This window comes from Acinetobacter sp. YH12116, assembly GCF_013418895.1.
Taxonomy (GTDB): Bacteria; Pseudomonadota; Gammaproteobacteria; order Pseudomonadales; family Moraxellaceae; genus Acinetobacter; species Acinetobacter indicus.
Genome location: NZ_VPBE01000016.1, coordinates 1 through 57,262, shown reverse-complemented (window position 1 = coordinate 57,262; position 57,262 = coordinate 1). Strand labels below are relative to the sequence as shown.

The 57,262-nt window shown below is 46.0% G+C and carries 58 protein-coding genes, 1 tRNA gene and 1 pseudogene (1 of these 60 cut by a window edge); 39 read left to right on the top strand and 21 right to left on the bottom strand.

All coding sequences use genetic code 11. The annotated features are described in order from the left end of the window. The 3 genes in view from gatB to gatC are tightly spaced (at most 49 nt apart) and all read right to left on the bottom strand, a layout consistent with a single transcriptional unit that may run on beyond the window. A protein-coding gene (gene gatB / locus FTU54_RS10475) for an Asp-tRNA(Asn)/Glu-tRNA(Gln) amidotransferase subunit GatB (protein WP_180074734.1) crosses the window boundary here: on the bottom strand, positions 1-259 show its beginning. 1,217 nt of this gene lie to the left of the window's left edge; the window shows 259 of its 1,476 coding nt (coding positions 1-259); it begins with the start codon at positions 257-259; its stop codon lies off the left edge, out of view. Continuing rightward, positions 259-1,737 (bottom strand): Asp-tRNA(Asn)/Glu-tRNA(Gln) amidotransferase subunit GatA, encoded by a 1,479-nt coding sequence (gene gatA / locus FTU54_RS10470; RefSeq protein ID WP_180074733.1) that lies wholly within the window; start codon positions 1,735-1,737, stop codon positions 259-261. Before gatA ends, gatB begins: the two co-directional genes overlap by 1 nt. A gap of 49 nt (positions 1,738-1,786) precedes the next feature. Next, positions 1,787-2,101, bottom strand: coding sequence for an Asp-tRNA(Asn)/Glu-tRNA(Gln) amidotransferase subunit GatC (gatC, locus tag FTU54_RS10465; RefSeq protein WP_005179709.1), 315 nt, complete (start codon positions 2,099-2,101; stop codon positions 1,787-1,789). Between the two features lie 132 nt (positions 2,102-2,233). Between gatC and FTU54_RS10460 the strand changes: the two genes are divergently transcribed. The 6 genes from FTU54_RS10460 (at position 2,234) to FTU54_RS10435 (ending at position 6,990) form a co-directional block, all read left to right on the top strand. Next, positions 2,234-3,280, top strand: coding sequence for a rod shape-determining protein (locus FTU54_RS10460; protein WP_005179708.1), 1,047 nt, complete (start codon positions 2,234-2,236; stop codon positions 3,278-3,280). 16 nt (positions 3,281-3,296) lie between these two features. After that, the gene (mreC, locus tag FTU54_RS10455) at positions 3,297-4,154 is read left to right on the top strand and encodes a rod shape-determining protein MreC (protein WP_005179707.1); all 858 of its coding nucleotides are present in this window, start codon (positions 3,297-3,299) and stop codon (positions 4,152-4,154) included. Next, the gene (gene mreD, locus FTU54_RS10450; RefSeq protein WP_168382557.1) at positions 4,141-4,635 is read left to right on the top strand and encodes a rod shape-determining protein MreD; all 495 of its coding nucleotides are present in this window, start codon (positions 4,141-4,143) and stop codon (positions 4,633-4,635) included. The genes mreC and mreD overlap by 14 nt, the downstream gene beginning before the upstream one ends. Next, positions 4,620-5,189, top strand: coding sequence for a Maf family nucleotide pyrophosphatase (locus tag FTU54_RS10445; RefSeq protein ID WP_180074732.1), 570 nt, complete (start codon positions 4,620-4,622; stop codon positions 5,187-5,189). Before mreD ends, FTU54_RS10445 begins: the two co-directional genes overlap by 16 nt. A 40-nt stretch (positions 5,190-5,229) precedes the next feature. Beyond that, entirely contained in the window at positions 5,230-6,684 is a 1,455-nt protein-coding gene (gene rng, locus FTU54_RS10440) for a ribonuclease G (protein WP_075168139.1), read from the top strand. Positions 6,685-6,816: 132 nt separating this feature from the next. After that, entirely contained in the window at positions 6,817-6,990 is a 174-nt protein-coding gene (locus tag FTU54_RS10435; protein ID WP_005179698.1) for a PA1571 family protein, read from the top strand. A gap of 109 nt (positions 6,991-7,099) precedes the next feature. Here FTU54_RS10435 and FTU54_RS10430 read toward each other — a convergent pair whose 3' ends face one another. Beyond that, on the bottom strand, positions 7,100-8,491 hold the full coding sequence (locus tag FTU54_RS10430; RefSeq protein ID WP_180074731.1) for a wax ester/triacylglycerol synthase family O-acyltransferase: 1,392 nt from the start codon (positions 8,489-8,491) through the stop codon (positions 7,100-7,102). Positions 8,492-8,654: 163 nt separating this feature from the next. Beyond that, on the bottom strand, positions 8,655-9,389 hold the full coding sequence (locus FTU54_RS10425; protein ID WP_180074730.1) for a phosphoadenylyl-sulfate reductase: 735 nt from the start codon (positions 9,387-9,389) through the stop codon (positions 8,655-8,657). Positions 9,390-9,591: 202 nt separating this feature from the next. On the opposite strand from FTU54_RS10425, the gene thrH reads away from it, so the two are divergent. Next, a complete protein-coding gene (gene thrH, locus FTU54_RS10420; protein ID WP_180074729.1) occupies positions 9,592-10,209 on the top strand; it encodes a bifunctional phosphoserine phosphatase/homoserine phosphotransferase ThrH in 618 nt (205 codons plus the stop codon). 63 nt (positions 10,210-10,272) lie between these two features. Here the strand turns inward: thrH and FTU54_RS10415 are convergent, their stop codons facing one another. The 7 genes from FTU54_RS10415 to fahA all read right to left on the bottom strand — a co-directional run bounded on the left by FTU54_RS10415 (position 10,273) and on the right by fahA (position 17,573). Further along, entirely contained in the window at positions 10,273-11,403 is a 1,131-nt protein-coding gene (locus tag FTU54_RS10415; protein ID WP_180074728.1) for an OmpP1/FadL family transporter, read from the bottom strand. A gap of 309 nt (positions 11,404-11,712) precedes the next feature. Then, positions 11,713-13,215 (bottom strand): outer membrane protein transport protein, encoded by a 1,503-nt coding sequence (locus tag FTU54_RS10410; RefSeq protein ID WP_180074727.1) that lies wholly within the window; start codon positions 13,213-13,215, stop codon positions 11,713-11,715. 450 nt (positions 13,216-13,665) lie between these two features. Beyond that, complete coding sequence (locus FTU54_RS10405) at positions 13,666-14,313, bottom strand: 3-oxoacid CoA-transferase subunit B (protein WP_160241080.1); 648 nt, start codon at positions 14,311-14,313, stop codon at positions 13,666-13,668. A 3-nt stretch (positions 14,314-14,316) separates the two neighbouring features. Continuing rightward, on the bottom strand, positions 14,317-15,018 hold the full coding sequence (locus FTU54_RS10400) for a CoA transferase subunit A (RefSeq protein WP_180074726.1): 702 nt from the start codon (positions 15,016-15,018) through the stop codon (positions 14,317-14,319). An 18-nt stretch (positions 15,019-15,036) separates the two neighbouring features. Beyond that, positions 15,037-15,612 carry a VOC family protein gene (locus FTU54_RS10395; RefSeq protein ID WP_180074725.1) on the bottom strand — a complete coding sequence of 192 codons (576 nt, stop codon included), beginning with the start codon at positions 15,610-15,612 and terminating at the stop codon, positions 15,037-15,039. Between the two features lie 25 nt (positions 15,613-15,637). Next, positions 15,638-16,276, bottom strand: coding sequence for a maleylacetoacetate isomerase (gene maiA, locus FTU54_RS10390; RefSeq protein WP_104472661.1), 639 nt, complete (start codon positions 16,274-16,276; stop codon positions 15,638-15,640). Next, positions 16,263-17,573 (bottom strand): fumarylacetoacetase, encoded by a 1,311-nt coding sequence (gene fahA, locus FTU54_RS10385; protein WP_005179674.1) that lies wholly within the window; start codon positions 17,571-17,573, stop codon positions 16,263-16,265. The genes maiA and fahA overlap by 14 nt, the downstream gene beginning before the upstream one ends. 296 nt (positions 17,574-17,869) lie before the next feature. Between fahA and FTU54_RS10380 the strand changes: the two genes are divergently transcribed. Together FTU54_RS10380 and FTU54_RS10375 are read left to right on the top strand one after the other, a co-directional pair. Continuing rightward, positions 17,870-18,754, top strand: coding sequence for an RNA-guided endonuclease TnpB family protein (locus FTU54_RS10380; RefSeq protein ID WP_180074724.1), 885 nt, complete (start codon positions 17,870-17,872; stop codon positions 18,752-18,754). A 62-nt stretch (positions 18,755-18,816) separates the two neighbouring features. Next, entirely contained in the window at positions 18,817-19,593 is a 777-nt protein-coding gene (locus tag FTU54_RS10375; protein WP_180074723.1) for an IclR family transcriptional regulator, read from the top strand. A 105-nt stretch (positions 19,594-19,698) separates the two neighbouring features. Here the strand turns inward: FTU54_RS10375 and FTU54_RS10370 are convergent. Beyond that, positions 19,699-19,774: transfer RNA gene (locus FTU54_RS10370), tRNA-Arg, on the bottom strand. A gap of 85 nt (positions 19,775-19,859) precedes the next feature. Then, on the bottom strand, positions 19,860-21,215 hold the full coding sequence (locus tag FTU54_RS10365) for an amino acid permease (protein ID WP_034597873.1): 1,356 nt from the start codon (positions 21,213-21,215) through the stop codon (positions 19,860-19,862). A 328-nt stretch (positions 21,216-21,543) separates the two neighbouring features. On the opposite strand from FTU54_RS10365, the gene prpF reads away from it, so the two are divergent. Both prpF and FTU54_RS10355 read left to right on the top strand, forming a co-directional pair. Further along, entirely contained in the window at positions 21,544-22,734 is a 1,191-nt protein-coding gene (gene prpF / locus FTU54_RS10360; protein ID WP_160242898.1) for a 2-methylaconitate cis-trans isomerase PrpF, read from the top strand. Between the two features lie 208 nt (positions 22,735-22,942). Next, the gene (locus FTU54_RS10355) at positions 22,943-23,851 is read left to right on the top strand and encodes a farnesyl diphosphate synthase (protein WP_180074722.1); all 909 of its coding nucleotides are present in this window, start codon (positions 22,943-22,945) and stop codon (positions 23,849-23,851) included. A 36-nt stretch (positions 23,852-23,887) separates the two neighbouring features. Here the strand turns inward: FTU54_RS10355 and FTU54_RS10350 are convergent, their stop codons facing one another. Then, positions 23,888-24,244, bottom strand: a complete 357-nt coding sequence (locus tag FTU54_RS10350; protein WP_104505625.1) for a hypothetical protein — start codon at positions 24,242-24,244, stop codon at positions 23,888-23,890. Between the two features lie 470 nt (positions 24,245-24,714). Between FTU54_RS10350 and ndhC the strand changes: the two genes are divergently transcribed. From ndhC to FTU54_RS10270, 16 genes are all read left to right on the top strand, one after another. Beyond that, entirely contained in the window at positions 24,715-25,260 is a 546-nt protein-coding gene (ndhC, locus tag FTU54_RS10345; protein ID WP_005179655.1) for an NADH-quinone oxidoreductase subunit A, read from the top strand. A gap of 6 nt (positions 25,261-25,266) precedes the next feature. After that, the gene (locus FTU54_RS10340) at positions 25,267-25,944 is read left to right on the top strand and encodes an NADH-quinone oxidoreductase subunit B family protein (protein ID WP_005179652.1); all 678 of its coding nucleotides are present in this window, start codon (positions 25,267-25,269) and stop codon (positions 25,942-25,944) included. Between the two features lie 87 nt (positions 25,945-26,031). After that, positions 26,032-27,819: an NADH-quinone oxidoreductase subunit C/D gene (nuoC, locus tag FTU54_RS10335; protein WP_005179647.1), complete on the top strand. Its 1,788-nt coding sequence runs from the start codon at positions 26,032-26,034 to the stop codon at positions 27,817-27,819. A gap of 14 nt (positions 27,820-27,833) precedes the next feature. After that, positions 27,834-28,343 (top strand): NADH-quinone oxidoreductase subunit NuoE, encoded by a 510-nt coding sequence (nuoE, locus tag FTU54_RS10330; RefSeq protein ID WP_005179645.1) that lies wholly within the window; start codon positions 27,834-27,836, stop codon positions 28,341-28,343. After that, positions 28,340-29,671, top strand: a complete 1,332-nt coding sequence (gene nuoF / locus FTU54_RS10325) for an NADH-quinone oxidoreductase subunit NuoF (RefSeq protein ID WP_005179643.1) — start codon at positions 28,340-28,342, stop codon at positions 29,669-29,671. Before nuoE ends, nuoF begins: the two co-directional genes overlap by 4 nt. An 11-nt stretch (positions 29,672-29,682) precedes the next feature. After that, the gene (gene nuoG, locus FTU54_RS10320) at positions 29,683-32,361 is read left to right on the top strand and encodes an NADH-quinone oxidoreductase subunit NuoG (protein ID WP_180074721.1); all 2,679 of its coding nucleotides are present in this window, start codon (positions 29,683-29,685) and stop codon (positions 32,359-32,361) included. 3 nt (positions 32,362-32,364) lie between these two features. Beyond that, positions 32,365-33,366 (top strand): NADH-quinone oxidoreductase subunit NuoH, encoded by a 1,002-nt coding sequence (gene nuoH / locus FTU54_RS10315; RefSeq protein ID WP_005179637.1) that lies wholly within the window; start codon positions 32,365-32,367, stop codon positions 33,364-33,366. 16 nt (positions 33,367-33,382) lie between these two features. Continuing rightward, positions 33,383-33,925 (top strand): NADH-quinone oxidoreductase subunit NuoI, encoded by a 543-nt coding sequence (nuoI, locus tag FTU54_RS10310; RefSeq protein WP_005179629.1) that lies wholly within the window; start codon positions 33,383-33,385, stop codon positions 33,923-33,925. Continuing rightward, positions 33,925-34,443: an NADH-quinone oxidoreductase subunit J gene (nuoJ, locus tag FTU54_RS10305; RefSeq protein ID WP_171065113.1), complete on the top strand. Its 519-nt coding sequence runs from the start codon at positions 33,925-33,927 to the stop codon at positions 34,441-34,443. The genes nuoI and nuoJ overlap by 1 nt, the downstream gene beginning before the upstream one ends. After that, entirely contained in the window at positions 34,443-34,751 is a 309-nt protein-coding gene (nuoK, locus tag FTU54_RS10300) for an NADH-quinone oxidoreductase subunit NuoK (protein ID WP_005179622.1), read from the top strand. Before nuoJ ends, nuoK begins: the two co-directional genes overlap by 1 nt. Further along, the gene (gene nuoL, locus FTU54_RS10295) at positions 34,748-36,643 is read left to right on the top strand and encodes an NADH-quinone oxidoreductase subunit L (protein ID WP_005179621.1); all 1,896 of its coding nucleotides are present in this window, start codon (positions 34,748-34,750) and stop codon (positions 36,641-36,643) included. The genes nuoK and nuoL overlap by 4 nt, the downstream gene beginning before the upstream one ends. Position 36,644: 1 nt before the next feature. Continuing rightward, the gene (gene nuoM, locus FTU54_RS10290) at positions 36,645-38,258 is read left to right on the top strand and encodes an NADH-quinone oxidoreductase subunit M (RefSeq protein ID WP_075174598.1); all 1,614 of its coding nucleotides are present in this window, start codon (positions 36,645-36,647) and stop codon (positions 38,256-38,258) included. A gap of 3 nt (positions 38,259-38,261) precedes the next feature. Further along, a complete protein-coding gene (gene nuoN / locus FTU54_RS10285; RefSeq protein WP_005179615.1) occupies positions 38,262-39,755 on the top strand; it encodes an NADH-quinone oxidoreductase subunit NuoN in 1,494 nt (497 codons plus the stop codon). Positions 39,756-39,877: 122 nt separating this feature from the next. Next, positions 39,878-40,513, top strand: a complete 636-nt coding sequence (upp, locus tag FTU54_RS10280) for a uracil phosphoribosyltransferase (protein ID WP_045796291.1) — start codon at positions 39,878-39,880, stop codon at positions 40,511-40,513. Between the two features lie 80 nt (positions 40,514-40,593). Next, a complete protein-coding gene (locus FTU54_RS10275; protein WP_005179613.1) occupies positions 40,594-40,887 on the top strand; it encodes a cold-shock protein in 294 nt (97 codons plus the stop codon). Positions 40,888-40,999: 112 nt separating this feature from the next. Further along, entirely contained in the window at positions 41,000-41,701 is a 702-nt protein-coding gene (locus FTU54_RS10270; protein WP_016659365.1) for a cold shock domain-containing protein, read from the top strand. Positions 41,702-41,751: 50 nt separating this feature from the next. Here FTU54_RS10270 and gigC read toward each other — a convergent pair whose 3' ends face one another. After that, positions 41,752-42,633, bottom strand: coding sequence for a LysR family transcriptional regulator GigC (gigC, locus tag FTU54_RS10265; RefSeq protein ID WP_005179612.1), 882 nt, complete (start codon positions 42,631-42,633; stop codon positions 41,752-41,754). A gap of 85 nt (positions 42,634-42,718) precedes the next feature. On the opposite strand from gigC, the gene FTU54_RS10260 reads away from it, so the two are divergent. The 3 genes from FTU54_RS10260 to FTU54_RS10250 all read left to right on the top strand — a co-directional run bounded on the left by FTU54_RS10260 (position 42,719) and on the right by FTU54_RS10250 (position 44,221). Then, on the top strand, positions 42,719-43,480 hold the full coding sequence (locus FTU54_RS10260) for a ferredoxin--NADP reductase (RefSeq protein ID WP_034597870.1): 762 nt from the start codon (positions 42,719-42,721) through the stop codon (positions 43,478-43,480). Positions 43,481-43,558: 78 nt separating this feature from the next. After that, on the top strand, positions 43,559-43,822 hold the full coding sequence (locus FTU54_RS10255) for a hypothetical protein (RefSeq protein ID WP_180074720.1): 264 nt from the start codon (positions 43,559-43,561) through the stop codon (positions 43,820-43,822). Between the two features lie 48 nt (positions 43,823-43,870). Next, positions 43,871-44,221: a hypothetical protein gene (locus FTU54_RS10250; RefSeq protein ID WP_180074719.1), complete on the top strand. Its 351-nt coding sequence runs from the start codon at positions 43,871-43,873 to the stop codon at positions 44,219-44,221. A gap of 94 nt (positions 44,222-44,315) precedes the next feature. Here the strand turns inward: FTU54_RS10250 and FTU54_RS10245 are convergent, their stop codons facing one another. After that, positions 44,316-44,738 carry a hypothetical protein gene (locus FTU54_RS10245; protein ID WP_034598216.1) on the bottom strand — a complete coding sequence of 141 codons (423 nt, stop codon included), beginning with the start codon at positions 44,736-44,738 and terminating at the stop codon, positions 44,316-44,318. 442 nt (positions 44,739-45,180) lie between these two features. Here FTU54_RS10245 and FTU54_RS10240 point away from each other — a divergent pair, with 442 nt between their 5' ends. The 4 genes from FTU54_RS10240 (at position 45,181) to FTU54_RS10225 (ending at position 48,042) form a co-directional block, all read left to right on the top strand. Beyond that, complete coding sequence (locus FTU54_RS10240) at positions 45,181-45,513, top strand: hypothetical protein (protein ID WP_005179600.1); 333 nt, start codon at positions 45,181-45,183, stop codon at positions 45,511-45,513. A 199-nt stretch (positions 45,514-45,712) separates the two neighbouring features. Continuing rightward, positions 45,713-47,503: a mechanosensitive ion channel gene (locus FTU54_RS10235; RefSeq protein ID WP_180074718.1), complete on the top strand. Its 1,791-nt coding sequence runs from the start codon at positions 45,713-45,715 to the stop codon at positions 47,501-47,503. A gap of 76 nt (positions 47,504-47,579) precedes the next feature. Continuing rightward, the gene (locus FTU54_RS10230) at positions 47,580-47,762 is read left to right on the top strand and encodes a hypothetical protein (RefSeq protein ID WP_127798640.1); all 183 of its coding nucleotides are present in this window, start codon (positions 47,580-47,582) and stop codon (positions 47,760-47,762) included. Between the two features lie 133 nt (positions 47,763-47,895). After that, positions 47,896-48,042 carry a hypothetical protein gene (locus tag FTU54_RS10225; RefSeq protein WP_164844933.1) on the top strand — a complete coding sequence of 49 codons (147 nt, stop codon included), beginning with the start codon at positions 47,896-47,898 and terminating at the stop codon, positions 48,040-48,042. A gap of 24 nt (positions 48,043-48,066) precedes the next feature. Here the strand turns inward: FTU54_RS10225 and FTU54_RS10220 are convergent, their stop codons facing one another. Further along, positions 48,067-49,269 (bottom strand): NAD(P)/FAD-dependent oxidoreductase, encoded by a 1,203-nt coding sequence (locus tag FTU54_RS10220; RefSeq protein ID WP_005179591.1) that lies wholly within the window; start codon positions 49,267-49,269, stop codon positions 48,067-48,069. Positions 49,270-49,600: 331 nt separating this feature from the next. Here FTU54_RS10220 and FTU54_RS10215 point away from each other — a divergent pair, with 331 nt between their 5' ends. The 3 genes from FTU54_RS10215 to FTU54_RS10205 all read left to right on the top strand — a co-directional run bounded on the left by FTU54_RS10215 (position 49,601) and on the right by FTU54_RS10205 (position 52,072). Continuing rightward, positions 49,601-50,899 carry a YncE family protein gene (locus tag FTU54_RS10215; protein ID WP_180074717.1) on the top strand — a complete coding sequence of 433 codons (1,299 nt, stop codon included), beginning with the start codon at positions 49,601-49,603 and terminating at the stop codon, positions 50,897-50,899. A 10-nt stretch (positions 50,900-50,909) separates the two neighbouring features. After that, a complete protein-coding gene (locus FTU54_RS10210; protein ID WP_180074716.1) occupies positions 50,910-51,479 on the top strand; it encodes a hypothetical protein in 570 nt (189 codons plus the stop codon). Between the two features lie 263 nt (positions 51,480-51,742). Continuing rightward, positions 51,743-52,072 carry a hypothetical protein gene (locus FTU54_RS10205; RefSeq protein WP_104487491.1) on the top strand — a complete coding sequence of 110 codons (330 nt, stop codon included), beginning with the start codon at positions 51,743-51,745 and terminating at the stop codon, positions 52,070-52,072. A gap of 25 nt (positions 52,073-52,097) precedes the next feature. Here the strand turns inward: FTU54_RS10205 and FTU54_RS10200 are convergent, their stop codons facing one another. Next, positions 52,098-52,958: a 1-aminocyclopropane-1-carboxylate deaminase/D-cysteine desulfhydrase gene (locus tag FTU54_RS10200; RefSeq protein ID WP_180074715.1), complete on the bottom strand. Its 861-nt coding sequence runs from the start codon at positions 52,956-52,958 to the stop codon at positions 52,098-52,100. Between the two features lie 161 nt (positions 52,959-53,119). Between FTU54_RS10200 and FTU54_RS10195 the strand changes: the two genes are divergently transcribed. Beyond that, positions 53,120-53,326: an NF038215 family lipoprotein gene (locus FTU54_RS10195; protein WP_005179579.1), complete on the top strand. Its 207-nt coding sequence runs from the start codon at positions 53,120-53,122 to the stop codon at positions 53,324-53,326. 235 nt (positions 53,327-53,561) lie between these two features. After that, positions 53,562-54,184 (top strand): annotated as a pseudogene (locus FTU54_RS10190) (LysE family translocator). A 73-nt stretch (positions 54,185-54,257) separates the two neighbouring features. Here FTU54_RS10190 and FTU54_RS10185 read toward each other — a convergent pair. Both FTU54_RS10185 and FTU54_RS10180 read right to left on the bottom strand, forming a co-directional pair. Further along, the gene (locus FTU54_RS10185) at positions 54,258-55,445 is read right to left on the bottom strand and encodes an ammonium transporter (RefSeq protein ID WP_180074714.1); all 1,188 of its coding nucleotides are present in this window, start codon (positions 55,443-55,445) and stop codon (positions 54,258-54,260) included. Positions 55,446-55,894: 449 nt separating this feature from the next. After that, positions 55,895-56,866: an MBL fold metallo-hydrolase gene (locus FTU54_RS10180; RefSeq protein ID WP_180074713.1), complete on the bottom strand. Its 972-nt coding sequence runs from the start codon at positions 56,864-56,866 to the stop codon at positions 55,895-55,897. Positions 56,867-57,262: the final 396 nt, after the last annotated feature.

Here is a 57,262-nt window from a genome sequence, read left to right as displayed (position 1 = left end):
AAGCCTGATCGATATATGCATCGATCCCCAGACCAAAACGAATCGCAAGATCAACGACTTCTTTGTTTAATACTGGCAATACGCCCGGCATGGCCAAATCTACAAGGCTGGCCTGAGTATTTGGATCATTACCAAACTCGGTTGATGAACCGGAGAAGATTTTAGAGTTGGTCGCAAGCTGGGTGTGAATCTCGATCCCAATGACAACTTCCCAGCCATCAATCAGGTTAGATTTTGGTTTCGCGTTATTCTTCGCCATTATGCGTTCTCCTCAGCAATTGCCGCACGTTGTGTATGCCAATTGGTGGCTTGTTGGTACTGGTGCACCACAGACAACAATTGAGATTCTGACCAGTAATTACCAATCAGCTGTAAGCCAACTGGCAGGTTGTTCTGGTCAAAACCAACAGGGGCATTAATGGCAGGCAGACCGGCCAGGTTCACCGCAAGGGTGTAAATATCACCCAGATACATTTCTACCGGAGTCAGGTCAGCACCCACTTTATAGGCGGTAGTCGGTGCAGATGGCGCAGCAATCACATCCACCTGTTCAAAGGCTTTCAGGAAGTCTTGCTGAATTAAACGACGGACTTTCTGCGCTTTTACATAGTAGGCATCGTAATAACCGGCAGACAGGGCATAGGTACCAATCAGGATACGGCGCTGTACTTCAGCACCGAAACCTTCTGAACGAGAACGTTTGTACAGGTCCAGAATATCTTTTGGATCTTCACAGCGATAGCCATAACGTACGCCGTCATAACGTGACAGGTTAGAAGATGCTTCTGCTGGTGCAATCAGGTAATAGGTTGGTACATAGGCTTCCGTCATGTTGAGATCAACCTCAACCAGAATGGCACCCATCTCTTCTAATTTTTTCAGCGATTCTTCAACGCGCGCTTTTACATCTGTGGCCAGACCGGCAACATTAAAGTACTGTTTTGGAATGCCAATACGTAAACCTTTTAACGATGTACCGTTTAGATTTGCCACGTAATCATCGACATCTTTCTCGACTGACGTTGAGTCTTTGGCATCATGACCCGCCATCACGTTCATCAGATACGCACAGTCTTCCGCAGAACGTGCCATTGGACCGCCTTGGTCCAGTGATGATGCATAAGCGATCATACCGAAACGCGATACACGGCCATAGGTTGGTTTCAAACCGGTCAAGCCACAGAAAGAAGCTGGCTGACGAATCGAACCACCGGTATCGGTACCAGTTGCAAATGGCGCCAGATCAGCCGCGACCACCGCAGCCGAACCACCTGAAGAACCACCCGGTACACGATCCAGTGCCCACGGGTTTTTGGTTGCGCCAAAGTATGAGCTTTCCGAGGTCGAACCCATTGCGAATTCGTCCATGTTCACTTTACCTAAAGTGACTAAGCCAGCAGTTTTACCTTTGGCAACCACCGTAGCATCGTAAGGTGAAATAAAATTATCCAGCATTTTAGAACCAGCGGTGGTTTTAATGCCTTGGGTACAGAAAATATCTTTATGCGCAATAGGCACACCGGTCAGCACACCAGCGCCGCCAGCTTGACGCAACGCATCGGCAGCATCGGCTTGGGCCAGCGCCTGTTCCGCAGTTACGGTGACATAGGCATTGACCTGGGCATCAATTTTTTCGATGCGTTTTAAATAATGTTCGGTCAATTCGCGAGCAGAGAATTTTGCATTGGCTAAACCCTCAGTCAGTTCACGAATGGATAAGCGATGTAAATCTGTCATGAGAAATATTCTTTACCTGAATTCAACAAAAAGATGAGCGCTGAAAAAATTATTCAATTACGCGTGGTACCAGATACAAACCGTCCTGCACGGCAGGTGCAACGGCCTGATATTCCTCACGATGGTTATCTTCAGACACCACATCTTCACGTAGCGGTTGAGGGTGGTCAAATGGGCTTTTGAGTGGCTCAACGCCATCGGTATCGATGCCTTTTAAGGTTTCCATCATGCCTAAAATTTTATTTAGACTTTGAGCATATTCAGCAGATTGCGTATCATTGAGCGACAACCGAGCAAGATTGGCGATTGCTGAAACTGTTTGTGCATTTAAATCTGCAGAATGCTGTGCATCCGATGTAGACATAACATCACCTAATCAGTATTAAAAATTTTCAAAATATCGTGCGTTATAATAAGCGATTGACTTGTCCAAAGCATCACATTTAGTTAAAGTTGCCAACTTGCGTCCACATAAAGTTTAATCGAGAACGACTCCGTGATTCTAAAACGACTAATTGGCTTGTTTTCACCAGATCTAGCCATTGATTTAGGTACAGCAAATACACTTATTTATGCGCCAGGACGAGGCATTATATTAAATGAACCGACGGTTGTGGCAATTCGTCACAGCGGTTCACAGAAAATCGTTGCCGCAGTCGGTCTGGATGCTAAACAGATGCTGGGTCGTACACCTGCCAATATTTCTGCCATTCGTCCAATGAAAGACGGCGTCATTGCCGACTTTGAAGTGACTGAAACCATGCTGAACCAGTTCATCAGTAAAGTGCATGAAAAGCGCCTGTTTCCGCCTGCACCGCGCGTGGTGGTGTGTGTGCCATGCAAATCGACGCTGGTTGAACGTCGCGCCATTCGTGAGGCAGTGTTTAATGCCGGTGCGCGTGATGTCCGTTTAATTGAAGAACCGATGGCTGCAGCAATTGGTGCCGGTATGCCGGTTGAGCAGGCGTGTGGTTCGATGGTGGTCGATGTGGGCGGTGGTACAACTGAAATTGCGATTATTTCGCTACAAGGTTGTGTCTATGCAGATTCACTGCGTATTGGGGGCGATGTGTTTGATGAGCAGATCATCAACTATGTCCGTAAAGCGCATGGCTGTGTGATTGGTGAAACCACAGCAGAAACCATCAAGAAAGAAGTGGGCATGGCAGTTCCGGAAGAAGGTGCGAAGCCTCTGGAAATTGAAGTACGTGGCCGTAACCTGGCCGAAGGGGTGCCACGTGCCATTACCGTGACTTCTGATGAAATTACTCAGGCGATTTCTGACCCGTTACAAAATATTGTGTCCGCAGTAAAATCGGCGCTGGAACAAACACCACCAGAATTATCTTCCGATATCGCCGAGCGCGGTATTGTCCTGACCGGCGGTGGTGCCTTGCTGCGTAATCTGGACAAGCTGCTGGCCAAAGAAACCGGCTTGCCAGTGGTTGTGGCTGAAGAACCTTTAACCTGTGTCACCCGTGGTGGTGGCAAGGTACTGGAATTCTTTGATAATCCAAACCATGACATGTTATTTGTAGGCTAATCAAAAGGACCCGGCGGTGCAATCACATCTGTTTTCCAGACAACCGCCATCTTTTCGCTCCTTTATTATTGCGGTCATTACATGCCTGGTGGTGCTGTTTTTTAACTGGCGCATGCCGCATGTAATTCAACCGGCAAGGGATCTCTTGTACGCGGCATATAATCCGATTTATGCGCTGGCAAGTTATCCGGTGTTGTCGCGAGAATGGCTAAGTCAACAAAGTAAATCTGAAGCCCAGCTGCGTCGTGAAAATACCGCGATGCAGGCTGAGCTGCTTCAGGCACAGGTACGCCTGCAAAAACTCTCCGAACTGTCTGCCGAAAATACCCGTTTACGTGGCCTGCTCGATACGCCACTGATCATTGACGGACGCATGGAAATTGCCGAAGTGATTGGGACCGATGCCGATCCGCTACGACATATTATTGTGATTAACCGCGGCGCCAACCGTCAGCTCAAAGTCGGGCAAACCGTGCTGGATGATCGCGGTATTATGGGCCAGATTGTTGATGTCTATCCGCACAGTAGCCGGGTGATGCTGCTGTCTGATAAAGAACATTCGCTGTCGGTACGTCTGGAACATACCGGTATGCGCGCGATTGTTTCGGGTACGGGTGACTTAGGTCGTTTAAAAATGGAATATGTGCCGACCAGCGCCAATATCAAAGTCGGTGAAAAAGTCTATAGCTCCGGACTCGGTGAACATTTCCCGGCAGGTTATCTGGTCGGAACTATTTCCAAGGTCAGCCGGCATAACTCGGGCGAGTTTGCGCAAATTGATGTGATTCCTGCTGCACAGCTGGCCGGTGGACATCATGTGGTAGTGTTATTCTCTGAATCCTTATCACGGGAGCAGCCACATGCCAATCGCTAAAATGGGCCAGCGCAAACCCAAAGATCCTTTATTCCCGATTATTTTTTCGGTCATTATTGCCTCGGTGCTGCTGGTTTATCCCTTGTCTTATGGCTTATCGGGCTGGCGTCCGGTATTTATGATGATGGTAATGCTGTTCTGGGTCATGAGCCAGCCGACCTGGTGCGGCGTCTGGTTTGCCTTTGGCACCGGCCTGTTTACAGATTTGCTGCTGGATGCACCGCTGGGCATGAATGCCTTAAGTTTTGTATTAATTACCTTCGTGGCGCGCTTTTTAACCCGCGAACGTCGGGTGATGACTTTTGCCAATTTATGGGTGATTGCCAGTATTGCCATTGTGGTCCATCTGGCGCTGATCTGGCTGTTACAGGTTATGGCCGGTATTGAATTTCCATTTGCCCGTCACTGGCAACCGGTGCTGTCCAGCATTCTGGTCTGGCCGGTGCTGTATTATCTGCTACGAAAATGGCGCAGCGTATAATTCTGGCCTCCAGCTCACCTCGACGCCGTGAGCTGCTTGAACAGTTGGGGCTGCAATTTGAGATTTACAGCCCGGACATCGACGAGTCTATTTTGCCAGATGAGCCAGTTGAGCAGTATGTTGAGCGGCTGGCCTGTGCCAAAGCTGATGCTGTGTTGGCACGTTTTCCAGAGGCGATTGTGATTGCCGCTGATACCAGTTTGGGCATTGATGGGCAGATTTTAGGAAAACCAGAATCCAAGGCGCATGCCTTTGCCATGTGGCAGCAGATTTCCGGTCGAAAACATGATGTATTTTCAGGTGTTTGCGTACGCACAAAAGCAGAAAAATACAGTATAGTGGTACGTACCCAGGTTGAATTTCAAGCGCTGAGCCTGAGTGACATGGAGTGTTATTGGGCCAGTGGAGAGCCGGTGGGCAAGGCGGGAGCCTATGCCATACAGGGCATTGCAGCACGTTATATCCCGCGTATTGAAGGCAGTTATAGCAACGTGGTGGGATTGCCGCTGCATGAAACCGTACAGTTATTACAGACAGTTAAGGCACTAAATTAACTGCTGCTACAAGAATTTTTATAAGGCTTTGAGTTGTATTATGTCTGACGAGTTGTTGATTAACGTCACGCCTATGGAATGTCGTGTCGCGTTAATTCAAAACGGCACGGTCAATGAATTATTTGTTGAACGTACCGCCAAACGTGGTTTAGTAGGAAATATTTATAAAGGCAAAGTGGTACGGGTGCTGCCAGGCATGCAGGCCGCCTTTGTCGATATTGGGTTGTCACGTACCGCTTTTTTACACATCAATGACATGGTCTGGCCACGCAGCCAGCCGACCCCGAATGTTTTCGAGCTGTTACAGCCGGGGCAAATCCTTACCGTGCAGGTCATGAAAGACATGCTCGGTACCAAAGGTGCGCGCCTGTCGACCGATCTGTCAATTCCTTCGCGTTATCTGGTATTGATGCCATTTGGCAGTCATATTGGCGTATCACAGCGGATTGAATCGGATGAAGAGCGTGACCGTTTACGCTCGATGATTGAACGGATTCAGAAACAGCATAAACTGCCGGGCTCGGTGATTGTCCGTACCGCCGCAGAAGGGGTGGAAGAGGCCGCCATTGCCCAGGATATGGCCTATCTGGCCAAGCTGTGGGAGCATATTCAGCGTAAACAGAAAATTATTGCGGTGCCGTCTTTAATTTTTGAAGAGCTACCTTTACCGCAGCGTGTGATTCGCGATCTGGCCAATGAAGAAACTGCCAAAATCTATGTCGATTCACGTGAAATCTATGCCAAGCTGAAAGACTTTGTCGATGAGTTTGTGCCGAATATGCAAAACCGCTTGTTGCATTATCCGGGCGAACGGCCGCTGTTCGATTTATACAATGTCGAAGAAGATATTCAGAAGGCGCTTCAAACCCGCGTCGCGCTGAAATCGGGTGGCTATCTGATGATTGATCAGACCGAAGCCATGACCACCATTGATATCAATACCGGTTCTTATGTCGGCGGGCGTAGTCTGGAAGACACGGTCTTTAAAACCAATATGGAAGCCACACAGGTGATTGCACGTCAGTTGCGACTGCGTAATCTGGGCGGGATTATCATCATTGATTTTATTGACATGCAGGAAGCACAGCATCGTGAAGAAGTGATGGGCCAGTTCGAGAAAATGCTGGAACGCGATCATGCTAAAACCAAAATTACCCAGGTGTCTGAACTGGGTCTGGTGGAAATGACCCGTAAGCGTACCCGTGAATCTCTGGAACATTTGCTGTGTGAGTCTTGTCCAACCTGTCAGGGCCGCGGTTATGTGAAAACAGCCGAGTCAGTGTGTTACGAGATTTTTCGAGAAATTATGCGCTATGCACGTGCCTTTGAATCTCAGCGTGGCTTTACTGTCGTTGCCCATCCATCGGTGATTGACCGGCTGTTAACCGCAGAAGCACCAGCCGTCGCGGATCTGGAGCATTTCGTGAATCGTGTCATAAAATTCCAGGTTGAAAATTTATACACGCAAGAGCAATACGATATCATTTTAAGTTGAAATTGTAACAGGATATCGCTAAACAGTTGTTACATCTGAAATTTTACTTTTTTAGGTAGATTCACAATACTAAGCATACACCAAAGCCAAAGCCGTAATCTCCCTTACGGTTTCAGCAAAATGAGGTCTATCATGGGTATGAGCGAAGTCGTGATTAATAAAAGTCTTAAAGTTTTAGAACCAAAAACTGTACACAGTGCGGCGTATATCGTAGATGAGCAAGGTAAAGAAGTACAAATTACCACCGCCATGATTCGCACCGTCTGTCAGCAATTATTAAAACAATGTCGAACCATTAAAAGTTAAGGGGCCTTTTGAAAGCCCCTTAATTTTTTCTCTTATCATTACAATTTTAAAAAAGAGATTCATACTTTTCGTCTGAATCTCGATATTCTTCCGGCCTGGGCCGAGTCTTTCAACTGACTTTTTGTTCCACCTCGTCCAAGGTCACATCTACCGTTTCAATAATCCGTTCAAAATGCTGAATTTCATCTTCCAGATGCTGTAATAGGTTCTGCATTTTTGGCAGGGCATTGCGGCAGGCTGTTAAACCGACTTCCAGCTTGTCCTGATAACTGGTCATGGTGATGTTCAGCGCCTGACCATCCAGCACAATTGAAGCCGGATACAGCGCTTCGAGTTTGGCACCATTCCAGTACAGCGCTTCACGCGGTCCCGGCACATTGGAAATGACCAGGTTAAAGGCCTGACGTTTTGGCATTAAACCAGACACAATGTTTAGGCCGGCGGCGCTATAAACAAAGGCGCTATAGTTCAGAATCTGGTTGGCATTCATGCGTTTAAAGCGTTCTTTGGCATTTAGTACGCTGCGGCGAATAATGCTGAGACGTTCCAGCGGATTGTCCTTGTGCGTCGCCAGGTTGGCCAGAATCATGGTAATCCGGTTGGATACATCAGAATCATCGCTCCGGACTGACGCGGGTACCATGGCAATTAGTGGTTTTCTTGGCAGGGCATTCTGGCTGAGTAAATATTCACGTAAGGCACCTGAACAGATGGCCAGCACAATGTCATTAATCGTCACGCCTAGGGCCTTGGCAATTTTATGCAGACGGGCAAACTCATAGGACTGTGCAGCAAAGCGGCGTGAGGAACTAACGCGCTGATTCAGGATTGAACTTGGTGCCTGGAAGCTGGATACATAATCCGGATTACGGCCCATATCTTTCATTACGGTTTGTGATAACTCGTACATGACTCGTGGCGTGGCTTCCAGTTGGCTTTTCAGGCCTGCCGCAATATTCTTGAAGCGGCTGGCTTTCGGCTCTTTCAGGCGTTTGGCGCGACGGCCTTCTACACACCAAGGCGGTACAATACTTTTGGCATCTGGATCGTGTGAGAGCGATTTTTCCAGTAAGCGCATGCCGGCAATGCCATCAACCATAGCATGATGGATTTTGAAGTACATGGCAAAGCGGTTGCCTTCAATCCCTTCAATAATATGACAGGTCCACAGCGGTTTGGCGCGGTCAATCAGCGCGCTGTGTTCTTGAGAAATATAGGTCAGTAATTCACGGATTCGTCCCGGATGAGGCAGGGCGATATGACGGAAATGATGGTCCAGATCAAATTCAGGATCTTCATCCCAGAATAGTCCATTTAATTTATTGTTAAATGGTGGAATCGGCATCGATTGAGAATTACGGATGTCTTCGACCAGATCTTGAATAAAGGTTTCAGGTGCGTTCTCTGGAATCTGAAATAGGAATAACCCCCCAACATGCATTGGTTGCTGGCGTTTTTCTAAAGACAGAAAGATAAAATCAATCGGATGTAATGGACGCATAGCGTTAATTGCCTCACTGCAATATGACCGACCCTCATTGGAACGGCTTTTTAGAATTATAGGTGAACTGACTTAGTATATAGTGTTTATCATATAAACGCGGAACTTTGTTTATTCTGTTGCGTAAAACAATAAACCACTGCTGGGCAGTGGTCTAGCGCATTTATTTTTTCAGATTTCCGGCGTGAAGTCCACATTCTTTATGGGTTGCATCTTCCCACCACCAGCGGCCTTCGCGTTCATGCTGGTTTGGTAGCACCGCACGGGTACACGGTTCACAGCCAATCGAAATAAAACCTTTTTCATGTAATGGATTATATGGAATTTCCATTAAACGGATGTAATTCCAGACATCGCTACTGGACCAGTTGGCCAAAGGATTATACTTGATCAGCTGTTTGCCAGGACCAGAAAAACCCGGGTCAGCCTGAATCGCCGGAATCTCGTTACGCGTGCCCGGACTCTGGTCTTTTCGCTGACCGGTAATCCAGCCATCTAGCGTGGCCAACTTTTTACGCAGCGGCTGAACCTTACGGATGCCGCAGCATTCCTGATGACCGTCGGCGTAGAAACTGAACAGGCCTTTTTCATTAACCAGTTGCTGAATCGCTTCAGTTTCCGGGAAACAGATTTCAATTGGAATATTATAGTGCTTGCGAACGGTTTCAATAAATTGATAGGTTTCGGCATGCAAACGGCCGGTATCCAGGCTAAAGACACGAAAAGGCAGACCCAGATTGGCCGCCATATCAATCAGCACCACATCTTCAGCGCCTGAAAAGGAAATCGCAATTTCACCTGGCTGGCTGAGTGCCAGTTTTAGAATTTCACTTGGAGATTTATCTGCATATTCGGCGGCAAGCGCGTCAACGAGATCAATAGTGGGAATGGTAGTCATAATATTCCTGGCTATAGGCTTGGAGATGACAAAACCTATATTAATTTATTTCGGCTGTATTTTAATAGAAATGCCAAAACCGACTTATCACTAAAAAATCAATGCTTATGAAAAAAATAGATTTAAAAAAGAACAAGTCAAAAGCACGATCTTGGTCTATGATAGAGCAAATTTTTTTCAATGACAGATATGGGGAGCATTCATGGAAGTTGTATGTCTTGATCTTGAAGGTGTGTTGGTTCCAGAAATTTGGATTAACTTTGCAAAAAAAACTGGGATTAAAGAGCTAGAAGCGACAACCCGTGATATTCCTGACTATGATGTATTAATGACACAGCGTTTGAATATCTTAAAACAGCATGGTTTGGGTTTAAATGATATTCAGGAAGTGATTGCCGATATGGGCCCATTTCCGGGTGCTAAAGAATTTGTGGAATGGCTACGTACCCATTTCCAGCTGATTATTTTATCTGATACCTTCTATGAGTTTGCCCACCCATTAATGAAGCAACTGGGCTGGCCAACAATTTTCTGCCATAAACTAGAAGCAGATGAAAATGGCATGATTACCGCGTACAAGCTGCGTCAACCTGACCAGAAGCGTCAGGCCGTAAAAGCATTACATGGTTTGAATTTCCGTGTGATTGCCGCAGGCGATTCTTATAATGACACCACCATGCTTGGCGAAGCCGATGCCGGTTTCCTGTTTGATGCACCTGAAAATGTGATTGCAGAATTTCCACAGTTCCCGGCCATTCATGGCTATGAAGCGCTAAAAGAAGCGATCCGTAAAGCTTCTGTGCGTGATATTCCAGCTTAATCTGAAGTTGAATATAACAAAGGGCATCATTTGATGCCCTTTGTTATACTTGGTTTTGAAAATTTAGAAGCGGTAGCCAATTTTTAAGCCATAACCTAATGCGTAGTTATCGGTAAATTCACCCACGATATTGCCACCCGTTTGAGCATGAGCATCACCTAACCAAAAATATTTTACGCCAGCTTGAATAAAATAGTTTTCTGCTGGGCTATATTGACCACCTAAGCCAACACTCCAATAACCTTCTGTTGGACCTAAAGTGGTGACAGGGTTACCCGCACCAGAGTCATAACCTACAGAAGCAGAACCAGACCAATGACTATTAAACTTGCGACCCACGCCTACGGTTGCAGACCATTGATCATCTGAATAGTCAATAAGGTTATTGCCAGAAGCTGCATTTAAAAACTTTGGTGTGACCGCAAATTGATCCCAATGTGCCCAACGGATATTGGCAAAAGCTAAAGTGTTGGCTGCAACACCTGTTTGAAAATCAATGTTTACTGATTGCGGAGTTACAACTTCAGTGAGTGCATTTGGTCGTTGAATTGCACCAAACCCAAAAGTTTCAGTAGTATCAAGTTCATGTTTGATTTCTGAACGATAGGTAATCGCAGTTTTTAACGCGATTTCAGGAATTTGATAAGCAAAACCAGCAAGCCAACCGTATGCTTCATCTTCTTTTAAATTAATGTCGTAGCTGCCAAGTTTAGAAGCACCCCCGTACGCAAGTCCACGTAAAGATACTGTACCTTGTACGGTTTGATAAACAGGACCCACGTAGAAATTCCAGTTTTCTGTAGGTTGGTAGCCAATAAGTGCAGTTACATTATGTGTTTTTACTTCTACAGAAGTTGACTCATTCCCTTGAGAGAAAATAGAAAGAGGACCTACAGCTTGATAGTTAGAATCTGCACCATAAGGTTGATCATAAATTAGACCTAGAGATATTTTATCAGTTGCTTGTACTTTAATCGCAGCAGAAGGGAAATAATAATCTTCTGCCATATCGTTAACTTTCAATTGATTAGATTGAACTTTGGGATCTAAAATTGAAATACCTGCTTCTGCATAATTACCCGGTTGTAAAAATGCAGCAATAGATTGACCAGAACGGTCTAAGCCAGCAGCAAGCGCAGGTGTAAGTGGGAGAGTGCTAAGTAAAATAGCCGAATAGATTTTATTGAGCTTCATGGTCGTTCCCTGATGCTTTATGTAACAAAACGTGCAGGAAAAGTAACACATATAAAAAAAGAGTAAATGCTCAACTTCGCAGAATAAATGAACTGAATAAGTTATAAATAGCAGTTGATTAGAGTAAAAGTACTATTTTTTGATCTTAAGTAATTGAATTTTATTAAATAATTTTTTAGGGTAATGCTTGGGTAAATATGAGTTTAATTGCTTTTAATTTAAACATTTAATTAACACTTGTATAAAAACGAGTGGGTTTTAAGTGCAAAAAAGCCACCCCGAAGGGTGGCTCCTTTGAAAACTAAGAGATTAGAATCGGTAACCAATTTTTAAGCCGTATGCCCATGCATCGTTGTCTTCAAACTCTGCAACATAATCAGAACTGCCTGCTTGAGCACCTGTTTGGGCTTTAGCATCACCCAACATGAAGTATTTTACACCACCTGCAATAAAGTAGTTTGGTGCAGGTGAGTATTGAACCCCTAGACCCACGTTCCAATAACCTTCAGTAGGACCAAGAGTTGATACAGGGTTACCTGCGCCAGAATCCCATCCTACAGATACGTTACCTGCCCATTGGTCATTTAATTTGCGACCAACACCTACAGTTGCAGAAATTTGGTCATCTTCATACTCAACTAGATTGAAGCCATTAGGACGTTCAACGATAGGGCCAACTGCTTCGGAAATTAAACCGAACTTATATGGGCGAATTGAGAAGTTAGACCAATCTACCCAACGTACATTTGCGAAGGCAACAGTATTGGCCATAATACCTGTCTGGAAATCTAGATTAACAGATTGAGGTGTAGTAATTTTAGTTTCACCACTTGCCGCTGCAATAGCTGCTGCTGCTTCAGCACCTCCATCTAAAAGTGCTAAAGCAGGAAGGGTAGGAATATTCTCATTAATATTAACGTTGTGATCAATCTCTGAGCGATACGTTAGGGATGCTTTTAATGCAATTTCAGGAATTTGATAAGCAATACCTGCTAACCAACCTACAGCGCTGTCTTCTGGAATGGAGGCATCATAGCCATTGTATAGGCTGTATGCCTGACCACGTAAAGATACATTACCTTTAATAGTTTGATAAACAGCACCACCATAAATATTCCAGTTCTCAGTCGGTTGATAACCCATTACAAACGATAGGTTTTGAGTATCAACTTCAACTTGAGTATTGCCTACACCCAGTAAACCATTGACATTGGCCAATCCTGCATCAACTTGAGCTTCTACTCCAGCGAGAACACCTGCATCAATTTGTTCTTTTACTGCATCAATAGTGTTGTATGCGGTTAAAGTGGCGGCATATTGAGCTTGTCCTGTTGCCGTTGTTAAATCAACTCCTTGAGCTTGTAATGCTGCGCCAACTCGTTGTTCTGGTGTTAGACTATTAAAGGCAGTATCAATAGTTTCTTGGCGAATTCCAGCGAGGGCAGCGGGATCAAGAATTGTATTTGTTGCATCGGAAACAAAGATGTTATTTCCGCTATATGCGGCATTTGCTCCATATGGTTGATCGTATAAAATACCAAATGAGAAGTTTTTAGTTGGTTGCAGTTTTAAAGCAGCACTTGGGAAATAATAATCATCTGCCATGTCACCGATGTGGCGACTAGTGTTACTAGTACCAGCTTCTTTACCAGTAACTTTTGGGTCTAATACAGAAATCCCTGCTTCAAAATAGTTACCTGGTTGTAAAAATGCAGCCATAGATTGGCCAGAACGATCTAGAGCTGCGGCAAAAGCACCCGTCATTGGTACTGTCGCCAAAATCATTGCTGCGCTAAGCGTTTTTAATTTCATTCTTCATTTTCCCTTGATGCACAAAGTTTTAACAAAATTTTCTGATGCTTGTTTGTTTGTTGACTCTGGAGAGATCAGTGTTTTATCACTGAAATCCTTTGTTACTCCATGTGACAAAAATAGCACAATTAAAATAAGAGTAAATGCTCTATATGGATTATTGCGTATAAAAATCAGCCTGCTTAGAGCTTAAACTCTAAATTTATTTTATTTCTTGCTTATTAATATTTGATAAATAAAAAGAAAATAATAAAAATAGATATTTTTTGCATATTCTATTTGAGTGAAATTTGATCAATTTTGGTGGTTGAAAATTTGAGGCTTATTTATTTGAAACTATAATTTTTGAGATTTAATTCAAAATTTTAGAAACCGGCGTGCTCTTAAAAATCAGGTGATTAGTGGGTTAAAAACAGAAGCAGCTATGTGGCTGCTCCTGATCGGTGGAATTTAAGCTGCATCTAGTCCTGTTGTGATTAGCTTAGCCCCTGTAGCAGCCTGAATTTGTGCAACAGTCACATCTTTGGCCAGTTCTACGAGCTTTAAGCCCTGTTCAGTCACATCAATCACGCCGAGATCACTAATAATCCGGTTGACGACGCCTTGACCGGTCAGGGGTAGACTACATTCGGAAAGTAGTTTTGGGCTGCCATCTTTAGCACAGTGTTCCATGAGCACCACGACTTTCTGTACCCCAACCACCAGATCCATGGCGCCGCCCATGCCTTTGACTTTTTTACCTGGAATCATCCAGTTAGCCAGATCGCCACGTTCCGACACCTCCATGGCACCTAAAATGGCAATATTGACATGCCCCCCACGAATCATAGCGAAGGACTCTGCGCTCGAGAAAAATGATGCACCCGCTTGTGCGGTTACAGTCTGTTTCCCGGCATTAATTAGATCGGGATCAACCGTGTCCTGAGTCGGAAACTCACCAATGCCCAGCAGGCCATTTTCAGACTGTAGCCAGACGTTGATATGTTCTGGAATATAGTTAGCAACCAGGGTGGGCAGGCCAATCCCTAAATTAACATAAAAGCCATCTTGCAGCTCAAGCGCAGCACGCTGGGCCATTTCATTTCGCGTCCATGCCATGGTTTAAGCCTCCGCCTTTAAGGTCATCTGTTCAATCCGTTTTTCGGGTGTGCTGTTCAGTACCACACGGTTGATATAAATTCCAGGCAGATGGATCTCGTCCGGGTCCAGCTCGCCGATTTCCACAATCTGCTCGACTTCCGCAATGGTAAATTTGCCGGCCATGGCACATTCAGGATTAAAGTTACGGGCAGTTTTGCGGAATATTAAATTTCCGGCTTTATCTGCCTTGTAAGCTTTAATTAATGCAACATCGGCAGTTAAGGCGTGTTCCAGAATATAGGATTTTCCTTCAAATTCACGAACTTCTTTGCCTTCGGCAATCAGCGTGCCGACCCCGGTTTGTGTATAAAATGCCGGAATCCCCGCGCCGCCAGCACGTAATTTTTCTGCCAGTGTGCCTTGAGGGGGTAGTTCCACTTCCAGTTCACCACTTAAATACTGGCGTTCAAATTCCTTATTTTCACCAACATAGGAGGAGACCATCTTTTTAATCTGTTTGGTCTGTAGCAGTTTGCCCAAACCAAAATCATCGACCCCAGCATTGTTGGAAATACAGGTCAGTCCAGTCACTCCGGTATTTTTTAGCGCTTCAATTAAGGCTTCAGGAATGCCACAGAGGCCAAAACCACCTACCGCGAGCGTTTGATGATCGGCCACCACATCGGCCAACGCCAGCTCAGCAGTTGCTACTACTTTATTCATCTGTTTTAACCTGCTTGTTTAGCTGTCGACTTTGGCACTGCCAGCGTTGTTGTCTAACTCGGAGGCATGCAGGAAATGGGTATGATGCGGCGCGCGTTTGGTTTCGCTCCATTGCTCCAGCATTTCATGCTTCATGTCTTCGGTAATCAGGGCGATTTTTTCTGGCGCAGCTTCATCATCGTAGGCCAGTTCCAGACGATGGCCATTCGGATCAAAAAAGTAAATTGAATGGAAAATGCCATGATTGGTCACGCCTAAAACCTCGACACCATTGGCTTCCAGATGCGCTTTGGCTTCGAGCAGTGCAGCGCGGTCTTTGACTTTCAGGGCAATATGCTGCACCCATTTCGGGGTGTTTTCATCACGGCCCATTTCTGGCTGGGTCGGCAGTTCAAAAAAGGCCAGTACATTGCCATTGCCGGCATCCAGGAATAAATGCATGTATGGGTCAAAGGCTTTGGTCGACGGTACATAGTCTTCGGCAAAAGCCAGAATAAAGTCCATATTCAGGTTTTTTTTGTACCACTCGACGGTTTCTTTGGCATCTTTACAGCGATAGGCAACGTGGTGAATTTTTTCAATTTGAATGGTCATGGTTCAATATCCTTATTGATGAATCTTAAGCGGCATCTGCCTGTGCTTCGGGTGCGGCCTGTTGAAATGAAGGCAGAGTGAAACAATGGCTATAAATCGCGGCAATTTTTGGAAAGTCGGTTAAATCGACATGAAAGCGCTGGGCGTTATAGACCTGTGGAATCAGGCAGCAGTCTGCAAAAGTGGGCTGATCGCCAAAACAGAAACGGCCATTGGAATCGGTCAATTGTGCCTCCAGACTCTGAAAGCCCAAAGTCACCCAATGCTGATACCATGCCGTTTTCTGTTCATCGCTGAGTTGTAGCGTTCCGCTTAAATATTGCAGCACGCGCAGGTTATTAATCGGATGAATATCGCAGGCAATGCTCTGGCAAAAGGCGCGGATTTTGGCGCGTTGCTGTAGATCGGCCGGTAACAGGGCTGGCTGCGGATATTTTTCTTGCAGATATTCCAGAATGCTCAGCGACTGGCTCAGCTGAAAATCATCCTCCACCCAGGCCGGAATCAGGCCGCTTGGGTTGATTTGACGATAGGCAGGCTGATGCTGTTCGCCGCCATTGTTTAGCAAATGTACCGGAATAATCTCAGCTTTTAAGCCCTTCAGGTTCAGCGCAATCCGCACCCGGTAAGCAGCTGAACTGCGAAAATAACTATACAGTTTCATGGGCAGCATCCTGCGCTTCATCTGTGGCAAAGTTAAATTGCACTGCAGGCAAGACGGTGCCGCTGACTTCACCAAAGCCAATGCGCAGGCCATCTTTTTCACAGTAGCCTTTCATGATTAGCGTGTCGCCATCTTCTAGGAAACCACGCTGTTGACCGTTGGCCAAAGTTAACGGTTTGCTGGTGTTCCAGGTCAGTTCCAGCAAGGAGCCATAAGAATCCGGCGTTGGACCAGAAATGGTGCCGGAACCCATTAAATCGCCAACCTGAACATTACAGCCTGAAACAGTGTGATGGGTCAGTTGCTGTGCCATCGACCAGTACATATATTTAAAGTTGGTCTGGCAGATCACATCGCTCTGTTCCGATTGTGCGGCTTTGAGCTCAACCGACAAATGGATGTCATAGCTGTTATCGACCTGTTCTTCACGTAAATAGGCCAGGGGACGTGGCTCTTGCACCGGGGTACGGGTTTTAAACGGTTCCAGCGCCTCCATGGTCACAATCCATGGTGAAATGGATGAAGCAAAGGTCTTGGCATTAAAGGGCCCTAAAGGCACATATTCCCATTGCTGGATATCACGTGCTGACCAGTCATTGAACAGCACCATGCCAAAAATATGCTCCCAAGCATTCTCAATTGAGATTGGTTCACCCAGTTTGTTGGGTTTGCCAACAATAAAGCCGGTTTCCAGTTCAAAATCGAGTTTACGGCAAGCCGAGAAAATTGGACGTTCGGCATTTGGTAACTTGATCTGGCCAGATGGGCGTACCACCGGTGTACCACTCACCACCACAGAACTGGCGCGGCCATTATAACCGACCGGTAATTCTGACCAGTTCGGTAATAGCGCATTTTTTGGATCGCGGAACATGCAGCCGACATTGGTGGCATGTTCTTTAGATGAATAGAAATCGGTATAGCCCGGAATATGTACCGGCAGATGCATATGCACTTCTGCCTGAGCGAAGAAAGCCTGTGCACGTAAACTGTCATTGTCACGTAATGTCGGGTTGTCGGCAGACAGCAGGCTTTGTAATTCCTGACGGATTTTGCGCCAGTTGTGTTGACCCGATTCAATAAATTTATTCAAGGTCGGCTGATTAAAATAACTTTCGCCGGCCTGAATGCTGAGAAAACCGTTCGCTTCCAGCATGGCCAAATCCACCACCCATTCACCTAAGGCTACACCAATACGGCGATGGCCCGTTGGGCTTTCGCTAAATACGCCATACGGCAGGTTCTGAATCGGGAAATCTGAATGTGCTGCAACGTCTACAAATGCTTGCTGAGTCATATGGGGTTCCTGCATATCTCGATGAAAACGGTCCAGTGTTTTCGATCTGGGGGAGTGATCTGGATCACTTGATTTTTGTCATAAATCTCATCATACTCATTTTTATTAATTACACAATAGTTAATTAAATTACGAATATCGTAAAAATGTAAATAAAAGAATTCTGCAGAGATGCATTTATCAAATGGAGCGTAAACCTCTGTCTTTCAGGTCAGAGATATAAGCGACACGACATGAAATGTCGTTTAATTGCTAAAAAACAATATATTAAGCCTAATATGAGCTAATATAAGCCCATGAAAACACTTAAGTTACGTATAAAAGACAAACATTGTAAGGTGCTAGACCAATTGGCATCTGAAGTTAATTTTGTCTGGAACTATGTCAATGATTTGTGTTTCAAACACCTACAGCGCAAACAACAATTCTTTTCAGCATACGATATTGCTAAATACACGAAAGGCGCATCAAAGGAATGTAGTCTTCATAGTCAAACCATTCAGGCTGTAACAGAAGAATTGGTCACTAAAACAGGCCCATTTGTAGAGGATAGTCGTGGACGTTGGTATGTCTGCTTAGTGGTTGATTCACCCAAACAAAACAAACCTACCGCCACAAAAGCCGTGGGTATTGATCTAGGCTTAAAAGATATTGCTACTTGTTCAGATGGTATGATCATTTCCAATCCCAAGTTCTATCGAAAATACGAGCAAAAGCTCGGTATTGCTCAGAGAGCGAGAAATAAAAAGCGTGTCCGTGCATTACACGCCAAGATTGCAAACTGTCGTAAAGACCATTTGCACAAGGCTAGCACCCAGCTGGTGAAAGACAATGCACTGATTGTCGTTGGTGATCTAAGTGCGAACAAACTTGTAAAAACTAAAATGGCGAAATCTGTTTTAGATACAGGATTTTCAGCGCTCAAAACCATGCTCAAGTATAAATGCGAGAACGCAGGGGTCATGTTTGAGGAAGTCAACGAGAGATTCACAACCCAAACCTGTTCGAGCTGCGGTACAATCACCGCAAGCAGTCCGAAAGATAGAGCAGATTTGCGAATAAGAGTATGGGAATGTGAATGCGGAAGTGTAAATCAACGCGATTTAAACTCTGCCAAGAACATACTTGCGCTTGGGCATAAGCGTCTAGCAGTAGGAATCTCCCTCCTTTCAGGTGGGTGAGGATGTCAAAAATCAGAACAGCACGCTAAAATGCTCGGTGTTTACAGGAGAGTAAAATTCTTATGTCAGAAAAGAATCAGGTGGGCGTGCAATCTTTAGAGGTGGGTTTAACCGTGCTGGATGCGCTGATGACCTATCGTCATCCGGTCATGCTCAAAGATTTATCTGAAAAACTGGCCATGCATCCGGCCAAGGTGCACCGTTATATGGTCAGTCTGGTACGTATGAATTATGCTAAGCAGCTGGAAGATGGTCGTTATGCACTGGGCGATCAGGCTTATCGTTTTGGTCTGAGCTGTATCCAGCGCAGTGACAGTCTGCAGGCGGCACAGGCACAGATTAATGAACTGCACCGGCATTTGGATTGTGGATTGCAGATTAGCAAATGGACGACGCAAGGCCCACTGATTGTACAGTGGCTGGAGCCGAATCAGCCAGTTTCGGTAATTACCCGTGTCGGTTCGATCATGCCGATGCTGAATTCGGCCACCGGCCGGGCTTATGCTGCGTTTATGCCGGAAACATTGGTGCGACCTTTGCTGGAAAAAGAATGGCAGCAGCATCAGGCACAGCAGAAAGTGGTCTATCCGCAGAACTGGGATGAATTTTTAACTTTAAAACAGCAGATTCTAAGTGAAGGTGTGGCCACGGTCGCAGGCGATTTGCTGGCCGGAATTCATGCGATTTGTGTGCCGGTATTAAATCAGCACCATGAAATTGAATATGCGATTTCGGTGTTGGGCACTGCTTCGGATTTGCCGCTGGATATGCAGCATCCAAAAATCCAGTATTTAAGAGAGATGGCAGCACGTTTAAGCGCACAGTTACAGCCGATTTAAAATGGTGGGGGAATTCGCCAAGGCAGCTACGCGAGTTGCTTCATCTCGGTGAAGTGCTGAAGATAAAAAAGGAAGGAGATGCGCCTTCCTTTTTTATAGATACGATGGTGTGCCCTGCGGGACTCGAACCCACGCCGGTCGCTTAGGAGGCAACTGCTCTATCCAGTTAAGCTAAGGGCACAAAACGCCCTTAATTTAGCTGAAAAAAAGCTGAAAAAAAAGTTATTACCGAAGTAATAACTTTTTCTTTTGTCAGTAAAAATAACTTAGCTGTTTTTTTGTTTTAGCAATTTAAACAGACCCCACATCAGCACAATCCAGACCGGAATCATATACACCGATTCGCTAAAGCCTTGGGTCCACATAATGTACAGGATGGTGGCAATAAACAGCAGCACAATCACGTTACCCACAGGTGACCACAGTGCAGGGAAAGAGGTGGTTTGACCTGAGTTTTTCATGGCCTGAATAAACTTCAGGTGAGTCAGGGTAATCATGGCCCAGTTCAGTACCAAGGCACCGACCACAATATAAATCAGGTGGCTTAAAGCATCTTCCGGTACAAAGTAGTTCAACAATACACAGCCAAAAATCAGCAGGGCAGAGAACAGCACCGCAGGAATTGGCACGCCTTGCTTGTTCACTTTCAGGAATACTTTTGGCGCATTGCCTTGTTGGGCCAGACCGAACAGCATCCGGCTATTGGCATACATACCACTGTTATAAACCGACAGCGCCGCCGTTAAAATAATAAAGTTCAGCAGATGTGCCGCCCAGCCAATGCCTAACTGGCTAAAGATCATCACGAATGGGCTTTTATCCAGACCGCCCAGTTCCAGCTGATTCCATGGCACTAACGACAGTAAAATCGTCAATGAACCAACATAGAAAATCAGGATACGGAACACCACCTGATTGATGGCTTTGGGAATGGTCTTTTTCGGATCCTGCGCTTCTGCTGCTGCCATACCAATTAGCTCGATCCCGCCAAAGGCAAACATCAGGAAGGCCAGCATGAAGAATAAGCCTTCAAAGCCGTGCGGGAAGAATCCGCCATGGCTCCAGAGGTTGCTAAATGAAGCAGTCGAGTTGGCATCTGCGGTCAACAGGAGGTACAGACCAAAAATGATCATCGATACTACTGCGGCCACTTTAATAATTGCCAGCCAGAATTCTGATTCCCCATAAAATTTTACATTGCCGAGGTTGATCAGGGTAATGACAATAAAGAAAAACAGGACCGAGGACCAGGCCGGAATATGCGGCCACCAGTAGTTAATATATTTGGCGACAGCGGTGAGTTCGGTCATGGCGACCAGAATATATAAAATCCAGTAATTCCAGCCGGCCAGGAAGCCAGGGAATTTCCCCCAATAGCGATAAGCAAAATGGCTGAAAGAACCTGCAACCGGTTCATGAACAATCATTTCGCCCAGTTGGCGCATAATTAAAAATGCAATCAAACCCCCAATCGCATAGCCTAAAATAATAGAGGGACCTGCGGATTGGATGACTTGAGCGGAACCTAAGAATAAGCCAGTACCAATCGCGCCGCCCATGGCGATGAGTTGGATATGACGGTTCTTTAAGCCACGCTGAAGTTGAGAAGACTCGTTGTTCAAAGTGTTCAGCCCGACAATGTATAATAAGTGGCGCGATTGTAATAGATAGTTGCAAATTAGCCTAGTAGATCACCAGTCGCTTCAGAACAGCTCATAAAATCGAAAAATGGTCATTTTGTTGAAACAATAATTGAATCAAGATATTAATTTTATTGGCTATATTTTTTTAGGCCTGAAAATTTCAAGTCTACAGCCCAAGATTTGGGTAAATTTTATACTTAAGTCCAGTTCGCCTGATTTTTTAAGTAAAAGACGTTATCATTTAAAGCAAGCAAAAACCTTGCTTTGGATTATGTAATACAACGAAAAATCAAAGGATTAGATAAGAATGCGCTGCGCTCCACAAATTAAAATTGCAGCCACCTATATGCGTGGCGGTACTAGTAAAGGTGTCTTTTTCAAATTAGATGACTTACCAGTCGAAGCGCAAGTGCCTGGAAAAATTCGTGATCAGCTACTGCTACGGGTCATTGGCAGCCCGGACCCTTATGGCAAGCAGATTGATGGCATGGGCGGCGCCACTTCCAGTACCAGTAAAACCGTGATTCTGGCCAAAAGCAGCCAGCCGGAGCATGATGTCGATTATCTATTTGGTCAGGTGGCAATTGATCAGCCTTTTGTGGACTGGAGCGGTAACTGTGGCAACCTGACTGCTGCGGTGGGTGCTTTTGCCATCAGTCAGGGGCTAGTGGATGCCGATAAAATTCCGGAAAACGGTCTGTGTACCGTACGCATCTGGCAGAAAAATATTCAGAAAACCATTATCGCGCATGTGCCAATCACCAATGGTCAGGTGCAGGAAACCGGTGATTTTGAGCTGGATGGTGTGACTTTTCCGGCAGCAGAAGTACAAATTGAATTTTTAGATCCGGCCGATGATGGCGAAGAGGGCGGGGCCATGTTTCCGACTGGCAATGTGGTGGATACCTTTGTGGTACCAGATGTCGGGACTTTTCAGGCGACTTTTATTAATGCCGGTATTCCGACCATCTTTTTAAATGCCGATGAAATTGGCTATAGCGGTACCGAATTGCAGGATGACATTAATAGTAATCCGGAGGCGCTGGCGCGTTTTGAAAAAATCCGGGCCTATGGGGCCAAGCAGATGGGCTTGATTGATGATGTAGCGGAAGCGGCAAAACGTCAGCATACCCCGAAAATTGCTTTTGTCGCGCGTCCACAGAGCTATACCGCATCAAGTGGTAAAAATATTCAGGCTGAAGATGTCGATTTGCTGGTGCGTGCCTTGTCGATGGGTAAACTGCACCATGCCATGATGGGCACTGCTGCTGTGGCCATTGGGACAGCCGCTGCCGTGCCGGGGAGCTTGGTGAATCTGGCTGCTGGTGGTGGCGAGCGTGAAGCGGTGCGTTTTGGTCATCCTTCTGGGACTTTACGCGTCGGCGCGCAAGCGGTGCAGGAAAACGGTCAGTGGCAGGTGAAAAAAGCGGTGATGAGCCGTAGTGCGCGGGTGCTGATGGAAGGCTGGGTACGTGTACCGGCCGAGGTGCTGGAATAACGCTGACTTGATTTTGCCTGAATTAATGAATTCGCCTCTATGCTTAATAGGGGCGTTTTTTATGGATTGAGATCGAAAGCTGAAAAAAACTGAAATATCCGCTTGTCTGTAGTTAAGGCTTAAAAAAACTTAAATTAGAGGTACAATGCGGACAGGGGTTGGCCAGTGACGGCTAACAATCTTATAGAACAACCAATTCGAGGCAAATGTGTCATCTCTCACTGACGTCCCTGTAACCGTGTTGACTGAAGCGCAACAACGTATCCAACAAGATTTATTGACGGCCTTAGACGCTTTTGCCATTCCTGAGCCTTTAAAAGGGGCGGTCTATCATGCGGTGATGCTGGGTGGAAAACGTGTGCGTCCAGCCTTGTGTTATGCCACAGCAGCCTTAAAACCGAATATCAATATGGCGGCAGTACGCCGTGCGGCGGTGGCGATTGAGCTGATTCACTGCTATTCGCTGGCGCATGATGATTTGCCTTGTATGGACAATGATTTGCTGCGCCGTGGCCAGCCGACCTGTCATGCTGCTTTTGGTGAAGATACGGCACTGTTGGCTGGCGATATTTTACAGTCAATGGCCTTTGAGGTATTGGGCAGCCGTCTGTTTGATCAGGGGGCGGCAGTAGATGCGACAATTGTGCTAAAGCAGATGCAGATTCTGGCGACCGCGTCTTCCAAGATGGTGTGCGGACAGGTGCTGGATTTACAGGCCGAAGGCAAGCAGGTCGATCAGGCTGCGTTAGAAACGATTCATCGCAATAAAACCGGCGCCTTAATTTCTGCGGCGATTATGATGGCTGCAGTAGCGATTTTTAAGGGTACCGATCGCGCGATTCCACAACTGCGTGAATATGGGCAAGTGATTGGTCTGGCCTTCCAGGTCCAGGACGATATTCTGGATATTATTTCTGATACTGAAGTGTTAGGAAAAACTGCCGGGAAGGATGAACAGGTGGAGAAATCGACCTATCCGGCATTGATGGGGCTGGAGCAGGCACAGGCTTATGCCACAGATTTGCATGATCAGGCCCTGCAGGCGCTAGATTATTTTGCTGAAGATGCCGCCGCATTAAGAGCCATTTCACAATTTTTATGGCAACGTAAAAGTTAATTAAAAAAGCGTGTTGTCAAAACACGCTTTTTTGTTTTATTCCTGGATTTTGGCATCCGGAGCAATCAGGGCTTTGCCTTTCTTAAGGCCTTCCAGTGCAGCCTGATTAAAGTCAAACAGCAGCTTATTGTCTTTGGCATCAATATTGTAACGGCTAATCAGTTTCTGGTCACCGTCCAGGGTATCCACCGTGTACTCATCAGCAATATTTAAAATACCATCGAGGTTAATACTGGCTGAGGCTTTGTCCTGACGGAACAGCTCGTAAATATCACGTAAATCGAAAATGGCATTGTTCGCGTCTGGATGTTTCTCAATATAATTTTCAATATGACGCATAATTAGCTGGGCAAAGAGAAAGTACTCAGGATGATGGGTAAATTTTAAGCTCATGTATGTACTCCTTATTATTGAAATTTATAGTTCTTCTTAGGAATACCATAAGCCTTCAGATTGATGAAGCCTTAAGCGCTTTAGATTGCAAAAATATACAAATCACGCCGGCATTCAGGCGCAGAATAAGATCATCATTTTAATTCGGTGTAAATGAAGCCGAATACGGCTGGCAGGATTGGCCATTGCAAATTTAGTGATCAATAGCAGCGACTCACGCAAAATTTTGGAAAAATTAATAAATAAACACATCTTGATTTAGTAAAGCGATTATGGCCTGTAGGGGCCAACAGAATGGTGCTCTGGCATTTGTTTCGCGGAAAAATCATCCGAAAGACTAAGGCTTATAAGCTAGCAAGTGAAATCATAAATCAGGTACAATTGGCGGGATTAATTTTGTGTTTGGTGTATTTGAAGGCCAATACATACATTCTTTGTTAATAAATAGGCCTGCCAGGAGTTATCCCCGCATGAGTGCCATTACTCCATACGAATGGGCAATTATTGCCTTCGTGATCGGCGTTACATTTTTATGCGTCTTTATGCTCACTGTCCCGTTACTCCTAGGGGGTAAATCATGGGGCCGTGCCAAGCAGGAGCAGTTTGAGTCAGGTGTTGTGAGTGCAGGTGGTGCACGCATTCGCTTGTCTGCCAAGTTCTATTTAGTTGCGATTTTCTTCGTTGTGTTCGACTTAGAAGCCCTCTATCTCTACGCATGGGCAGCTTCTGTTCGTGAAGTAGGCTGGGTTGGTTTTGCAACTGCTGCTGTATTTATTTTAGTTTTACTCGTTGGTTTGATTTACGAACTGTCAACTGGTGCACTGAACTGGGCTCCATCTGACAAGCGTAAAGCTGCAGGGATTAAACCTAAAATCGGTTCACCAAATATGGATCTTGCAGAAATTACCCGCTTTAACTCAATTGAAGAGCTGGTAATCGACCCTACTGGTCAAATTCCTGCTCAATCTGCTGGTCATGTGAAAAAATCACAGGCTATATCATCTGATAAGGAGTAACTCGGGATGAAATATACCTTAACCCGTGCGAATCCGGATGCTGATCAATATCCACTTCAGGAGCGCCAGATCGTTACAGATCCGCTTGAAGAAGAAGTGAATAAAAATGTGTTCATGACTCGTTTAGAAGACTTGGCACATACAGCAGTAAACTGGGGGCGTAAGAACTCAGTTTGGCCGTTTAACTTTGGTACATCTTGCTGCTACGTAGAGTATGCAACGACTTTAACCGGCGTGCATGACTTGTCACGTTTTGGTGCCGAGGTTATTCGTGCTTCACCTCGTCAGGCCGACCTCATGATTGTCGCCGGTACCTGTTTCGTGAAAATGGCCCCAGTAATCCAGCGTTTGTACGAGCAAATGCTTGAGCCAAAATGGGTCATCTCAATGGGTGCATGTGCAAACTCAGGCGGTATGTACGATATTTATTCGGTTGTACAAGGTGTGGATAAAATCATTCCTGTCGATGTGTATATCCCAGGTTGCCCACCACGTCCTGAAGCCTTAATTCAGGCATTAATGTTGTTGCAAGACCAAATTCAATTAGAGCGCCGTCCGCTGTCTGCGGTGATTGGTGATGATCTTAAGCCAGTGTATAAGCCAAAGATGATGCCAGAACGTGACCGTAAGCAAGCACAGCGTATTGCGGTGAAAAACCTGCGCTCTATGGATGAAATTAAATAATTTAAGCGACAAAATCGTGGTGCACCCGTTATGGGTGTAGTTGTCGTTTAGGTTGACTGAATTTGTATTAAATAGGAAGCCAAGCCAATGGCTGAAACTGACATTGCTATGCCAGAATCAACAGCAGTTGATTCCCGCCCAGCATTTGCAATTGTAGAAGAGCTCAAAACCAAATTTGGTGAGAACTTCTATGTGCAAACGACTTTTGAAGATTTTCCAACGGTCTGGGTTGAGCGCGCACGCGTACAAGAAGTCTTGATGTTCTTGCGTACAGTGTCACGTCCATACGTGATGCTGTTTGACCTGTCTGCGGTAGATGAGCGTTTACGTACGCACCGCGACGGATTGCCTGCATCTGACTTTACCGTGTTCTATCACCTGTTGTCGTTAGAACGTAACAGCGATATCCGTGTCAAAGTTGCGCTAAATGAGAACGATCTGAATATTCCGACTGCGACCAATATCTGGCCAAATGCCAACTGGTACGAACGTGAAGCTTACGATATGTTCGGCATTAACTTCGAAGGGCATCCAATGCTCCGTCGTATCTTGCTGCCAACCTATTGGGAAGGTCACCCGCTGCGCAAGGAATATTCTGCACGTGCCACTGAATATACCCCGTATATGCAGAACCAGGCCAAGCAGGATTTTGAACAGGAACACTTACGTTTTGTACCGGAAGACTGGGGTCTGACCCGTGGTAACGAAGACGAAGACTTCATGTTCCTGAACTTGGGTCCTAACCACCCATCTGCGCACGGTGCGTTCCGTGTCATCTTGCAGCTGGATGGTGAAGAAGTAAAAGACTGTGTACCCGACATCGGCTATCACCACCGTGGTGTAGAAAAAATGGCTGAGCGTCAAACCTGGCACTCATTTATTCCGTATACCGACCGTGTCGACTACCTCGGTGGTTGTGCGCAAAACATGCCGTATGTGATGGGTGTGGAGCAGCTGGCCGGTATTCAGGTGCCAGAGCGTGCACAATGTATCCGTGTGATGATGTCGGAACTGTTCCGTATCAATAACCACTTGCTTTATATCGGTACAGCAATTCAGGATGCCGGCGGTATGACCCCAGTATTCTATATGTTCGCCGACCGTCAGAAGATTTATGACGCGATTGAAGCCATTACTGGTTACCGTATGCACCCAGCCTGGTTCCGTATTGGCGGTACCGCGCATGACCTTCCAAACAACTGGCAGCACCTGATCCGCGAGATTCTGGAGTGGATGCCAAAACGTCTGAAGGAATACCACACTGCAGCTCTGAAAAACTCGGTGTTTGAAGGCCGTACCCGCAATGTAGCGCAGTACGATGCAAAATCTGCATTGGCCTGGGGTGTGACAGGTACCGGTTTACGTGCAACAGGTATCGACTTTGACGTACGTAAATACCGTCCATACAGCGGCTATGAAAACTATGACTTCGAAGTGCCGGTGGAGTATGAAGGTGATGCCTATGCGCGTGTCATCGTTCACTACCGCGAAATCGAACAGTCTTTAAAAATCATCAAGCAGTGCTTGGATAACATGCCATCTGGTCCATATAAAGCGGATCATCCTCTGGCTGTTCCACCACCAAAAGACAAGACATTACAAGATATTGAAACCCTGATTACGCACTTCTTGAGCGTGTCTTGGGGTCCTGTCATGCCGGCAGGTGAAGCATCTGTAATGGCAGAAGTGGTGAAAGGGGCATCGAACTACTACTTGACTTCAGACAAGTCAACCATGAGTTATCGTACCCGTATCCGTACACCAACCTTCACGCACTTACAGCAAATTCCTTCGGTGATTAACGGCAGTCTGGTCTCTGACTTGATCATTTATTTAGCGACAATTGATGTCGTAATGGCTGACGTGGATCGCTAAGGGGTAAACGCATTATGATGATTTTGACTGATAAAAAGCCACGTGTGAATGTTGAAGGGATTTTAACTGCGGATGAAATCCATGAAATTGAACATCACATTGGTCACTATCCGTACCCACGTGCGGCATCTCTGGATGCGCTAAAGTGTGTACAACGCCGTAATGGCTGGATTGATGACGCACAGCTCAATGCGATTGCTCAACTGCTTTCAATCAGTGTTGCTGATTTAGAAGGGGTAGCAACGTTCTATAACCGTATTTACCGTCAACCGGTAGGTCGTCACGTTATTCTTCTGTGTGACTCTATCGCGTGCTTCTTGATGGGGGCGGAAACTTTGGCAGAAGCGTTCCAGCGCGAGCTTGGCATTCAGTTTGGTCAAACGACTGCAGATGGTCGTTTCACTTTGCTGCCAATCTGCTGTCTGGGCAACTGTGACAAAGGTCCAACGTTAATGATTGATGAAGATACTCACGGTCTGGTTGAAGTGACATCAATTAAACAGTTATTGGAGAAGTATGTATGAATACCGAACCAAAACCAATTTATGGCGACGGTAACCCAGAAACTCATCCATTAACTTGGCGTTTGAGTAAACAAGAGCATGTTCGTAATGCAGATGATTACGAAGCGCTTGATGGTTATGCCGGCTTCAAAAAAGCCATTAGCATGACACCGGCTGAAGTGCTGGATGTGGTGAAAGCTGCAACCGTTAAAGGTCGTGGTGGTGCAGGCTTCCCGGCGGGCATTAAATGGTCTTTAATGGCGCCAAACGACAATTCAGGTCCACGTTACCTGATCTGTAATGCTGACGAAATGGAACCGGGTACCTTCAAAGACCGTTTGTTGATGGAAAAACTTCCACATCAATTGATTGAAGGTATGCTAATTGCGGCTTATACACTGGAAGCGACTCACGGTTATATCTTTATCCGTGGTGAGTACATCGAAGCTGCACAATACTTAAATGAAGCAATTGAGCAGATTCGTGCCAAAGGTTACCTGGGCGACAACATCCTGGGTTCTGGCTGGAACTTCGAGCTGTATGTGCACACCGGTGCTGGCCGTTATATCTGTGGTGAAGAAACCGCACTGATTAACTCGCTGGAAGGTCGCCGTGCCAATCCGCGTACCAAACCGCCATTCCCGCAAGTTGCAGGGGCGTGGGGTCGTCCTACGATTGTCAACAACGTAGAAACCTACAACAACTTGCCAGCTATTTTGTTACGTGGTCCTGAGTGGTACATCAACCTGTCTGCGGGTAAATCTAAAGATCCAGGTACGAAAATTTACGGTGCATCAGGTAAGGTGAAATTCCCGGGTCTTTGGGAACTGCCTTTTGGTACCACTGCACGTGAAGTGATTGAAGAACATGCCGGTGGTATGCGTGACGGCCTGAAGCTGAAAGCATGGTTACCGGGTGGTGCATCAACAGACTTCCTGGCTGCTGAGCACATTGACCTGCCAATGGATGCAGAAAGCATCATGAAAGCGGGTTCACGTTTAGGTACCTGTCTGCTGATGGTAGTCGATGAAACCCAATGTATGGTTTCAGCAACCCGTAACTTAGAAGAATTCTTTGCGCGTGAATCATGTGGCTGGTGTACACCTTGCCGTGATGGTTTACCGTGGGCGGTGAAAGCACTGAAAGCACTCGAAGATGGTACGGGTACGAAAGAAGACATCGATCACTTACAGGAACTGACCCGTAAGCTTTGGATTGGTAAAACTTTCTGTGCACACGCACCAGGTGCGATGGAACCGTTAATGGGCGCACTCAAATATTTCCGTGGCGAGTTTGAAGCGAAAGTGGTGAATGCCGCAGCTCAGACCAGCAACGTAGAACAAGCTTAAGGAATTCGACTATGGCTACAATTCATGTCGATGGAAAATCGTATGAAGTCAACGGCTCAGAAAACTTGCTGCAAGCTTGTTTAAGCCTTGGCATCGACATCCCATATTTTTGTTGGCATCCATCCTTAGGTTCTGTCGGTTCTTGCCGTCAATGTGCTGTGACGCAATACGCGAATCCTGAAGATACGCGTGGTCGTCTGGTCATGTCATGTATGACGCCTGCTGCTGACAATACCTACATCTCGATTGAAGACAAAGAAGCAAAAGATTTCCGAGCTTCTGTTGTTGAATTCTTGATGACCAACCACCCGCACGACTGTCCGGTCTGTGAAGAAGGTGGTCACTGTCATTTACAGGATATGACTGTAATGACGCAACACGACCGTCGTCGTTACCGTTTCACCAAGCGTACGCATTACAACCAGGAACTGGGTTCGTTTATTGCGCACGAGATGAACCGCTGTATCGCCTGTTACCGTTGTGTGCGTTACTACAAAGACTATGCTGGCGGTACCGACTTTGGCGTGTATGCCAACGCATCACGTGTGTACTTCGGTCGTCCAGAATCAGGGACTTTAGAATCTGAATTCTCGGGTAACCTGACTGAAGTCTGCCCAACAGGTGTATTCACCGACAAAACTCACTCTGCGCGCTATAACCGTAAGTGGGACATGCAGTATGCGCCTAGCGTATGCCAAGGCTGTTCTTCAGGCTGTAACATTTCTCCAGGTGAGCGTTATGGTGAACTGCGTCGTGTAGAAAACCGTTTCAACGGTGAAGTGAACCAGTACTTTCTGTGTGACAAAGGCCGTTTCGGTACCGGTTATGTGAACCGTGAAGATCGTCCGCGTCAGCCACAATTCCGTGATGGTCAAAATGTCACGACTGTGTCTGTCGATCAGGCATTAGACACCGTGATTGAGAATCTTCAAGGCAAAAAAGTGCTGGGTGTTGGCTCACCACGTGCCTCGCTTGAATCGAACTTTGCACTGCGCGAACTGGTTGGTCAGGACAACTACTCAACCGGTATGTCGCAAAAAGAGCAAAGTCTGGTGGAACTGGCGGCATCAATCATGCAAACCGAAGGTGTTTACAACCCGGGCATGCGTGAAATTGAAAGCTATGACGCCGTGTTAATTCTGGGTGAAGATCTGACACAAACTGCACCACGTATGGCTTTATCTGTTCGTCAAGCAGCGAAAAACAAAGCCAAAGAAATGGCGGCAGAGCGCCGTACGCAAGAATGGTTGGCTGAACCTGTACAACGTATTGCACAAGATGCAAAATCTCCGATTTACATCCTTGCTGCGACACAAACACGTTTATCTGACGTTGCTGAAGGTGAAGTCGTTGCTTCTCCAAACGACATCGCGCGTTTAGGTTTTGCCGTTGCTGCTGCTGTAAAAGGCGAAGTGATTACCGGTTTAGATGACGATGCCAAAGCATTTGCGCAAACCATCGCAGATACCTTAAAAGCGGCGAAGAAGCCTTTAATCATCTCTGGTACAAGCTTACAAGACGCTGCCATCATGGAAGCTGCTGCACAAGTGGCGCAGAATCTGGGTAATGCAGGCTTAACATTGACTGTTCCTGAAGTGAACTCAATGGGCTTGGCGATCTTTGGTGGTCAGAGCTTGGAGCAAGCCTTTGCACAAGACTATGACACTGTGATTGTGGTGGAAAATGACCTTTACCGTCGTTTACCAGCGGCTCAGGTCGATGCTGCACTTGCAGGTAAAGACATTATTGTGCTGGATCACTCTGAAACTGCGACTGTGGCGAAAGCAGACATCGTACTTTCAGCAGCAAGCTTCGCTGAAGGTGATGGTACTGTGGTATCGCAAGAAGGCCGTGCACAGCGTTTCTATCAAGTGTATGACCCAAGCTACTACAAGCCGGAACTGGCGATTAAAGAATCTTGGCGCTGGTTACATGCCCTTGAAACTGGCATGAAAGGTAAAGCGATTTCATGGACCTTGCTGGATGATGTGATCGAGTCTGTAGCGAAAAACGTACCGGCATTAGAAGGTATTTTAGACGTTGCACCAGATGCGGGCTTCCGTGTCCATGGTCTGAAAGTGGCACGTGAACCACGTCGTTACTCAGGCCGTACTGCCATTCGTGCACCGCTTTCGATTCACGAACCAAAACAGCCGACCGATGTCGATTCTGCATTAACTTTCTCGATGGAAGGTTATGTCGGTAATCAGACGCCATCTGCACTGGTGCCATTTGCGTGGTCTGCAGGCTGGAACTCGCCACAGGCCTGGAACAAATTCCAGGACAACGTGGGCGGTCACTTAAAAGGTGGTGATTCAGGCGTACGTTTATTCGACCGTTTACCAAAACGTCCAGCACGTAGCTTCGTAGCACCAAGCCCTGTATTGGCCAATCCGGACAGCTTCCGTTTGGTGCCAATGCATCATATTTTTGCGTCAGGTGAATTCACCATTAAAACACCAGCGATGGAATCACGTATTCCTGAAGCCATGTTTGCCGTGGGTGAACAGGATGCAAGCCGTTTGAACCTGAAAGATGGTCAGAAGATCACTGTGAAAGCAGGCGAGACTTCAATTGTTCTTCCAGTTCAAGTGATTGAATATTTACCTACAGGTTATATTGGTTACCCAATTGGTCTAGCACCGACGGTATCTCTTGCTGAGCCTGTGTCAGTCGCGGTAGGAGTATAATTCATGGAACAAGAATTAATGCGTCAAACACCGCTTTGGGCTGAGAACTGGCCAATTGCCTATTCAGTCATTCAAGCGATTGTGATCTTGCTGGTTGTGGTACTGGTTGCAGCATTAATGTCATTTATCGAGCGTCGTCTGCTCGGTTTATGGCAAGACCGTTATGGTCCGAACCGTGTAGGTCCGGGCGGTATGTTCCAGATTGTCGCCGACATGCTGAAAATCATGTTCAAAGAAGACTGGACACCAAAATTCGCTGACAAGCTGACTTTCCGTATGGCACCTGCAGTTGCAATGGCAACTGCGGTACTGTCGTTCATGGTTATTCCTGTATCACCGTATTTAGGTGTGGCAGACATGAGCATCGGCCTGCTGTTCTTTATGGCAATGGCGGGTATTGCAGTCTATGCGGTTCTGTTTGGTGGCTGGTCATCAAATAACAAATATGCATTGCTGGGTGGTCTACGTTCTGCAGCGCAAACCATTTCTTATGAAGTGTTCCTGGGTATTTCCCTGATGGGTGTGGTGGCAATTGCCGGCTCATTCAACATGCGTGAAATTGTAGAAGCACAGCAAGACGTCTGGTTTGTAATTCCTCAGTTCTTGGGCTTCTTGATTTTCGTGGTTGCAGGTGTTGCGGTAACGCACCGTCACCCGTTTGACCAACCAGAAGCAGAACAGGAATTGGCAGAAGGTTATCACGTCGAATACGGCGGTATGAAATGGGGGATGTTCTTCGTTGCGGAATACGTCAACGTGGTGCTGATCTCTGCGCTGATCGTGACGTTATTCTTCGGTGGCTGGTTAGCGCCATTCGGACTTGATTTCTTACCTCCAGCATTCTGGTTCATTATCAAAACAGCATTCTTTGTAATGATGTTCGTTCTGGCACGTGGTTCTTTAATGCGTCCACGTTATGACCAGGTAATGAACTTTGGCTGGAAAATTTGCTTGCCATTAGCGTTGGTGAACCTGCTGGTTACTGGCGCGGTTATCTTGTGGTAAGGGCAGGGAGAACAAAATGTATAAGTTTCTAGCTGGATTTGGGTCAATCGTGCGCTCGTTGTGGATGGTGTTCAGCCACGCAACCCGCAAACGTGACACCATTTTATATCCGGAAGTGCCAGCCGAAGAAATCGTACCACCGCGTTTCCGTGGTCGTATCGTGCTTACACGTGACCCAGATGGCGAAGAGCGCTGCGTTGCCTGTAACCTGTGTGCCGTTGCGTGTCCAGTGGGCTGTATTTCACTGCAAAAAGCAGAGCAGGAAGATGGTCGTTGGTATCCGGAATTTTTCCGTATCAACTTCTCTCGCTGTATCTTCTGCGGTATGTGTGAAGAAGCCTGCCCGACAACTGCAATTCAGCTGACACCAGACTTTGAATTGGGTGAATATGTTCGTCAGGACCTGGTCTATGAAAAAGAACACTTGCTGATTTCAGGTCCGGGTAAATATCCTGACTATAACTTCTACCGTGTAACCGGTATGGCAGTTACAGGTAAAGACAAAGGTCAAGCACAAAAAGAAAGTGCACCTGTTGATGTACGGAGTCTATTACCATGATGTGGCCGTTTTATTTGATGGCACTCGTGGCCATTATCTCTACTGTTCGTGTTGTCACCAACACGAACCCAGTACATGCGTTACTGAGCTTGATCGTGTCATTACTTGCAGTTGCAGGGATGTTCATGATTGTGGGTGCACCGTTTGCCGGTGCCCTGGAAATTATTGTGTATGCCGGCGCGATCATGGTGTTATTCGTGTTCGTGGTGATGATGTTGAACTTGGGTCAGCAAACTGTTGAACAAGAGAGCAAATGGCTCAACTCATCTGCATGGGCATATCCAGCATTAATGAGCTTCTTGATGGGTCTGGTTCTGGTATGGATGCTTGCATCTGATTACTCCAGCACGCCAGCTGTCATGGGAACCGAAATTGTTGGTCCTAAAGAAGTCGGTCAAGCACTCTTTACTCACTATTTATTATTGGTTGAAGTTGCCGCGATGTTATTGCTAGCAGCCCTGGTTGCAGCATTCCACTTAGGTAAACGTGAACCAGGTGCAGAAGAGGAAAAACAATAATGGGCAACATCCCTTTAGAACATGGTTTGATCGTTGCAACCATTCTTTTTGCACTGGGTTTTTACGGTGTAATGGTGCGACGCAACCTGTTATTCATTTTAATGAGCCTTGAAATCATGATGAACGCTGCGGCACTGGCGTTTGTTCTGGCGGGTAGTGCCTGGGTACAACCAGATGGCCAGATCATGTTCATCTTGATTCTGACGCTGGCTGCGGCAGAGGCATGTATCGGTCTTGCGATCGTCCTTCAGTTCTATCATCGCTTCCATCACCTGGATGTGGATGCTGCTAGTGAGATGCGCGGATGAGTTATTTATATTTAACAATTTTGTTCCCGCTAATCGGTTTTATTTTATTAGCGGCAGGGCGTCACAATCTTCCTGAGAAAGTTGCGGCGATTATCGGGGTAGGGGCAGTTGGTCTATCGGCATTATTTGCCCTGATTGCCGGCCTTGACTTTGTCAATAACGGTAAAGAACTTTACGTTCAGCATTTGTGGACGTGGTTTAGCGTGGGTGATTTTGCCCCAGGCATCAGCTTGCAGCTTGACGGCTTATCGTTGCTGATGATGGGCATGATTACCGGTGTTGGTTTCCTGATTCATATCTTCGCATCTTGGTATATGCGTGGTGAGGAAGACTTCGCACGTTTCTTCTCTTACTTCAACCTGTTCGTGGCCAGCATGTTACTGCTGGTACTGGGCGATAACCTGGCGTTATTGTTCTTGGGTTGGGAAGGTGTAGGTCTGTGTTCTTACCTGTTAATCGGTTATTACTACCAGAACCCGGCCAACGGTTTTGCTGCAATTAAAGCATTTACCGTAACGCGTGTTGGTGATGTATTCCTGCTGATTGCACTGTTCTTACTGTACCAACAGTTCGGTACCCTGAATACACAGTACATCGTTGAGAATGCTGCTGCGGTTATGACCCAAAGCTCATCAATTACCATCTGGACAGCCTTAATGTTGTTCTTGGGTGCTGCTGGTAAATCTGCGCAAATCCCGTTACAAACCTGGTTGGCAGATGCGATGGCAGGTCCGACGCCAGTATCTGCGTTAATCCACGCGGCAACCATGGTGACTGCGGGTGTTTATCTATGCTGCCGTATGTTCAGCGTATTTGAACTTGCACCAGAAGTGATGATCTTCATTTCTATTACCGGTGCAGTAACCTTGCTGGTGGCTGGTTTTGCAGCGCTGGTTCAAACCGACATCAAACGTATTCTGGCTTACTCAACCATGAGTCAGCTCGGTTATATGTTTATGGCCGTGGGTGCTGAAGCGTACCAGGCAGGTCTGTTCCACATGCTGACTCACGCATTCTTCAAGGCATTATTATTCTTGTCTTCAGGTGCAGTGATTCTGGCTTACCATCATGAACAAAACATCTTCAAGATGGGCGGTCTGTTCTACAAGAACAAATTCCTGTTTGCATGTTTCGCGATTGGTGGCGGTGCCTTGGCAGCCATTCCATTCCTGACCATCGGCTTCTTCTCTAAAGATGCGATTCTGGCCGCGGTGTGGACACAAAGTCATTTAGCTGGCGTACCAGTCTTCAATACACTGTATTGGGTGGGTGTTGCTGGTGCGTTCTTAACGTCTATTTATACTTTCCGTTTAATCTGGGTAGTATTCTTCGGCAAAGAAAACACGCCTTATCATGAAATCAAAGGCATTACTTACTGGGCTCCACTGGCAATTCTGGCAGTGCTTTCAACGGGTCTGGCGATTGTGCTGAAAGCACCAGTGATGAGCATTCTGGATGCTGCACAAATTCCAGCCTTCATTATTCCTGAAGCGCTTGAAGCCGGTGCACATGGTGCTGAATACATCGCGATTGGGGTTGCTTTGGCAGGTCTTGCTGTTGGCGTGGTGCTGTTTGCGTTTGCTTACAATGCCGTAAAAGGCTTTGCTCAGACTTCTCTGGGTTCAGGTCTGGCCAATATCTGCCGTAATGCACTTGGTTTCGATGCGTTGTATGACATCGTATTCGTGAAGCCTTACCTGCTTATCGCTAAAATTTTAGGTCGCGATCCGATTGATGGCTTGTGGCTGGTGCTTCCTGCAATTGTTAAAGCAGGCAACAGCTTTACCAGTTCACGTCAAACCGGTTCATTGCGCGAATACGCCTCTAGTATGGCCCTCGGTGTTGTTGTTTTACTGCTGGTCGTGGTCGTGACTCAGGTCGTGGGGAAATAAGATGGAAGCTCCAAACAATATCATTTTACCCGCACTGATCCTCGTTCCGTTCATTGCAGGTTTTATTTGTTGGATCGTCGACAAGCTCGACGACAAACTGCCGCGCTATATTGCGCTGGTGGGTATGCTGGTAACGCTGGGTCTGACCCTGGCGTTATGGCAATCAGGTACGTATCAATATGAATTGGGTGCACAGGTTCCAAGCTGGGCTGCCCAATTCCAGTTGCCTTGGATTCAAACCTTGGGCATTAACATTCACCTGGCGGTAGATGGCTTATCATTACTCATGGTTGGCCTGACAGCGCTGCTGGGTATTTTGGCCGTCGGCTGTTCTTGGGGTGAAATCCAGAAGAACGTGGGCTTCTTCCACCTGAACCTGTTATGGTCTTTAGGTGGCGTAATTGGTGTATTCCTGGCGATTGACCTGTTCCTGTTCTTCTTCTTCTGGGAGATGATGCTGGTTCCAATCTACTTCCTGATTGCGCTTTGGGGGCATAAAGGGGCAGATGGTAAATCGCGTGTTTACGCAGCAACCAAGTTCTTCATCTATACACAGGTTGCAGGTCTGATCATGCTGATCGGTATCCTGGGGCTGGTGATTTACGGTTACATGCTGTCAGGTACCATCTCGTTCAACTACCACTATCTGTTAGCGGTGGCGAATACGCTTGATGCACAGTTACCAGCAGTGGCTTATGCCTTCATGATCTGTATGTTCATCGGCTTTGCGGTAAAACTTCCAGTTTTCCCGTTACACGGCTGGTTACCAGATGCCCACGCACAGGCACCAACAGCAGGTTCTGTTGACCTTGCAGGTATCTTGATTAAGACTGCAGCGTACGGTTTACTCCGTTTTGTGATTCCATTCTTCCCGGCGGCTTCTGCACAGTTTGCAGACATCGCGATTATTTTCGGTTTAATTGGTATTTTCTACGGCGCTTGGTGTGCCTTCCAGCAAACCGATATGAAACGCCTGTTGGCTTATACCTCTATTTCGCACATGGGCTTTGTGTTACTGGCGATTTACGCAGGTAATATCCTGACTTACCAAGGCTTAATGATCATGATGCTGGCACATGGCTTGTCATCTGCTGCATTGTTCATTATGTGTGGTCAGGTCTATGAACGTGTGCATACCCGTGACATGCGTCTGATGGGTGGTATTCGTGGTCAATTCCCGTATCTGGCCTTCTTCCTGATGTTCTTCGTGGCAGCATTGGTCGGTATCCCGGGTCTGGGTAACTTTATTGGTGAATTCCTGATTCTGATGGGTTCATTCAACCAGTTCCCTGTATTTACAATCATTGCTGCAGTGAGTCTGGTGTTTGCAGGTCTTTATGGTCTGATCCTGATTCACAAAGCATTATTTGGTACACCAAACGAAGAGCAAAAACAGCATTACAGCAATCCGTTAAAAGATCTGGATGCGCGTGAAATTGTGATTCTGTTAATTTGTGCCGTTGGTCTGTTATGGCTTGGTCTGTATCCACAAAGCTTCCTTGATATTTCCAATTCAAGCATGGCGTGGTTAGCAAACAGCTACATTCCAGTTCAAGAGCTAGTTGACGTGACCGAACAGGTAAGCACTCAACTCGAAAATGTGGAGATCCAATAAGTCATGAACTTCACAATGTCATTTTCCGAGCTTATGCCATTAGCTCCTGTGATGATCGTGGCTTTAACTGCGATCGTCGTGATGATTCTCACCGCAATCAAGCGTAACCATAACCTGATTGCGACAGCATCTGTAGTGGGCTTAAACCTTGCTGCAGCGTATATTCTGCTCTCATTATTCGGTGGTGCTTTTGCACCAGCGAATGTCATGGGCATGTTTATGATTGATCAGTTCACACTGGTTTATCAGTTACTGATCCTGGTTGCTGCACTGGCTTGCTGTACCTTGTCACATGCTTATATTGAAAGCTATAAAGACAATCGTGAAGAGCTGTACATCCTGATGTTGTCCTCAGTTGCAGGCGCAATGCTCATGGTGGCAAGCTCGCACTATGCTTCATTCTTCATCAGCCTGGAATTGATGTCGATTCCGGTGTATGGCTTGTTAGCCTATACGCATCAGCGCTCGAAGTCTTTAGAAGCAGGGGTGAAATACCTGGTACTTTCAGCAACCGCATCTGCGATGTTGCTGATGGGTATGGCGTATATTTATGCCTACACCGGTTCACTGTCATTCTATGACTCTGTACAGGCGCTTATGCAGAACCTGCACCAGCCACTGGTCATTTTAGGTATTGCCTTAATTATCTTTGCGGTTGCATTCAAACTGTCTTTGGCACCATTCCACAAATGGACACCAGATGTGTATGCGGGTGCACCAGCACCAATCGCGACCTTTCTGGCGACGGCTGCCAAAGTGGCGACCATTGGTCTGTTCGTACGTTATTTGCTGACTTCAGGTGCCATCCTGCAAGAATCAGTTATTACACTGCTGACCATTATTGCCGTGCTGTCGATTGTTGTCGGTAACTTCCTGGCGGTACGCCAAGTGAACCTGAAGCGTGTTTTGGCATACTCTTCAATCGCACACTTCGGTTATCTGCTGATCGGTCTGATCAGTCTGACTTATGCCAGCTTGGGTAATGTGACTGTTTATGTAATTACCTATGTATTAACCACGATTGGTGCCTTCGGTGCCGTAGCGTTAATGTCGAGTCCATATAACAACACTTCAGAAGCAGAAAGTCTGGCTGAATACCGTGGTCTGTTCTGGCGTCGTCCAGTGCTGACTGCTGTATTAACCGTGATGATGCTGTCTCTGGCCGGTATTCCACTGACTGCAGGCTTTATTGGTAAGTTCCTGATTGTCATGGCTGCGGTAACAACCCAGCACTGGTTCCTGGCAGCGATGATTATTGTCGGTTCGGGTATTGGTCTATATTACTATTTACGTGTGATGGTGGTGATGTATATGACTCCGCCAGAAACACCAAAAATGGATGCAGTCGATCACTGGGGTCAACGCGTTGGCGGGATCATGGTTCTGCTGGCTGCACTGGCGGTATTGGTGATTGGTGTTTATCCGGATCCAATTATCCAGATGGCGCTTGAAGCCGAGATTTTATCTCCAATTCACTTCATGCTGTCTCAGCAATAATCTTGAAAAAGAGAATTGTCTAGCAAAAAGCCCTCAATATTTGAGGGCTTTTTTGTTTTTATCAGGGTCAAAAAATGATTATAATAGACGGAATTTTATCTTAACCTTTTAGGTGTTCTCCCGTGGCTATCCATGAAATTCGTCATCCGCTCATTCGTCATAAACTCGGTTTACTGCGTCGTGCAGATATCAGCACTAAAAACTTCCGCGAGCTGGCGCAAGAAGTGACCATGCTGTTGACCTATGAGGCGACCAAAGATTTGCCAATGGTCGAGCATGAAATTGACGGCTGGAATGGTGCGGTCACGGTAGACCGTATTGCCGGTAAAAAAATTACGGTGGTACCAATTTTACGTGCCGGTATTGGCATGCTGGATGGTTTCCTGAACCTGATTCCAAGCGCCAAAGTGTCTGTACTGGGCTTAGAGCGTGATGAAGAAACGCTGGAAGCACGTACCTACTACAAAAAACTGGTACCGGATGTACAAAACCGTATTGCCATGATCATTGACCCAATGTTGGCCACCGGTTCATCTTTAGTGGCGGCGATTGATGTGTTAAAAGCCAGCGGCTGTAAAGATATTCGCGTGATGGTGCTGGTGGCTGCGCCAGAAGGCATTCAGCGTGTAGAAGCAGCGCATCCGGATGTGGTAATTTTCACTGCCTCTGTGGATCAGGGCCTGAATGAAAATGGCTATATCGTACCGGGCCTGGGTGATGCCGGTGACAAAATTTTCGGTTCCGTGCAAAAAGACTGATTTTGCTAGTGAACAGAGAAGGGGCTTTTATAGCCTCTTTTTTATATATTAAGCTTGAAGCGCAAAAGGGGGACAGGTCGATGAGCAACGAACAATATCAGGGTAAAGTTAAGCAATACAACGCAGACAAGGGTTACGGCTTTATTGCCTGTCCGGAAGGCGAAGTGTTTTTTCATATTTCCGATTTCCCGGCCGATGGGATAGAACCGAAGCGAAATGACCGGGTGAAATTTAATGTGGTCAAAAACGGCAACAAGTTTAAAGCAGTGAAAATTGAGCGGGTTGAAGACCAGTCGGCCAAAGCCAAAAAATCCAAAGTGGCCGCCCATAACCAGTCGATTACTTCTTCCCTGCTGTCCAATTTCCGACGTTAGTACTGAGGTAGAATTTATATATTCTGCTTAAGTCGAGTATAAGAATAGAAAAGAGGCTTTTTAGCTTCTTTTTTATTACAATTATTAAAAATATCAAAGATAAGAGCGCATTATGTTTCAAGAGGGGAAAATCAAAAGCTATCATGAAGATCGTGGTTTTGGTTTTATTCAGATAGAGAAAGAGTCAAAAGATTTATTTTTCCACATCAAAGATTTTCCCAATAAGAATGTTCCACCTAAAATCGGTGAAAATCTAAAATTTATAATTGTTGAAGATGCAGGAAAATTTAAAGCCGCGAATATTGTGCGCTTAGACCTAAAAGTATCAGAGCCTGCTGAACAGAACAATCTACGATACAGAAATATCGAGGGTAAAGTTTCGTCAAGAGATAAAAAGAAGTCTTCATGGCTTAACTCAAAGATCATTACTGTATTAGGCTTAATCATTATTTTAGGATTAAGTATTTTGGTATATAAGAAATATCAAGAATATCAAGCTCAGAAACAGCAAAAACTTGAAGAACTGATGATTGCTCAGCAACAGATCGTAGCTGAGCAAAGAGCGGTACATGGCGAATTACCGGAACTTGGACTTAGTGAAAAAGGGAAAAAGAATTTAGAAAATGTCCAAGAGAATGTAGAGCAAGCGCTGCCGGTAAGTAGCAGCTCATCTGAACAATTTAAATGTGATGGCCGCGAGCATTGTAGTCAGATGAAGTCTTATGAGGAGGCTTTATTCTTTATTCGTAATTGCCCAAATACCAAAATGGATGGTGATGGCGACGGGATTCCATGTGAAAGCCAATTTCGATAAGGTATGAAAAAAGCGCCTGCAGGCGCTTTTTTTATGGATTAAATACAGTCTTATTTGCTGTCACAGAACTTCATAAAGGCTTTCAGACCTGGACCCTGGTATTTCTGACGATGCACCAGCATAAATAAAGGCCGCGCCAGTTGCCAGAATGGAGTGTCTAAAATCACCAGCTGGCCTTTTTCACGTAAAGGCTCAATCGCCAGTTTTGAAATACAGGACATGCCTAAGCCGCCGGCCACAATTTTCAGAATGGCTTCATTATGACCCAGGGTTAAACGGATTTTGGCATCTGGCACATCTTTTAAAATGGCGTTATCAAATACTTCACGCGTGCCTGAACCTTCTTCTCGTAAAATCCATTCCACCTGTTTAAAGTCTTCTGCGGTTAAGGCACGGTCTAGCTGCGCCAGCGGATGATTCGGTGAACAGCAGACTGCCAGTTCATCATCACGCCAGTGGATACATTGCAGCTGCGGTAAATGACAGGAACCTTCAATCAGGGCTAAATCGAGCTGGAACTGGTTGACTGCTTCAATCATTTGACGGGTATTACCGACTTGCAGCTGTAAATGCGCCTGTGGCTGAATTTGCAGGAAGTTGGCCATTAAATCTGGCATCAGGTAATCGGAAATGGTCAGGGTCGCGCCCAGGCGCAAATCAATGCTTTGCAGCTCGCCTTTGGCGGCCTGTTCAAAGGCTTCACAGCGGCCTAGAATTTCAAGCGCCTGCGGGAGTAAAAAACGGCCCAGATCATTCAATTGCAGGCGTTTACCTAAACGGTCAAACAATGGTGCGCCTAAACCATCTTCCAGATCTGCTAAAGCCATACTCGCCGCACTTTGCGTCAGTTTGACGGCATCACTGGCCTTGGTTACTGTGCCTTCTTGAGCGACTGCTACAAAAACAGCCAATTGGCGTAAAGTCATGCGCATGAATATAGCCTTAACATTTAAAAAATATTAATAAATTATGCTGCCATGCTACCATGAGCGCAGTCTTTCATGCCACGTACAAATTATGTCAATTGAAAAATTTAGCCTAGAAACGGTGTTATCTGTACATCGCTGGACCGATACCTTGTTCAGCTTTACCATGACGCGTCCAGCCCACTTTAAATTTACTGCCGGGCAATTTGCGCGTATTGGCCTTAAAGTCGGCGATGAACTGGTGGTGCGGGCCTATTCAGTGGTGTCCTCACCTTTTGATGAAACCCTGGAATTCTTTTCAATTGTCGTACCCGATGGGGCCTTTACTTCCAATCTGCAACATCTGCAGGTTGGCGATGAGCTGTATCTGGAAAAAGTACCGTATGGCTTTTTAACCTTGGCGCGCTATCAGTTGCCTTTGCCACAAGACTTATGGCTTTTGGGTACCGGCACCGGACTGGCGCCATTCCTGTCGATGCTGCAAGATTTTGACACCTGGAATAAATACCAGCATATCCATCTGGTCTATAGTGTCCGTACTGCCGCTGAACTGGCCTATGTCGAGCGGATTGAAGAAATTGCAGCGACTTTTGGCGAAGGGCATACAGGTTTTAAATTTGTGCCGATTATTACCCGTGATCCGAACGCACCTTTGCATGACCGTCTGCCGGTGTTAATCGCCAATGGCGAGCTGGAAAAAGCCGTGGGCCTGTCTTTTAATCCGGACAGCAGTCATGTGATGCTATGTGGTAACCCACAAATGGTGGAAGATACCAAAGAAGCCCTAAAAGCGCGTGGCCTGAGCATGAACCGCCGTGGAGAAGGCAATATTGCAGTAGAAAACTACTGGTAAGCTTGAGTGCTACAGGTTTGATTTGATGATCTGCTGTTTTCAGCCCGGTTTATTGCTCTCTTGTTCTGTGAGGATGTGATGCAAGTGTTCCAATCCATGCTTATGGCCAGCGTCGCGCTGGTGGCGGCAACTACGCTACAGGCAAATATCACAGGCACGGAAACAGAAGTGACGGTACAAGAAAATGTGCTGATCTATACTGGCCCGCTCAGCCAAGATGCTAATACCCGTGCAGCTGCCTTGTTAAAGCAGTTCCCGCAAGTACAGACCCTGAAAATCACCAGTCAAGGGGGTGAAATTGGTCTGGGAATGGATTTGGGTGATCTGGTCTATGCGAATTAGCTGAATGTAGAAGTCGGGCAATACTGTTTTTCCTCCTGCGCCAATTATGTGTTTCCGGCCGGAAATATCAAATATCTGAACTGGCGCAGTCAGCTGGGCTGGCATGGTGGCGCCATGCAACCAATGCAGTTTGATGATGCAGACATGGAGCAGGCCTATCAGCAGTATATTGGCCCGATGCGCGCCAGAGAAACCGCGTTTTTCCAGAAAATTCAGGTCCAGCAGGCATCGACTACAGCAGGGCAAGCGCCTGAATATGCGCGCTATCAAGATTGTATTGGCTGGCGCTATACACGCCAGAAAATGCAAAGTTTTGGAATAGATCAGGTGCGCTATAAACAGCTGATCTGGCTACCCAAATCCAGTTTTAAGCAGCAGTGTATTTTTACCATTCGCTAACGGATTAAATGAAACGTATATTCTATTAAAAAACCTCATCTGTATGATTCAGATGAGGTTTTTTTGATGAAGTGTCAGCACCACTTGAATATGCTTAATGCACAAACATATCCATAAAATGACGGATTTCCTGAATCGCTGTTTCTGTATCAGTAGTCAGCCAGGTCGGTTCAAAAAAGCCGGCATAGTGTTCGACACGGTCTGCAGGGACCACCAGACGCACTGGACATTCTTCTTCCAGTAAGCGCCATGGAATAATCGGCACTTCATTATCGAGCCAGGCCGCGACATTACGCACATCAATCACCATGGCATTAATGCAGTCTGGAAACGGCATCACTGAAAACTCTTCAGTACGACGGCGGAAATATTCCAGATCGCCCCATTTCAGAAGAAAGCTCGGTTTACTGAACTCAATAATCCCGATTAAATGCTGATCACGCGTGTAGTGCAAAGCACATTGATGTGTGACGTCAGTGTCAAGATCAAGCGTTACACTTTGTTGACGATACGCCATAAAATTCTGGAGCATGAAAAAAAGAGTGACGTATTATAGCGCATTTGTATGCGTTAAGGCAGCGCTTGTGGTGGGCGAGCTGAAGCAAATTGTTACCTGGCATTTTGCTGTATCAAGCAAGGAGGGGCTGATCAGCACTGGAGAATGCTCAGGCTGCTGAATTTTTTCTCTCATCTAGGCGATTCTATATTCCTTTTCATGTGCTTATTCTTCTAATTTTGCATCAGTTATCCATCTGCTTGTTGTGATTAAAAAGCATACAAGATCTATCAGCTGCTGAACCCGGCTTGCGTCAAAATTTTGAATAAAATGAAAGCAGTAATAAACTTCAATTTTTGTAATTACATTTTTCACCATCTCACAATGCTTTGTCACACAACACAACAATGCTTCTTGTTAGTATAAAAATTCGACAAGCGAATAGAAAAGAAGTGAGGGAAACATGAGCCATGATTTTAACAAGCCACCTCATGTCACAAGCGCAGAAGAAGTACAAAAGAAAAAACGTATGCCAGTTTTTATCTTGATTGCTGTGGGTGTTTTTCTGCTGGCACTGGTGGTGTATATGTTTGCGGATCGTGATCCTAAACCGAGTGAGGCACCACCTGGGCATCCGAATGCCAATGTAGAACAGGCTACACCCAATAACAGTACGCCTGCAATGGCTGAAGAAGGTGTGGCGACCACAGGTGTGGATGGCGACATTGGCACCGCTGTAGATGGTGATTCAGCCACTGCCACTGATGGCGATACCGCTACGGCCACCGCTCAATAAGTCTGAAGATTGCATAAACCCTGACCGTCAGTTCAGGGTTTTTTGCGATAGCCGTGCATTCTTACACGCTTGGTACTTCATAAAAACACGGTACTTAAAAATACAAAGTACTTAAACCTTTCATTTTTACCATGATCAAGATGCGCATCTTTTGCCATGAACAACGAATGTAGAAAGTCATAACAAGAGGGCAAGACATATGAATGATTATTTTGATGGAAACCCGAGAGGTGCAGGCTTCGATGCCATGTACTACTGGGAACAGTTTCATCCCATTTTATCGGCGATTGCCATACTTATTATTGGTTGGATTATTGCATTAATTGTCGGTGCAGCCATTAAAAAAGGCTTAGAAAAGCTGGGCACCAACCAGAAGCTGTCGCATGCCACCGGGCACCGTCCCAATGTAGAAAGTATTCTGTCCAGAGTTGCCTTCTGGATCATCATGATTATCGCGATTATCGCGGCGCTGAATGTGCTGAACCTGACCAGTGTCAGTGGGCCGTTTAGCAATATGATTCAAAGCTTCCTGGTCTTTATTCCCCAGTTGTTGGCAGCCATTGCGGTCGGTTTTATTGCCTGGATTGTCGCAACGCTGGTCAAAATGGGCCTGCAGCGCGTACTGAATCGTACCCAGCTGGATGAAAAGCTCAGTGCCGATGTCGGGGTTAGCCCGATTAGCCGCAATATCAGTGATATTGTGTACTGGTTAATCCTGTTACTGTTCTTGCCAATTGTGCTGTCGATTCTGGGCTTAAACGGCCTGTTGTATCCAGTACAAAACATGGTGACTGAAGCCATTTCTTATCTGCCGAATATCTTTATTGCCGGCGTGATTATTTTTGTCGGTTATATTCTGGCTAAAATTGTCCGTGGTATTGTCGAAGGTTTAATTGGCAGTCTGAATCTGCAACAGCAGGCGCAAAAAATTGGCCTGTTCAAGAACTCTAACTTGCCGAAGCTAGTCGGTTCTTTTGTTTTTGCCCTGATCATCATTACTGCATTAATCATTGCATTTGAAGCCTTGGGTATTGAGGCGATTTCTCAGCCGGCAACCGCCATGCTGCATGAAATCATGTATGCAATTCCGCATATTATTGCCGCCGGTTTAATCCTGATCATTGCCTATGTGGTGTCACGTTTCGTGGCCAATCTGGTGGTTGAAATTATTTCAGGTACGGGTGTCGATGAAATTCCGGCCAAACTGGGCGTACAACGTTTCCTCGGTACCACCAAAGTATCGACCATGGTTGGTTGTCTGATCGTGTTCTTTACCATGCTGTTTGCCGTGTCTGAAGCGGCCAATCGTCTTGGTTTCGAGCAGGTAAGTGGTCTGATTTCCATGTTCATTTACTTCGGTGCCAATATTCTGCTGGGCGCGGTCATTCTGGTGGTCGGTTTCTGGCTGGCGAATGTGGTGGCCAAAGTGGTCGAGCGTGGTGAATACAACAGTTCACGCTGGTTAGCGACGCTGGTACGCGTACTGATTATGGGTCTGGTCGTAGCAATGGGCTTACGTGCCATGGGCATTGCCGATTCTATTGTGAACCTAGCCTTCGGTTTAACCTTGGGTGCAGTTGCGGTGGCCTTTGCTCTGGCCTTTGGTCTGGGTGGCCGTCAACCGGCAGAACGTGTTTTAACCGATCTGATTGATAAAGCCAAACGCGAAGCCAAGCAGCCGAATCCGTTGAAACAGGAGCAGGACAGTGCGGCCAATAGTGGCTTTACGACCCCAGGAGTGAATCCAATGAACAAACAGGACCCGTCACAAGGGACAAATACCCCCATGACTACGGATTTGTCGAATACCACACCGGCAACGCTGACCACTGCACCACAGGAAGATGAAGCATCCGGTGCAGATCAGGTTACACCTGATACGCTGAAGGTGGATCCGGCGCATCCGGCCAATAATAATCCGTTTGGTTCAACTGGTGAAAAAGAACCGGATGTCGATGCACATCAACCACGAAAAGATGACCCGAAATAACCTGTCATCTATCTACAAGGTCGATCAAACTGAGTGTTGATCGACCTCGTTTTTTGTTGAAAACTGGAGAAGCAGAATGACGAAAAAGAAAGCGCCTTCTAATCTTTTTGCACCCGTAGTGATTGCAGGGATTACCCTTGGCTTTTTGGCCAGCGCATATAAATTTATTTTTGCCAAAACTCAAAACCAACCCGCCCAGACCGCTGATGATTCGGGCGATACCGGGCAAGCTGCGACCAAAGTCGATGATGTTGTATAAATGAACAATTTTTTGCTATAGTGAAGCTTCATAAAAAAGGAATAAATATTTCATATATTTTAGATGCTTAGATTTAATCTGTATGAAATATTCATGGAATAAAATCGACGAAAGTCTATTTGGGGAAGACCTTATGTTAAAAATTAGCTTAAAACAATCAGAACAGCCGGCAGTATTACCAAAGCATATTCAGTGCGCCGTGGTGAAAATGCAGCAGACTATTTTACGTGTACAACGCCAGAATCATCTGTGCTTATTGCGCACAGATTATCTGGAATAATTCATCCATCAGTTTTATAAACCATCAGACATATTGGGCGGCGGCATGCGCTGACGCCCAGGCCCACTGGAAGTTATAACCACCTAAATGGCCCGTCACATCCAGCACCTCACCGACAAAATACAAGCCTTTCTGCTTTTTACTTTCCATGGTTTTGGAAGAAACTTCAGTGGTATCGACGCCACCTAAAGTCACCTCTGCGGTACGGTAGCCTTCGGTACCTGACGGTTTGACTTCAAAGCTGTGCAGGCGCGCTGCAATCTGCTCCAGTTTTTCATCACTCAGCTGTCCGATGGCGCTTTCCGCCTGTTCCGGCCAGATCAGCTGTTGCAGCTCTGCCACCACACTTTTCGGTAAATGTTCGGCCAGTAAGGTACGTAACAGCACTTTCGGCTGGCTGGATTTTTTGGCTTTAAAAAACTCGGCTAAATCCACGGCCGGCAGGAAGTCGATATGAAAACTTTGGCCGACATCCCAGTAATTGGACAGCTGCAGCGAACTTGGTCCGCTTAAACCGCGGTGAGTAAACAGCAAAGCTTCGGTAAAGCTGTTTAGCGTATTGGAAAGTGTGGCCTCTACGGCATTACCACTGAGGCGGGTAGTGACTTCTTTAAAACTGTCGGAAAAGGTAAACGGCACCAAGCCAGCACGGGTTGGATAGACATGATGACCAAACTGCTTGGCAATTTCATAACCGATTCCGGAACCCCCTAGCGTCGGAATGGACAGGCCGCCACTGGCGACGACCACAGATTCCGCCTGAAAATAACCTAAAGTGGTTGCGACCTGAAAACCCAAATCATCTATGGCGGTCATGGCTTTGACTTCACAGCTGGTTTTAATCTCGACCAGACCGGTTTTGTCACACTCGGCCAGCAGCATATTCAGAATGTCTTTGGCGCCATTTAAGGTAAACAGCTGCCCATGTTTACGTTCTTCATAGTCAATGCCGTATTCGCAGACCAGCCCGATAAAATCCCAATTGGTATAACGACTGAGCGCGGAAATCACAAAATGCGGATTATGTGAAATATAGTTGCTTGGCTCGACATAGAGGTTGGTGAAATTGCATTTGCCACCGCCCGACATCAGGATTTTCTTGCCGACTTTATTGGCTTTTTCCAGCACCAATACTTTGCGTCCGCGCTGGGCAGCCATATAGGCGGTCATTAAACCAGACGCACCGGCACCCAAAACTAGAACATCGTATTGATTTGCTGTTGCCATGTTGCACCGAGAGAAAATGAAAGCGGACTATTATAGACTTTATCGTTTGATGATGCCGCATTTTCCAGATTGAAATGTGCGCAGAATATTTACTTTTCCTATAAAGCAGGAATGGTCTATCAATAAACCAAATCATCGTTAGCAAGGCCACATTTTACTGTTTTAAGGTGATTTTTTACGCGGCAAAGTCGTGTTTATTTGATCTGGTTTTATTTTAAAGTTGTTTTAAATCAATAGTTTAGTATTTATTAAAGGGGGCATTGTTGTTCAGAATAAATAGCAATTTTTAGACATATTTTTTATGTCATGACTTTGTCTCTTGGGGAACACAATGAATAAAACATTATTAAGCCTGGCGGTAATTTTGAGTATGGCTCTCACTGGCTGCGGTGGCGGCGGTGGCAGTGACAGCAATACGGCAGCATCTTCAAATCCATCTGCACCGGCTCCTGTGACGCCAACTTCACCTGGTTCAACACCTGATACCACGCCTGTCACTGCCAGCTTGATCAATGACGTTCGCTTTGCAGATCTGGTCACCGAATTTAGTGCCCAGACTTTTGGTCTGGACAGCTGGAATCCGAAAGCGATGGTGGTGCATCAGGATATTTTGTATGTGGCCAATGACAGCGCCGAGGCAAGCATTTTGCGTTATGACCTGAAAGCCAAGCGAGTCTTGAGTTCGATCCATGCCCAGAATATTTCTGGCATTGGTCGGCCGTGGAATCGGCTGTTTGATTTGAGTGTACATAACGACCGCTTATATGCGGCTTCTTATTCGTCTAACCGGGTCGATGTCTTTGATTTAGGCTCAGGCGAACCACAATTTCTGATGTCGTTGGGAACCGGCAGTTGGTCGGGTGATCAGCACAATACCGTGGTGGTGCATCCCATGTCTGTGGCAGCGAATGATCAATATGTATTTGCCACAGATACGCATAGCCGGATTAATGTCTGGAAGCAAAGTGAGATCAGTAGCACCAATCATTTAAAAGCCAAAAAATATGCACGTTTGTCCTTGCCGAACTGTGGTTATAACTGTAGTGCGCGTTTGGAAGCTGTCGGTAATTTGCTGTATGCCAGTTTTAATAATGGCATGAGCTATGTATATGACCTGACTCATCTTGAAGAAGGCGCAACAAACGTGGCGGCGACACGACAGGAAAATGTGGGAACACGGGTATTTCATGCCGCGGATGACCAGCGTTTTTATGCAGCCCATACTTCAGGCCGGATCGACAGTTCAGCTTTACCAAATACGCAAAATCTACAGAATATTTTTCCAGCCGCAGAAGAAAGTTTTTATAAATATCGTACGGCAGGGGCGAGTACCGATCAGCAACTGGCCGGTGCCTTAGATATTCAGGTTAGTCAGGAACATTTATTCAGCCTGTTTAACGGCAAAATTGTCATGATGCCGCTTAAGCGATTGCAGCAGTTCCAGTCCAATACTGCTGCCACAGTCACGGCACTCAAGCAGCAGCAGGCCCAAAGCCGCAGTTATGTGCTGCAAGATGGGGAAAGCTGGGAAACCCTGACCAATGAAAACCTGCGCCATTTTTATATGGATAATATTTTATCGGCAAATTTACAGCATCTGGGGCAAAATTACTCCAGCCTATGCGCGTGAATGGGTGATTATGATTACCAATTTTGCCTATCTGGTGAATAGCCCTGAGTTTAAACACATTTGGTTTAACCATAAAGCGGTCATGGGGCATGACTTCTTTGGCAACAAGGGCCAAGTGGTCGGAGATGGCGGTTACTTTACCGCAGCGGAGTATCAAAAATATTATGATGAGATTATGAACCGTGGCAAAGTGACGCTCGGGGTGACCACCGTGGGCGGCGGTTTAGGCGGACGAAATGTGCTGGGAGTCGATACCTGGCTGTTCTATGCGCATTATTTCAATACCAGTATTGGCATTGTGGGCCATGAGTTCGGCCATCACTGGGGCAGCCACGACAGCGCCTGGGCCAAAGGTGGCTATGGTTTACAGGAAATTAATCAGCAATTGCATCAATATTTACAGCGTAAACAGCGCTTGTCGTATATGGACCCAGAGCTGAATAAATTCCACTTAACGCCACGGGCTGAGCTCTATAACGGGGTCGCAGAAAATATGCGCCGACCACGTCCGGATTCAAATGTGAATCATCTGGAGCGTTATTTTGCGGCCAATCCATTGCCAGAAACCAAGCAGCCTTAAGTTCTGATTTTTTCTTCCATCCAGTTGAAACTGTATCGGCTGGATGGAAGCCCGATTGAGGACGTCACAACAGATGAACTTTGAATTTCACAGCACATACAGATCATCAACAAAACTTTCATCAGACTTTTTTATGATCTGTTTATATTAAGGTGTCGAGCTTCAACTTGACGCAGTTACACTTTGATTTGCTTAACAATAAACAGAAATGTCGGCTAGGCATCTATATCTGGTATCGGACTTTATAAAAAAGGAAAAAATCAATGAATCAAACCGCGGGGCTGGATCAGCTCAAACAATACAACCTGATCACCTATATTCTGTATATCGCCGGCTTTTTTGTCGGTGTTACGCCAATTATTGCCATTATCATGAATTATTTAAAACGTGCAGAAATGCGTGGCACCTGGCTGGAAAGTCATGTGAACTGGCAAATCAAAACTTTTTGGGTGACGCTGATTGCCTATCTGGTCGGTGCGGTTCTGACCACCATTCTGATTGGTTTTATTGTGCTGTTGCTGGCCTTTATCTGGCATATCTACCGTTTGGTGAAAGGCCTGATGGCGCTAAACAATAACCAGCCGGTATCATAAATAGACTGCACTTGAAGCTAATGCTTTAAAACGCGCGTCCCTGTAGCCCGCCAGTATGGATCAGTAAAATTTTCTGGTCTGGCCCAATTTTATCTTGATCAATCAGATCAAAGATGCCGCGCAGCATTTTGCCGGTATAAACCTGCTCCAGCGGAATATTATAACGCTGCTCAAACGACTGAATAAACTGGATTAATTCGGGTGTGGTTTTGGCATAACCGCCACAGCAATAATCATCCAGAATACGCCAGTTGCGTTTGGTCGTGAGCTGCGCGACCTCCTGAGTTAAAAAATCACCTTTTAAGGCCGAAAATCCCAACAATTGCTGATGTTGCTGGCTGGCCTCAATCAATCCGGCAAGCGTACCACCCGTACCGACAGCACAGCAGATCAGGTCAAATTGCGCATCTTCCGCTGTCAGAATTTCCCGACAACCTTGAATAGCCAGCGCATTGGTGCCACCTTCCGGAATCAGATAAAAATCGGGATATTGCTGTTGCAGGTGCTGCAAAAAATCGGGCTGATCTTTCTGGCGATAGGCATTGCGGGAGATAAACTCCAGCTGCATGCCAAATTGCTGCGCCGTAGCCAAGGTTGGGTTTAGAGGACGCTGCGCCAGTTCTTCACCGCGAATCATGCCTAAGCTCTGAAAACCAAACTTATGCGAGGCAAAAGCGGTTGCAGCAATATGATTGGAATAGGCTCCGCCAAAGGTCAGTACTTTTTCAAACCCCTGTTGCCGGGCGGCCAGCAGGTTGTATTTCAGTTTAAAAAACTTGTTGCCCGAAATCTGCGGATGAATCAGATCCAGCCGTTTGATGCTGATGCGCTGGTGGCGATATTCAATGTGCTGATAAGGCACTTGCTGGGCAATAGAATCAAACATAGACAGAACGGAACGTTTTTGACAATTCTAACTGAAAACGGGGCGCGGTCAGTAAAGACATTTAAATAATCTCTCACGATAAAAGCCGGATCGGGCTTGCATAAAAATAGTAACTGTGCAAAAAAATAAACGGATAGACTTTGCAGAAAGGGAGAATAATGATGAAAAGAATCATCTTCCTGCTTATTTTAATCCAGGGCGCTTTACTGGCGGCTTGTGACCCGACCAAAGATTTAAACCAGCCCAAAACGGAAGAAACACGCAGCATGATTATTGGCGGTGTGCCGGTGCATGATCAGGATTATCTGCTGCCCAAGCAAGAAGCGAGTGTGAGGCCAGAGCAGACCGATCCATCACAGATTTATTAATATTGTATTTAATTGATGATCTTGAAAAGCGCTCAGGCCATGCTGGTATCTGGGCGCTTTTTTATGGCAAGCAAATTTCAGCAGATTGATTAAAATACGGAGTGAATTTTATAAGGTCAGTATAAAGATCTATAGTGAAAAATATCGTGAAAATCAAAACAACTGGTAAAAAATAGGAAGATATTCAAAGCACTTGCTTGTAAAATGCCGGCAGATCATTGTATTGGATAGGACTGTGGAATCCGTTTTTATTTTGGGATCAATTGCGCTGGCATTGATGTTGGGGGCCATGAGTCCGGGGCCAACATCAATTTATGTGGCGAAAAACTCGATTGCGATTTCACGTCAGCATGGTCTGTTTACCGCGCTGGGCACCGGTTTGGGCGCAGCCATCTTTGGTTTGCTTGCGGTGCTGGGCTTACAGGCCTTTTTACTGGCTGTGCCATCGGCTTATCTGGCCTTAAAAATTTGTGGCGGTTTATACCTGCTGTGGCTGGCATTTAAAATTATTAAACATGCCAAAGACCCGATTCAGGCCGATCATGCTGCCGGCACGCAAATGTCCTTACGCCGTGCTTTTATGACCGGTCTGATTACCCAATTGTCGAATCCTAAAATTGCCATTGTGCTGGCCAGTATTTTTACCGCGCTATTACCCAAAGAGATTCCGCTGTATTTTATTTTGTCCTGCCTATTCTGTGTTTCTTTATTGATGCCGGCTGGTGTTCCTTGCTGGCGGTGGCACTATCGGCGGAAAAACCGCGCGCAGTCTATTTAAAGTTTAAAAAAGTGTTTGATCGTGCGGCCGGTGTGGTGATGACGGTGCTGGGTCTAAAGCTGATTTTTGGTATGAAATAGATGGCTTAAATTGTGTTGATCGTTGATCAACATATCTCAAAAAAGCCTCCGTTTTGTCGGAGGCTTTTTTATCTTAGAACATATTTTCTTCAGAATTGGCGGAAATCCGGTGAATGGATAAATCTGCGCCATTAAATTCTTCTTCCTGACTTAAACGGATGCCCATCAGCAATTTTAGCACGCCATAAATCAGGAAACCGCCGGCCAGTGCAATCAGAATTGCCAGCGCTGTGCCGAACAGCTGGGAGATCAGGGATACGCCCCCCATACCACCGAGCCATTGCTGCCCAAAGATACCGACTGCCAGTCCACCAAAAGCACCACATACGCCATGCAAGGGCCAGACACCAAGCACATCATCAATCTTGAGTTTATTCTGGGTATAGGTGAAGAGTTTGACAAACATAATCCCGGCGATGCCGCCAATCACAAAGGCACCGAGTGGATGTACCACATCGGAGCCGGCGCAGATGGCCACCAGACCGGCAAGTGGACCATTATGTAAAAAGCCCGGGTCATCTTTGCCTGCAATTTTAGCGGCTATTGTGCCCCCGACCATCGCCATTAAAGAGTTGATCGCCACCAGTCCGGAAATGGCATCCAGACGCTGGGCACTCATCACATTAAAGCCAAACCAGCCGACAATTAAAATCCAGCAACCCAAAGCCAGAAAAGGAATCGACGAAGGCGGATGCGCACTGATACGACCATCTTTTTTATAGCGCCCATAACGCGCGCCCAGCAGAATCACCGCGGCCAGTGCAATCCAGCCCCCCATGGCATGTACCACCACCGAACCGGCAAAATCATGGAAACTGGCACCAAAGCTGTGTGCTAGCCAGAGTTGCAGACCAAAGTTGCCATTCCAGATCATCCCTTCAAAAAATGGATAAATCAGCGCCACCAGAAATAAGGTCGCCAAGGCCTGCGAACGCATTTTGGCACGTTCGGCAATCCCACCAGAAATAATGGCCGGAATCGCCGCTGCAAAGGTCAGCAGGAAAAAACAGCGCATCAGGTTGTAGCCATGATCGGCCGCCAGAGTGGTCGAGCTATGGAAAAAATGCTGGCCATAGGCAATATAATAGCCCACCAGAAAATAGGCCACCGCAGAAATGGCAAAGTCCGTGAGAATCTTGCTTAGGGCATTGACCTGATTTTTATGCCGAACGGTGCCGAGCTCTAAAAATGCAAATCCGGCATGCATGGCCAGTACCAGCACTGCACCAAGAAGGAGAAATAATAAGTCGATATTTGGCATTGTGCGTTCCAATTGAGTGCACGGGATCAGGAAAAGAAGCTCAGTATATCGAGGCGAATAGATTGTAAAAGAGGGGCAGACTGCGGAAATTTTGATGAAGAATTTCGTGAAATGAATAAGACTCGATATAAAGCACAGTGCGGTTTTTTGCACCAAATCAAGTCTTTTTTAAACGCTGTAAAACTCAATATTTTGGGCTATTTTTGAAGGATTTAAATTGATTGATACAAAGATGTGCAGCAGTTTGTATGTTTACGGTGCATTTTGAAACAGGCTGGACTGTTTAGAAAATTTTAAAAATTAAGGCGAAAATTGCTGCGAGGGCTAATGTGGTTGCGTGTAGGAACAGAAAAAGTGCGAAAGAATAGCAAGGAATACTGGATGTAAAACAGCAGAACCCCATTAGCGGGATTCTGTTTATAAAACTGACTTAGCTCAAGAGAACTGAGTTAATCGGTAAAATGTACTGGAATCCATTGATAGCTTTTGCCATCTTTTGAATAAATATGGCCGATGCCCGGGAATGGTAAATGTGGCGCTGCAATGGTCTGACCTTGCTTGGCATATTCAGCAAAATGCTTTAAACGGGTTTCTACCGCAGTTTTAGGATCGACATCGAATTCTATTGCTGTTTCAGGCTTGTCGAATTGCAAGGTATGTGAATGGACAATGTCACCAACAAATACGACCTCTTGATTATCTGCTTTGAGTTTAAAGCTGTAATGCCCTGGGGTATGACCAAAGGATGGCTTAAACTCGACCCCACCAAAAGCTAAAGATTTATCAGAAAAAACTTTCACTTTTTTAGCTTTTTCATAGGGTGCAAGGGCTGCTTTAATTTTCTCTACGGTGCCTAAGAAACTTTCCTGCTGGTCTTTCGGTAGTTTTTTTACGGTATTGGGATTGAGCCAGAAATCATATTCAGTTTTGGCAATATGCAAGGTTGCATTGGGATAATTGGCTACACCATTATTTGAGATGCCACAGACATGGTCAGGGTGTAAATGTGTCAGAAAGACACCATTCACTTGTTCAGGCTGATGGCCTGAGGCTTTTAAATTGTTATAGATTGAACCTAAGTGATCGCCAAAACAGCTGGCTGCACCGCTATCAACCAGATAAAGCTGACTGCCGGTATTGACCAAAAAGGCATTGACGGAGGTCTGGATGCCTTTGGCTTGATCGGCATAGTATTTTTTCAGAATCTCACTGACTTCCTGATCTGTCACACCTTTAAATTGTGAGCGGTTGAGATAGTTGGTGCCATCGAGCAGGGCGGTAATCTGGTAAGGCCCAAACTGATGCTGATAGTAGCCCGCGACCTGTTTTTGTTGGGGGATGGTCGGTTCAGCGGCTTGGACTGTGGTGAAAGTTGCAGTGCTTAGGGTTAGAGCGAGAAGGATGGGTTTTAAAGTTTTCATGGGTTCTTATAAGTTTTGAAGTGATACATCTTTTTATCATATTTATTGGTGAAATTTAACACTAGTTGAAAGCTTCTTCTCTTGCGCCATAGATGACTCAGGGAGAAGGTTGGGGTGAGGGTTATTAACACTATTTTGTTATGTGCTTTACTTTTGATCTTTCAAAAGTAAGGGAATAATTTTCAGACCTCTCCCTAACCCTCTCCTAAAAGGAGAGGGAATATATCAATATTGATTTAATAAAGGATTCTCCCTCTCCCTATGGGAGATGAGATACCGTCTTGGTAGTCAATCAGGTTTTGAGATTATTCGACCAATAAATAATCTCTTTGATAGGCAGTCTGATGTTTTAAAACGCCATAACACAGATGTATAAGCTTGCGCATTGCAGCACCT

Excerpts from the sequence above, each read along its gene's own strand:
- FTU54_RS10375 (WP_180074723.1), top strand. The coding sequence starts at position 18,817 with ATGTCAGAAAAGAATCAGGTGGGCGTGCAATCTTTAGAGGTGGGTTTA.
- FTU54_RS10405 (WP_160241080.1), bottom strand. The coding sequence starts at position 14,313 with ATGGCATGGACGCGAAATGAAATGGCCCAGCGTGCTGCGCTTGAGCTG.
- FTU54_RS10230 (WP_127798640.1), top strand. The coding sequence starts at position 47,580 with ATGACGAAAAAGAAAGCGCCTTCTAATCTTTTTGCACCCGTAGTGATT.
- FTU54_RS10275 (WP_005179613.1), top strand. The coding sequence starts at position 40,594 with ATGAGCAACGAACAATATCAGGGTAAAGTTAAGCAATACAACGCAGAC.
- nuoK (WP_005179622.1), top strand. The coding sequence starts at position 34,443 with ATGGGCAACATCCCTTTAGAACATGGTTTGATCGTTGCAACCATTCTT.
- FTU54_RS10380 (WP_180074724.1), top strand. The coding sequence starts at position 17,870 with ATGAAAACACTTAAGTTACGTATAAAAGACAAACATTGTAAGGTGCTA.
- FTU54_RS10260 (WP_034597870.1), top strand. The coding sequence starts at position 42,719 with ATGTCAATTGAAAAATTTAGCCTAGAAACGGTGTTATCTGTACATCGC.
- FTU54_RS10180 (WP_180074713.1), bottom strand. The coding sequence starts at position 56,866 with ATGAAAACTTTAAAACCCATCCTTCTCGCTCTAACCCTAAGCACTGCA.
- FTU54_RS10240 (WP_005179600.1), top strand. The coding sequence starts at position 45,181 with ATGAGCCATGATTTTAACAAGCCACCTCATGTCACAAGCGCAGAAGAA.
- FTU54_RS10235 (WP_180074718.1), top strand. The coding sequence starts at position 45,713 with ATGAATGATTATTTTGATGGAAACCCGAGAGGTGCAGGCTTCGATGCC.
- FTU54_RS10425 (WP_180074730.1), bottom strand. The coding sequence starts at position 9,389 with ATGACTACCATTCCCACTATTGATCTCGTTGACGCGCTTGCCGCCGAA.
- prpF (WP_160242898.1), top strand. The coding sequence starts at position 21,544 with ATGCGCTGCGCTCCACAAATTAAAATTGCAGCCACCTATATGCGTGGC.
- nuoL (WP_005179621.1), top strand. The coding sequence starts at position 34,748 with ATGAGTTATTTATATTTAACAATTTTGTTCCCGCTAATCGGTTTTATT.
- FTU54_RS10220 (WP_005179591.1), bottom strand. The coding sequence starts at position 49,269 with ATGGCAACAGCAAATCAATACGATGTTCTAGTTTTGGGTGCCGGTGCG.
- FTU54_RS10430 (WP_180074731.1), bottom strand. The coding sequence starts at position 8,491 with ATGCGTCCATTACATCCGATTGATTTTATCTTTCTGTCTTTAGAAAAA.
- FTU54_RS10205 (WP_104487491.1), top strand. The coding sequence starts at position 51,743 with ATGAATCAAACCGCGGGGCTGGATCAGCTCAAACAATACAACCTGATC.
- FTU54_RS10225 (WP_164844933.1), top strand. The coding sequence starts at position 47,896 with ATGTTAAAAATTAGCTTAAAACAATCAGAACAGCCGGCAGTATTACCA.
- FTU54_RS10400 (WP_180074726.1), bottom strand. The coding sequence starts at position 15,018 with ATGAATAAAGTAGTAGCAACTGCTGAGCTGGCGTTGGCCGATGTGGTG.
- FTU54_RS10270 (WP_016659365.1), top strand. The coding sequence starts at position 41,000 with ATGTTTCAAGAGGGGAAAATCAAAAGCTATCATGAAGATCGTGGTTTT.
- gigC (WP_005179612.1), bottom strand. The coding sequence starts at position 42,633 with ATGCGCATGACTTTACGCCAATTGGCTGTTTTTGTAGCAGTCGCTCAA.
- FTU54_RS10445 (WP_180074732.1), top strand. The coding sequence starts at position 4,620 with ATGGCGCAGCGTATAATTCTGGCCTCCAGCTCACCTCGACGCCGTGAG.
- nuoE (WP_005179645.1), top strand. The coding sequence starts at position 27,834 with ATGATGATTTTGACTGATAAAAAGCCACGTGTGAATGTTGAAGGGATT.
- FTU54_RS10350 (WP_104505625.1), bottom strand. The coding sequence starts at position 24,244 with ATGAGCTTAAAATTTACCCATCATCCTGAGTACTTTCTCTTTGCCCAG.
- FTU54_RS10215 (WP_180074717.1), top strand. The coding sequence starts at position 49,601 with ATGAATAAAACATTATTAAGCCTGGCGGTAATTTTGAGTATGGCTCTC.
- gatA (WP_180074733.1), bottom strand. The coding sequence starts at position 1,737 with ATGACAGATTTACATCGCTTATCCATTCGTGAACTGACTGAGGGTTTA.
- mreD (WP_168382557.1), top strand. The coding sequence starts at position 4,141 with ATGCCAATCGCTAAAATGGGCCAGCGCAAACCCAAAGATCCTTTATTC.
- nuoJ (WP_171065113.1), top strand. The coding sequence starts at position 33,925 with ATGTGGCCGTTTTATTTGATGGCACTCGTGGCCATTATCTCTACTGTT.
- nuoF (WP_005179643.1), top strand. The coding sequence starts at position 28,340 with ATGAATACCGAACCAAAACCAATTTATGGCGACGGTAACCCAGAAACT.
- FTU54_RS10255 (WP_180074720.1), top strand. The coding sequence starts at position 43,559 with ATGCAAGTGTTCCAATCCATGCTTATGGCCAGCGTCGCGCTGGTGGCG.
- nuoC (WP_005179647.1), top strand. The coding sequence starts at position 26,032 with ATGGCTGAAACTGACATTGCTATGCCAGAATCAACAGCAGTTGATTCC.
- nuoH (WP_005179637.1), top strand. The coding sequence starts at position 32,365 with ATGGAACAAGAATTAATGCGTCAAACACCGCTTTGGGCTGAGAACTGG.
- nuoG (WP_180074721.1), top strand. The coding sequence starts at position 29,683 with ATGGCTACAATTCATGTCGATGGAAAATCGTATGAAGTCAACGGCTCA.
- gatC (WP_005179709.1), bottom strand. The coding sequence starts at position 2,101 with ATGTCTACATCGGATGCACAGCATTCTGCAGATTTAAATGCACAAACA.
- nuoN (WP_005179615.1), top strand. The coding sequence starts at position 38,262 with ATGAACTTCACAATGTCATTTTCCGAGCTTATGCCATTAGCTCCTGTG.
- FTU54_RS10340 (WP_005179652.1), top strand. The coding sequence starts at position 25,267 with ATGAAATATACCTTAACCCGTGCGAATCCGGATGCTGATCAATATCCA.
- nuoI (WP_005179629.1), top strand. The coding sequence starts at position 33,383 with ATGTATAAGTTTCTAGCTGGATTTGGGTCAATCGTGCGCTCGTTGTGG.
- FTU54_RS10410 (WP_180074727.1), bottom strand. The coding sequence starts at position 13,215 with ATGAAATTAAAAACGCTTAGCGCAGCAATGATTTTGGCGACAGTACCA.
- FTU54_RS10395 (WP_180074725.1), bottom strand. The coding sequence starts at position 15,612 with ATGACCATTCAAATTGAAAAAATTCACCACGTTGCCTATCGCTGTAAA.
- FTU54_RS10195 (WP_005179579.1), top strand. The coding sequence starts at position 53,120 with ATGAAAAGAATCATCTTCCTGCTTATTTTAATCCAGGGCGCTTTACTG.
- FTU54_RS10415 (WP_180074728.1), bottom strand. The coding sequence starts at position 11,403 with ATGAAGCTCAATAAAATCTATTCGGCTATTTTACTTAGCACTCTCCCA.
- ndhC (WP_005179655.1), top strand. The coding sequence starts at position 24,715 with ATGAGTGCCATTACTCCATACGAATGGGCAATTATTGCCTTCGTGATC.
- nuoM (WP_075174598.1), top strand. The coding sequence starts at position 36,645 with ATGGAAGCTCCAAACAATATCATTTTACCCGCACTGATCCTCGTTCCG.
- FTU54_RS10185 (WP_180074714.1), bottom strand. The coding sequence starts at position 55,445 with ATGCCAAATATCGACTTATTATTTCTCCTTCTTGGTGCAGTGCTGGTA.
- thrH (WP_180074729.1), top strand. The coding sequence starts at position 9,592 with ATGGAAGTTGTATGTCTTGATCTTGAAGGTGTGTTGGTTCCAGAAATT.
- fahA (WP_005179674.1), bottom strand. The coding sequence starts at position 17,573 with ATGACTCAGCAAGCATTTGTAGACGTTGCAGCACATTCAGATTTCCCG.
- maiA (WP_104472661.1), bottom strand. The coding sequence starts at position 16,276 with ATGAAACTGTATAGTTATTTTCGCAGTTCAGCTGCTTACCGGGTGCGG.
- FTU54_RS10210 (WP_180074716.1), top strand. The coding sequence starts at position 50,910 with ATGATTACCAATTTTGCCTATCTGGTGAATAGCCCTGAGTTTAAACAC.
- FTU54_RS10200 (WP_180074715.1), bottom strand. The coding sequence starts at position 52,958 with ATGTTTGATTCTATTGCCCAGCAAGTGCCTTATCAGCACATTGAATAT.
- FTU54_RS10435 (WP_005179698.1), top strand. The coding sequence starts at position 6,817 with ATGGGTATGAGCGAAGTCGTGATTAATAAAAGTCTTAAAGTTTTAGAA.
- FTU54_RS10245 (WP_034598216.1), bottom strand. The coding sequence starts at position 44,738 with ATGGCGTATCGTCAACAAAGTGTAACGCTTGATCTTGACACTGACGTC.
- rng (WP_075168139.1), top strand. The coding sequence starts at position 5,230 with ATGTCTGACGAGTTGTTGATTAACGTCACGCCTATGGAATGTCGTGTC.